This window comes from Actinoplanes cyaneus (assembly GCF_016862095.1).
GTDB lineage: Bacteria > Actinomycetota > Actinomycetes > Mycobacteriales > Micromonosporaceae > Actinoplanes > Actinoplanes cyaneus.
Genome location: NZ_BOMH01000026.1, coordinates 1 through 50630 on the forward strand (window position 1 = coordinate 1; position 50630 = coordinate 50630).

Here is a 50630-nt window from a genome sequence, read left to right on the forward strand (position 1 = left end):
CGACGGTCTGGACCACAGCGGACGTGGGACATGAAGATCTTGACGTTGATCTTCATGTCCCACGTCCGCGGGACGCAGAGGCGGCGGCGAGTGGCGTCGGCGTCGGTATCGGTCCGGGCGTCGGCGACGCCTCTGCGTCCCGACGTGGCCGGCGTCGGCGAGTGCCTGGACCGTCGGTGAGGGTCGAGGCGTCGGCGGGGGCGGGGGCGGCTTACTTGTCGGCGTGGTGGAGGTGCGGGGTGGGGAGTTCGTCGGGCTCGGGGGGCAGGTCGGCGACGCCGGAGGCGACCGCCTGCTCGTGGCGGCGGCGGGCGGAGGGGACAGCGAGTGCCGCCGCGACCGCGAGGACCGCTACGCCGGCGCAGGTCCAGAAGCCCATCGTGAACGCGTCGTCGGTGGGCAGGCCCTGGGCGGTCGTGTTCGAGGTGATCACGGCGGCGACGACGGCCGTGCCGATGCTGCTGCCGATCGTGCGGGCGATGGTGTTGACGCTGGTGGCCTCGCCGGTCTGGGACGTGGGGACGGCTTCGATGATCGCGTTGGACATGGCCGCGAAGGCCAGGCCGATGCCCGTGCCGGTGAGGACGCCGGAGGCCAGGACCTGCCAGATCTCGCCGTGCGCGACGGCGGGGAGGGCGAACGCGGCGACGACCGAGAGCGTGCCCAGGAACATCGGCAGTTTCGGGCCGAAGCGGCGGGACAGCAGGCCGGCGAGCGGGCCGAAGAAGACCATCATGACGACGGTCGGCAGCAGGAACAGGCCGGACTGGGAGACGGACTTGCCGAAGCCGTAACCGGTGACCGCGGGCAGCTGCAGCAGCGTCGGGACCAGCAGGAACGTGCCGAACATGGCGAAGCCGAGGATCATCGCGACCAGGTCGGTGGACCAGACGGCGCGCAGTTTCATCAGGCGCATGTCGACGAGCGGCTCGGCAACCCGCAGCTCGGCGAGGACGAACGCGACGAGCAGCACCGCGCCGGCGATGAGCAGGCTGATCGTGCTCGCGGCGTCCCAGCCCCAGCTCTGGCCCTTGCTGATCGCGAGCAGCAGCGAGACGAGCGACACCGACAGCAGCACGGTGCCGATCACGTCGAGGCGGCCGGGTGTGCGGACCGGCGACTCGGGCATGCCGAAGATCGTGCCGAGCAGCGCGATCACGACCAGGACCAGCGGCAGCCAGAACAGCCAGTGCCAGGAGAGGTGCTCGACGATCGGGCCGGCGCCCACGATGCCGACACCCGCGCCGATGCCGAAGATCGCGGAGAGCAGGCCGACGACCACGCCGACCTTCTCCCGGGGCAGCTCGTCGCGGACGATGCCGATGGACAGCGGGAGGATCGCGCCGGCCGCGCCCTGCAGCACGCGGGCCACGATCAGGACGGACAGGTTCGGCGCGAGCGCGGCGAGCAGCGTGCCGGCGGCGAGGGTGGCGAGCACGCCGATGAGCACGCGGCGCTTGCCGGCCATGTCGCCGAGGCGGCCGAGGATCGGCGTGAGCACGGAGGCGGCCAGCAGGTACGCCGTGATCACCCAGCTGCCGTCGGCGGCGGAGACGTGCAGGTCCCGGGCGATGGTCGACAGCGCGGGCGCGACCAGCGACTGCAGGACGGCGAAGGCGAGGCCGCCGAGGGACAGGTAGAGCACGAGGAGCGTGGTGTGCACGCGGGGGCGCTGTTCGGTTGCTGTGGTCACGGAGTTCCCTTGTAAATCCTGGATTACTTCGACGGCCCCAGTATGGGACCGAACGGTTAAGTCATCCAGGGATTACATCAGTTACGGTGATCACATGAGACGTCGGGACTCGGCCGCCACCAAGCAGCTCCTGCTGGACGCCGCGCGCCGGCGGTTCGCGACCGACGGGTACGCCGCGACGTTCATCCGGGACATCGCGACCGACGCCGGGGTGAACGTGGCGCTCATCGCGCGCTACTTCGGTAACAAGGAGGGGCTGTTCCGGGCGTGCCTGGCCGGCTCGGCGGACGAGCTGGAGCGCTCGGTGGCCGAGGACGTCACGCTGGAGCAGCTCGCCGCGGTGATGGCCCGGCACCTCACCGACGCGCGCAACGGTCAGTACCAGACCCGGATCATGATGCTGCTGCGGTCGTCCGGGGATCCGCGCGCCGAGGAGATCCGGATCGGGACGCTGCACTCGTTCGCGGAGCGGCTGGCGGCGCTCAGCGGAGCCCCGGTGCTGGACGCGCAGTTCGTGCTGGCCGCGACGCTGGGGCTGACGATCCTGCGGTCGGCGGGGGTGACTCCGCTGGCGGACGCGGATCAGGACGAGCTGACGCCGCGCCTGCAGCGGCTGATCACCGCGATGCTCTGACCCGAGCGCCCGCGGGGCGGCTCACCAGGGCTTCCGGCTGCGGAACACCAGGACGATCATCACGGCCACCGCCATCACGTTGATCGCCACGAGCACGGCGCGCGGCCCCAGGAACAGCCCGAGGAACGGCAGCGCCAGGAACGCTCCCGCAGCCAGCACCGGCACGGCCGGGAACGGGCAGTCCGGCGCACGCATCCGCCGGGCGAAGGCCGGATCCGCGGCGCTGAGTCGCTGTTCGATGTCCGCGAGCACGCGACGGTCCCGCTCGTCCAGCATGCCGCCCCCCATTCGGACATAAGCGGAATAGCCGATCTGCCACGATTCAAAGCGTCAGAAGCCTATAACAGAGGGTGAGTAGTAGATCTCCGTTTGCCCAGCCGAGGAGTCTGGATGACCACCGTCGCCCCGAGGCCTACCCCCACCCGGCCTCATCCGGTCCGCCGGCAGGTGAGAGGGTCGGCACTGGCCCGGACCTTACGCACCACCGATGCGAAGCAGATCGGGATCATGTACATGGTCACCTCGATCATCTTCTACATCATCGGTGGCATCATGGCGCTGCTGATGCGCGCCGAACTCGCCCGGCCGGGCATGCAGATCCTGTCGCCGGAACAGTTCAACCAGCTCTTCACCATGCACGGCACGGCGATGCTGCTGTTCTTCGCGACGCCGATCGTGTTCGCGTTCGGCAACTTCGTGGTGCCGATCCAGATCGGCGCGCCCGACGTCGCATTCCCGCGGCTGAACGCGTTCGCCTACTGGCTGTACCTGTTCGGCACGCTGACCGCGATGACCGGATTCGTGATGCCCGGCGGTGCGGCCGACTTCGGCTGGTTCGCCTACACCCCGCTCAGCGACTCGCTGCACTCGCCGGGCATCGGTGGAAACGCCTGGGTGGTCGGCCTGGCCATCTCCGGGCTCGGCACGATCCTCGGCTCGGTCAACCTGATCACCACGATCCTGACCCTGCGCGCGCCCGGGATGACCATGTTCCGGATGCCGATCATGGTGTGGAACATGCTGGTCACAGCACTGCTCGCGATCATGGTGTTCCCGTTCCTGGCGGCCGCGCTCTTCGCGCTCGCCGCCGACCGGGTGCTCGACGCGCACGTCTTCGACGTCCAGACCGGCGGCCCGATGCTGTGGCAGCATCTGTTCTGGTTCTTCGGGCACCCCGAGGTCTACATCATCGCCCTGCCGTTCTTCGGCATCATCACCGAGGTCATCCCGGTCTTCAGCCGCAAACCGCTCTTCGGCTACAAGGGTCTGGTCGCCGCCACCATCGCGATCGCCGCGCTGTCGATGAGCGTCTGGGCCCATCACATGTACGCGACCGGTCAGGTGCTGCTGCCGTTCTTCAGCTTCATGACGTTCATGATCGGCGTGCCGACCGGTATGAAGTTCTTCACCTGGATCGGGACCATGTGGCGGGGCCAGATCAGTTTCGAGACACCGATGCTGTTCGCCATCGGATTCCTGGTGACCTTCCTGTTCGGTGGCCTGTCCGGCATCATCCTGGCCTCGCCGCCGATGGACTTCCACGTCTCCGACTCGTACTTCGTGGTCGCCCACTTCCATTACGTGCTGTTCGGCACGATCGTGTTCGCGGTGTTCTCCGGCATCTACTTCTGGTTCCCCAAGATGTTCGGCCGGATGCTCGACGAACGCCTCGGCAAGATTCATTTCTGGCTGACGTTCATCGGGTTCCACACCACGTTCCTGGTGCAGCACTGGGTCGGCACCGAGGGCATGCCCCGCCGTTACGCCGACTACCTGCCTACCGACGGTTTCACCACGCTGAACACCATCTCGTCGATCGGCTCGTTCATCCTCGGCGCGGCGACGCTGCCGTTCCTCTACAACGTCTGGAAGTCGTACAAGATCGGCACGCTCTGCACGGCGGACGACCCGTGGGGGCACGGCAACTCGCTGGAATGGGCCACGAGCAGCCCGCCGCCGCTGCGCAACTTCGACAAGATGCCGCGGATCCGCTCCGAACGGCCCGCGTTCGACCTCAAGTTCCCGCATCTCGCGGCCGGCGAACAATCGCTTGCCGGTCCGCCCGAGGGCGGCGCACGGCCGCTCACCCGGGAATCGGACGGCGGGGCCACCTATGCCGAGGACATCGCGTCCGACCGCGATCGCAAGAAGAAGAAACGCTGACCATTCCGGCTCATTGCCGCCCACCCGCTTCCGGCGGGTGGGCGGCACTCTTTTCTCACCGATTTGCGCGTACGCCATGAGCCGCCCGTTGGCGACGGCTCCGGGCTCAGGCGAAGGCGGCGACCTTCTCCGGGGTGACGATCCAGAGGATGCGCTCGATGCCGGTCTCGCCGGCGACCACCGTCATCACGCCCTGCAGGACGCCGTCGCGGCGCAGCACCGCCGAGGTCTCGCCGTTCGTCGTGACCCAGGAGACCTCGATGCCCTCCCAGTAATGGGTGGCCAGCGCGGCGAAGAACTTCGCGACCCGCTCGACGCCGACGACCGGGATCCGGGCGACCCGGAGAGCGCCGTTGCCGTCCGAGTAACTGGCGACATCCGCGGCGAAAAGGCGTTCCAGCGAGCCCAGGTCACCGGTGCGCGCGGCCGCCACGAACTTGGTGAGCAGGTCCTTCTGCGCCTCCGGGGCGACCCTGGCCTTCCGCTCGCCGGCGACGTGTTTGCGGGCGCGACTGACCAATTGCCGGACGGCCGGTTCCGTCGACTGGAGAATCTCGGCGATCTGCCCGTACGGATAGTCGAAAGCCTCTCGCAACACGTAGGCCGCGCGTTCGGCGGGCGTCAGTTTCTCCATCAGCAGCAGCGCCGCGAAAGCCAGCGCCTCCCCGCGCTCGGCGCCCAGATAAGGATCGGCGCTGGTGTCGACCGGCTCGGGAAGCCAAGGGCCGACGTAGGTCTCGCGGCGCACCCGGGCGGACTGCAACGCATTGATCGCCATGCGCGTCGTCGTGGTGGCCAGGAACGCCGCCGGATTCTCCACGGTGCCGCGATCGTAGGCCTGCCAGCGCAGCCACACGTCCTGCACCAGATCCTCGGCCTCGCTCGCGCTGCTCAGCATGCGATAGGCAATGCCGAAAAGCCGTGGCCGCAGACTCATGAAGACGCGTGCCGCCTCGTCGAGATCCGCCGCGGCGCGCGTCGTGGAATCGGTCACCGCTGCCCCCGTTCACCAGTTCCGCCGAGCCCATCGTGGCCGCATTCCTCCGATCGCACAGCGAATCGAGGCGCCTGTCACAGCTCAGACGGACACTTCTCGCACCAGCTTCGCGATGCGGGACACGCCTTCGGCCAGATCGGAGTCGCTGAGCGCGTACGAGAATCGCAGGTAACCCGGCGTGCCGAACGCCTCCCCCGGCACCACGGCGACCTCCGCCTCGTCCAGGATGAACCCGGCCAGCTCCGCCGACGTCCGCGGGAGCCGGCCACGCCCGAGCAGGCCCCGCACCGGCGGGTAGACGTAGAACGCGCCCTGCGGCTCCGGGCAGACCACGCCGGGAATGTCGTTGAGCAGGCTGACAATCGTGCGGCGGCGCCGGTCGAACGCCGCGCGCATGCTCATTGCCGCGGACAAGTCACCGGTCACCGCGGCGAGCGCGGCAGCCTGTGCGACATTGCAGACATTCGACGTCAGGTGGGACTGCAGATTGAGCGCCGCGCCGATCACGTCCTTCGGGCCGGTCATCCAGCCGACCCGCCAGCCGGTCATCGCGAACGTCTTCGAGACGCCGCTGAGCACGATGGTCCGGTCGGCGAGCGCGGGCACCACGGCCGGCAGGGAATGGAACTGCGCGTCGCCGTACACCAAATGCTGATAGATCTCGTCGGTGACGACGAAAAGGTCGTGCTCGACGGCCCAATTGCCGATTTCTTCCAGCTGTTCGCGTGAATGGACGGCACCCGTCGGATTCGAGGGAGAACACATCACCAGAATCTTGGTACGCGAGGTTCGCGCGGCCTCGAGCTGCCCGGCGCTCACCAGATAGCCGGTCGACTCGTCGGTGTTCACCGCGACCGGGACACCACCGGCCAGTCGCACCGCCTCCGGATACGTCGTCCAGTAGGGAGCCGGGACAAGCACCTCGTCGCCCGGGTCGAGAAGCGCGGCAAAAGCCTGGTAGACACCCTGCTTCCCGCCATTCGTGACAATGACCTGGGACGGCTCGATCGGATGCCCGGAAACGCTCGCGACGGCCTCGCGCAGCACGGGCTGCCCGCCGGCCGGCGTGTACTTGTGCGAACGCGGGTCACGACACGCCGCGACGGCGGCCTCCACGATGTGCTCCGGCGTGGGGAAATCGGGCTCACCGGCCCCGAACCCGATGACCGGGCGGCCGGCGGCGCGCAAGGCCTTCGCCTTCGCGTCAACGGCCAGGGTTGCGGATTCCGCGATGCTGCTGATTCGGTCAGAAATACGGCGCATGAATGTGATCCTGCCAGCTCCCACGACGTACAGGAAAGTCAATAAAATCTTTTGAAAGGCCTTTCCGGTACGACAATATCCGCGGCCGCAGGGATAATGGGCCGGTGGAGATGCGCTTCGCCCGTGCCGAGGACGGCGTCACGATCGGCTACCAGGTGTTCGGCCGGGGGCCGGTGCTGGTGTGGATGCCGTCGCTGAGCAACATCGCGGCGCAGTGGCGGATCCCGGCGTTGCGGGCGGCGTACGAGGCGCTCGCCCGGAACCTGACGATCGTGCTCTACGACGGCCGCGGGATGGGTGCGTCGGATCGGCGGATCGACCTCGGTGACCTCGGGGTGGACGCGCACCTGCGGGATCTGCGTGCCGTTCTGGATGACGCCGGCATCGGCAGCGCGTCCCTGCTGGGGTATTACCACGCGACGGCCACGGCGATCGCTTTCGCGGCGCGGGAACCGTCCCGGGCCGAGCGGCTGGTGCTGTTCGGGGGCGCCGCCCGGATGCGGGAGGCGATGCGGCCCGCACAGACCCAGGCGTTGTTGTCGCTGGTCCAGCAGGACTGGGGGCTGTTCGCGGACGCGGCGGCGACGGCCTGGCTCGGATGGGATGCCGCGACCTCGGGGCGGTGGACGGCCGAGGCATTCCGGACGGCGACCTCCGCGGCGGTCGCCACGGCGTGGTTCTCGGCGGCCGAGGAGATCGACGTGACCGGCGAGATGTCGCGGGTCCGGGCGCCGTCCCTGGTGCTGCACCGGCAAGGGGAACAGCAGATTCCGGTGGAGGTGTTCCGGCGGCTCGCCGACGGGCTGCCGGGTGGGCGGCTGGTGGAGTTGCCCGGTTCGACGCCGACGCTGTTCATGGAGGACGCGGACCGGGACATCCGGCTGGTGACCGATTTCGTCACCTCCGGGCGCTTGCCGGACGCCGGGTCGGCATCCTGGTCCGGCGAGCTGGGGCCGGACGCCGGTCCGGCATCACGCACCGGCGAGCGCTTGCCCGACGCCGATCAGGCATTCCACTCCGGTGAGCGCCTCGCCGATGCCGGTTCGGCATCACGCACCGGCGGGCGCTCGCCGGGCGCCGGGATGGGAGCCCGCACCGGCGTGCCGCGGGACGGGCTCACCGCTCGTGAGTCCGACGTGCTCGCGCTGGTCTCTGCCGGGGACTCGAACACCGAGATCGCGCGGCAGCTCGGGATTGCGGTGCACACCGTCGAGCGGCACCTCAGCAACCTGTACCGCAAGATCGGGGCGCGTGGCCGGGCCGACGCGGTCGCCTACGCGATGCGGCGCATGACGGAGAACCGCCAGTCCGGATGACGGATCTCCTGGATGTGCCGGGGCCCGCGGCGGCGCACGATTCCGGGTATGAGCGTTGTGACACCTGACAACACGTCCTGGCGATTCGCCCGCGCCACCGCGCCGGCCGTGCGGGTGCTGGCCGGGCGCCGGTTCTCGCCGTGGGCGGTGGTGCACCATCGCGGCCGGGTCAGCGGACGCGACCTGACCGTGCCGGTCGCGGTCGTGGCCACACCGGACGGGTTCGTGATCAACCTGCCGTGGGGTGCCGGGACGAACTGGGTACGCAATGTGCTCGCCGCGGGCGGATGCACGGTCCGGTGGAAAGCCGCCGATCATCGGATGGGCGATCCCAGGATCGTCGACGAGGCGACGGCGCGGCCGTTCTACACGCGGGTGACGTGGACGATCGCGCGGCGACTGTTCCCCGCCGACGCCTGGCTCGTGCTACGCCGTCTCTGACCGCCGCACCCCACCCCCTGCCGCCCCACGGATCCGCGCCGCGCAAACCACCCGCCCCGGTCTCATCACCCGGAACGCCGAGACGGCCCGTCGGGATCTCCGGCACCGGATCGGCTGCCTGGCCGGCGCTCGCGGTCGCTCAGTTGCGGTCGTCCTGCCAGGCCACCGCTGCCGGCCACCGGCAGTGGTCGCTCAGTTGCGGTCGTCCTGCCAGGCCACCTCTGCGGGCCACCGGCCGTGGTCGATCAGTTCCCGGACCACGTCCAGGGCTGTGCCGAGCGGGATCGTGTCACGATTGTCGTACCTGTCCACCTGCCCGTTGCTGAGCCGGTAGCCGCTCTCCTCCCCGTTGGCGTCCGGATCGACGGCATGCCGGCTGGGGTCGCCGAACTCGTCCATGGCCATCACCATCGCGCGGTTGCCGTTCGTGACAACGCCCAGCATCCGTCCGTCGTCGTGCCGCAGCCATGTCTCCAGCTCACCGGCGGCCACCCGCTCGCGCAGGTGGGTGACGGCGCCCTCGCCGGTGACCGGGCCGGACTCGTGTGCAAAGTGCCATGACGACATGGGTCCCGAGGTTATCAATCCATGCCTGACTCCCGCCCATCCCGGATCTGCACCTCGACACTGCCCCGGACGCCTGTTCTCGCCCGGGAATCCGGCTGATCCCTCACTGGCCGTGCCGCGCTCCCGCCCACGGTGTCCGATCACGAATTCACGCTGACCAACCCCGTCTCGTAGGCGACGATCACCAACTGTGCGCGATCGCGGGCGGGGAGCTTCGCCAGGATCCGGCCGATGTGGGTCTTCACCGTGGCCAGGCTCAGCGCCAGATGGTCGGCGATCTCGATATTCGACATGCCGAGGCCGACAAGTCTGAGCACCTCCCGCTCGCGCTCGGTGACGCTGTCCAGCGAACCGGGGATCGGGTTCTGCGGTTTCGGCTGCCGGGTGAACTCCGACACGAGCTTGCGGGTCACCTTCGGGGACAGCAGAGAATCCCCGGCCGCCACGACTCGGATGGCGTTGAGCAACTCCGCGGCAGGGCTGTCCTTGAGAAGGAAGCCGCTCGCGCCGGCCCGCAACGCCCCATACACATACTCGTCGTGGTCGAACGTCGTCAGGATCAACACCCGCACGTCGGCAAGTTCCGGGTTCCGGCAGATCAGACGCGTGGCCTCGATCCCGTCCAGCTCGGGCATCCGCACATCCATGAGGACCACGTCCGGGCGCAGCTCACCGGCCAGACGCACCGCCTCGATGCCGGTCCCCGCCTCCCCCACCGCGGTGCACTCCGCACTGGAGTCGACCAGCAGCTTGAAGCTGTCCCGCACCAGCGCCACATCTTCGACGATCAGGACCCGGATCATCTGTCCCCTCCAGCAGTCGCGCCGCCGACCGGCAGCGACGCCATCACGGCGAACCCGCCCTCGTCGCGTGGCCCGGCGCTGAACGTCCCGCCGTGCAGTGCCACGCGCTCCCGCATCCCGATCAACCCGTGCCCGCTCCTGCCGGTGATCACCGGCCGCTTCCCGTCGTCGGTGACCTCGACACGCACGTCCTCGGAGCCGACCAGCACGGTGACCTGGCACTTGGCCGGGGCCGCGTGTTTGACCACGTTGGTCACCGCCTCCTGCACGATCCGATAGACCGCCAGCTGCACCGACTCCGGAATGTCGGCCGGCGCAGTGTCGTCCGGGCTCTCCAGTGTGAGGGTCACGGCCGCGTCGCCCCCGGAAGCCGTCTCCACCAGTTTCGGCAGGTCGCTCAGGCCCGGCGTGGGCGCCATCGGCGTCTCCTCCCGCAGCATGTCCAGCACCTTACGGACCTCGTACATCGCGGCTCGGCCCGTCGTCTCGATGACCTGCAACGCGTCCCGCGCCTCGGCCGGATTCGTCTCCGCGACATGGTTGCCGATCGACGCCTTCACCACGATGAGCGTCATCGTGTGCGCGATGATGTCGTGCAGCTCCCGCGCGAGCCGCAGTCGTTCCTCGATCGCCACCTCGCGCCGCAGCTGCTCGTCGCGCAGCGCCCGCTGCGCCCGTCGCTCGCCGACCGCGAACCCCAGCACGGCGGACGGAGCGATCACCAGAACACCGAAGAACAGCGTCAGGACCGCGGAGGGCGCATCTGCCGGCGGGCCGCTCTGCTGCGCGAACAGCATGGGACCGCCCAGACCGGCGCTGATCAGGAAGCTGCAGATCGCGACGATCACGAACGCCCGCGCGCTCCGGACCGCGCTGCCGAAGGTATAGAAGGTCAGGACGAGCGCGCAGACCGGCCCGGGCGCCGCGAAGGACGGGATGAACTCCAGGCTGAACGCGAGCGAGCTGGCGACCGTGACGATGATCGCGACGGCGGCGGGCCAGCGGCGGCGGACCGCGATCGGAAGGCTGATCACCAGGACGGTCAGCGCCGACACCCAGCCCGGCTCCGGCGGCTTGCCGACCGGCGTGTCGGCCGCGCCGGCCAGGCAGACCAGCATGACGAGGCCCGCCGCCAGCACGTCGAGCCCATAAAGCACGACGGGCCGGAGGCGTCTGATCGGCCGGATGGCGTTCATGGGCAAGACGGTATCTGCTGCTTCCCCGCCGCGCGTCGGCCCACGGGCCGTCATCCCCAGGGATGACGCGAGGGCCTTCGGAGGTACGGCATACCTCTGCGGGCTGACCGGAAAAGTGTCCATCGTGGTCCGATGTGCCAGCGTGCCCCGGCACGGGATCGTTGCCGGCATGACGACGCAAACCGTTGTTCTCGAAGACGTCCGGGCCACCTACGGCACCGGCGACAGGCAGCTGGCCGCGCTCGACGGCGTGTCGGTCGCCTTCGAGCGTGGCACCTTCACCGCGGTGATGGGCCCCTCGGGCTCCGGCAAGTCGACACTGCTTCATTGCGCGGCCGGGCTCGACCGTCCGGCCGGTGGTTCGATCGTCATCGACGGGGTCGTGCTCGACGACCTGACCGAGGACGAGCTCACGCGGCTGCGTCGTGACCGGATCGGTTTCGTGTTCCAGGCCTTTAACCTGGTCTCCTCGCTGACCGCGGAGCAGAATGTGGCGCTGCCGTCCCGGCTGGCCGGTCGGCGCATTCCGCAGGCGGACATCGCCGGCGCGCTCACCGCGGTCGGGCTGGCCGGCCGTCTCCGGCACCGCCCGAGTGAGCTTTCCGGTGGTGAGCAGCAGCGGGTGGCGGTGGCTCGTGCGCTGATCAGCCGTCCCGCGGTGGTGTTCGCCGACGAGCCGACCGGCGCGCTGGACAGCGTGACCTCGCGGAACATCCTCGACCTGCTGCGGGAGCTGGTCGACGAGCATCAGCAGACAGTGGTGATGGTGACCCACGACCCGGTCGCTGCCGCCCGTGCCGATCGGGTGGTCTTCCTAGCCGACGGCCGGATCGCCGGCGATGTCCGGGGCCCGCTGGAGCCGGAGCAGATCGCGGCACGCACCGCTCAGCTGGTGGAGGGGTCGTGCTGAGGCTGCGCCGGATGGCCGGCGCCCTGGTGGCCGTCGTGATCGGGATAGCGCTGGTCACCCTCGCCCTGCTGTTGCTGGTCGCCGGCCGGCCGAAGATTCCGGACCGGCTGGCGCACGCTGCGGTGATCGTCCAGGCTCCGACGAGTGTGACGCCCGCCGATCCGTTCCCGCCGGTCGTTCCGTGGCCGAGCGAGAGAGCCGTCGGGATGAGCGAGCGACTCGCCGGCCTGTCCGGGGTCGCCGCTGCGGTCGCCGATCGCTCCTTCTATACCCAGGTGATCGTCGACGGCACGCCGTCCGAGGCCACCCTGGAAGATCATGGCTGGTCGTCGGCGCGCCTCGGTGACGTTCGCCTGGTGACCGGCGAGCCGCCGAGCCGGCCGGGCGAGGTGGTGCTGGACCGGGCTCTGGGCTTCTCACCCGGAGGCAGGGTCACGTTGCTGACGGCGGGCGGCCCCATGCCGTACACGGTGGTGGGTCTGATCGACGCGCCGCAGGTGCTGCTGTCGGACGAGGAGGCCGCTCGGTTGTCACCCGGGGTGGCCGCGATCGGTCTCGTCCTCGCGCCGGGTGCGGACACCGAGACGGTGGCGGGGGCCGCACGCGAGATCGCTGGCGGTGCCGGAAGCGTGCTCACCGGCGATGAGCGCGGCGTGCTGGAGCCGCGTGAGGACGCACGAACCCGCTGGATCGGCATGCAGGTTCTCACCGGGGTGGCAGCGCTCGCCGGGTTCGTCACGGTGTTCGTGGTCGCGTCGACGTTCGCCTTCACCGTGACGCAACGGCGGCGCGAACTCGGCTTGCTGAGGGCTGTCGGAGCCACGCCACGACAGGTGCGGCGCATGGTGTACGGCGAAGCGCTGCTGGTCGGCGGCGCCGGGGCGGTCCTAGGCGCGATCCTCGGCGCCGCGCTGGCCTCGGTGATGGGCGGGGTGCTGATGGACGCGGGGTTCGAGCCGGCGACCTATGAGGTGCGGATCAGTGCCTTGCCGATCCTGGGCGCGCTTCTGCTCGGGCCGCTCGTCGCCCTGGCCGGCGCGTGGGCGGCGGCTCGCCGGGCTGCTCGCGTGCGGCCGTTGGAGGCGCTGCGGGAGGCCGCCGTGGAGCAACGGTCGATGGGTCGGCTGCGCTGGATCACCGGCGGGTCGCTGGTCGCCGCCGGCGTCGCGCTGGCGGTCGGCACGGCGACTTCGGACGATGCGCAGGACGGCGCCACCTATGCGCTGCTCGCCGCGATGGCGCTGGTCACCGGCATGGTGGCGCTCGCTCCAGCGGCGATCCCGCTGCTCGTCCGGCTGTGGCGGCTGCCGCTGCGACGCGGCGGTGGAGCCATCGGTCTCCTGGTCCGCGAGGGCGCGTTGAGCGCCGCCCGGAGAACCGCCTCCACGGCCGCTCCGGTGCTGCTCACCGTCGCGTTCGCGGTGCTCGTCGCAGGCATGGTGCGCACGTCGACGGCGGCGTATGCGGCGGGCCGGGCGGCGGACGTCGCGGCCGGCCGGGTGATGGTTCCCGACCGTGCGCCGGGGTTGTCGGACGCCGCGGTCGCCGCCGCGACGGGGGCGGCGGTCCTGCCCGCCACGGTGTTCGGCGCGGACTCCCGGGCGCTGATCGGCCTCGCCATCGACCCGGTCGCGTTCGCCCGGGCCGATCGGGGCACGCGGGTGGTCACGGGTGCACTCGACGGGCTTCGTGACGCGGACACCGTGGTGGTCACGGAGTCGGCGCACCTGGCTCCCGGCGCGCTGACCCCGGTGGTCTTCGCCGACGGGCAGCGAGTCGCGCTGCGGGTCGTCGCGGTGGTCGCGGACCGGTCGATCCGCGGTGACCTCCTGCTGTCCCGCGAGACCTTGCGCCGGCACGATGCCTCCGCGTTGACCTCGGCGGTGTACCTGGATCGCGATGTTCCCGCCGGTGTCGGCGCCCGGGTGATCGACACGGCTACCTGGGCAGCCGAGGCCGACAGCGCCGAGGACCGGCTGGTCTGGCTGTTCACTCTGATGCTGATCGCGGTGTCGGCGGGCTACGGCGCGATCGCGGTGGCCAACACGCTGCTCATGGCAGCCGGCGGGCGGGCACGCGATCTGCGTGTGGTGCGGCTGGCCGGAGCCACCCGGCGGCAGGTCGCCGGCTATGTGGCGGCCGAGTCGACGCTGATCGTGCTGATCGGGGCGGTGCTCGGCGGGGTGGTTGCCTTCGGAGCGTTGCTGGGCGTCCGGGCCGGCCTGAGTCAGCAGATGGACACGGCGGTTCCGCTGGTCGTGCCGTGGCCGGTCGTCACCGGGGTGGTCGGGCTCTGCCTGTTGCTCGCCCTCGCCGCTGGGGTGCTGCCTACGCGGCGGATGCTGGGCGCGCCCGCGCTCCGAGTCCGCGAAGGCGACCTGTGACCGCCGACGGCCGCCGCGAGAACCGGGACGACCGAGTTGCGTGCCCGGTCGGATGGCGGGCGCGGGCAACTGGCCCGGCACCCGGCGACGAGGCTGGCGCGGACGGCCGGCGCGGCGGTGCGGCCGGCGCGGCGGTGCGACCGGCTCGGCGGTGCGACCGGCTGGCGGCTGGCGGCTGGCGGCTGGCGGCTGGCGGCTGGCGGCAAGAAGGTGACAAACCGGGGCCAAGTGAGAACGGTAGCCTCTGCCCATGAGTGAAGCGGTGCAAGATGCGGCGATGCTGGTCGAGATCCGGGCAGGGATCCATGCCTGGGTTCAGCCGGACGGCTCGTGGTGGCTGAACAATGCAGGGGCGATCACCACCGAGGCGGGGCAGCTCGTGGTGGACACGTGCGCTACTGCTACCCGGGCTCGGCGGTTCCTGGACGCGCTGGAGGCAGCGACGGGGCGGGCGCCGAAGCTGGCGGTGAACACGCATCAGCACGGCGACCACACGTACGGGAACAGTCTTCTTCCCGCCGAGACCGTGATCATCGGGCAGGAGAAGATGCGGGAGGGGCTGCGCGTCGATCCGATCATCGATGGGTGTCCGCCGTTCTGGAGCCCGGTGCCGGACTGGGGTGACGTCGAGCGCCGGCTGCCGGATGTCACCGTCGCGGAGGCGCTCACCGTGCACCTCGGCGAGCGACGGGTCGAGCTGCGGCACCCCGGCGGGCCGGCGCACACCACCGGTGATCTGGTCGCCTGGATTCCGGACGAGCGGGTGCTGTTCACCGGTGACCTGGTCTTCGCCGGGCTGACGCCGCTGGTCTTCATGGGTTCGGTCACCGGGGCGCTGGCCGCGGTGGACTGGCTGGCCGCATTCCAGCCGGAGGTGGTGGTTCCGGGGCACGGGCCGATCCTGAGCGGTGACGACATCGCGCGGGTGCTGGACGAGCATCGGCGGTACTACCGGCTGGTGCTGCAGGCGGGCGCCGACGGGATCGAACGCGGGCTGTCGCCGTTGGACGCGGCACGCGGGGTGGACCTGGACGAGTTCGCCGGGTGGGCGGATGCCGAGCGGCTCGTGCTGAACCTGCACCGGTTCTACGCCGACCATGACGGAAAGGAGTTGGAGCTGATCGCGGCCTTCACCGATGCGGTCACCTACAACGGTGGTCCGCTCCCGACCCGGGTCTGAACGGGGCTCAGCCGCGGCGGGCCAGGTGGACGATGATGTCGGCGGTCACTTCGAGGTGGTCCGGGAGGACTCGCAGGATCCGCCGGTAGACCTCCTCGCGGTCGGCCGGCGGCAGGGTCACGTAGGCGGAGATGGTGGAGAGGTGACCTATGTAGTCGCGGGAGCTGACCGTGAGACGGCGTTCGATCGTCGACTGGCGGACGTCGTGGAAGAGCGGGGACTGCGGGAGTTCCGTGCCGGGCCACTGCATCACCCGGTCCGGCGGGGTGCCGTCGGGCGATGGCACGTCGTCGCGCTCCACGAACGGCGCTCGCGCCTCGCGGATCGCCTCCTCCAGCGCGGGGTCGGCGGGCTGCGCCGGGCCGCCGAACGACGCCACGGTTCCGCCGACCGGCTGGTCGCGCGGCGGGCACGATGACGGCAGGTGCGGCGGCGAGCGGCACGGTGACGACTTAGGCGGCGGCGGCCGGGGCGCTGGCGGGCGGGCGGCGGCGGGCAGTGCGACGGTCGGGCAGTGCGACGGTCGGGCAGTGCGACGGTCGGGCAGTGCGACGGTCGGGCAGTGCGACGGCGGCCGGCACGGTGACGACTGGGGCGGCGGCGGGCGGCCTGCCGTAGCGGGCGGGGCAGGCGGGTTGACGAGGTGGAGCGGGCCGGCGGAGACGCTGGGGCGGGGCTGGCAGGGGGCTTGCCGCTGCGGGGTGGGGTCAGCTGGTGAAGTGGACCGGGTTGACCAGGTCGGCGTAGGCGAGCAGGGCGGCCATGGCCACCAGGACCAGAGCGGCGGCGGAAGTCAGCGGGATCGTCTTGGCCACGTCCACCGGGCGGGTCCAGCGGCGGCCCAGGAGGCGGCCGAGGCCGCGCTTCAGGCCTTCCAGCAGGGCGGCTCCGATGTGGCCGCCGTCCAGCGGAAGCAACGGGATGAGGTTGAAGACTCCGACAGCGATGTTGAACGAGCCGAGCAACTCCAGCAGGAACAGCAGGCGGTCGGTGACCGGCAGGTCGGACGCGGCCACGTCACCGCCGAGGCGGGTGGCGCCGACGACGCCGATCGGGCCGTCGGCCTGGCGTGGGGCGTCGCTGAACGCGGCCTGCCAGATGCCGGCCATCCGGTCCGGCAGGCGCACGACGCTGAACGCGACCTCTTTGCCGGTGTGGGCGACGACGCCGGCGACCTCGGCCGGGTTCATGCGTTCGCGGGCGTAGGCCGGCTCGACGCCGAGGAATCCGGTCTGACCGTTCCGGCCCAGGGTCAGCGGCACAGTCGTGGTCACGCCGTCACGGACGACGGTGAGCGTGACGGGGCGGCCCGCGTCGGCGCGGATCATGGCGGTGAGGCCGGTCCACGAGCGGACGGGCTCATTGCCGTACGCGATGATCCGGTCTCCTGGCCGCAGACCGGCCGTGACCGCCGGGCTGAGCTCGACCACCCGCTGGATGACCGGCTGGGCGGTGCTGACGCCGATGCCGGTGAGCGCGATCGACAGAAAAACGAAGCCGAGCAGGAGGTTCATGGCCGGGCCGCCACTCATGATGATCACGCGCTGCCACCAGGGGCGCTGGTAGAACAGGCGGCCGTGGTCGCGCGGGCCGACCTCTTCCCAGGCGGCCTCGCGGGCGCCGGCGATCATCGAGCGTGCGCCGTCGATCAGGGAGCGGATCGGGCCGGTCGACCAGCGGCGGACCCTGCCGGGCGGGGTGCCGGGCGCCGGCGGCAGCATGCCGACCATCCGGATGTAGCCGCCGAACGGCAGCCATTTGATGCCGAACTCGGTCTCGCCGCGCCGGGTGGACCAGGCGGTCGGTCCGATGCCGACCATCCACTGGGTCACCTTGACGTTGAACCGGCGCGCCGGCAGGTAGTGCCCGACCTCGTGCAGCGCGATCGAGAGCAGCAGGCCGAGGAGGAAGACCACGGCGCCCAGGAGCCACGTCATGCGGGCAGTTTAGGCGCATGGGGTGGCGGTTCCGGGGTAGTCGGCGCGCATGAGCACCGAAAAGTTCGTCGATGCCACGACGGCGGGGCGGGGAATCGCGCTGCCGGGGATCATCCTCGGGGTGGGGCTCGGCGGGTTCGTCGACGGCATCCTGCTGCACCAGCTCCTCCAGTGGCACCACATGCTGACCAGCACCGACACCGACCGGGCGGGGATCCGTTACTACTCGCCGGACACCGTCGACGGCTTGCGGATGAACACTCTCTGGGACGGGGTGTTCCACACGGTCACCTGGCTGGCCGTGCTGATCGGGCTGGGGCTGCTGTATTCCAGGGTGACCGCGGACCGCCAGCGGATGTGGGGCTCGCGTGTCCTGTGGGGGTGGATGCTGGTCGGCTGGGGTCTGTTCAACCTGGTCGAGGGACTTGTCGATCATCAGATCCTCGGGATCCATCACGTGCACGGCGGTCCGCAGCAGCTGTGGTGGGATCTGGGGTTCCTGGCGCTCGGCGCCGTTCTCGTGGGCTGCGGGTTGCTGCTCCAGCGGGACCCGCTGGGACAAGGAGAGCCGGCGCGCGACCCGGCCAGGCCGCGGTGATCCACGAGCACGCGGGCCTTCCGGACGGCGGGCTGATCCTGCTCGGGATCGTCGTGCTGGCGATCGGTTACGACGTCCTGGCGGCCCGGGTCGGCGGCTGGCCGTGGTGGCGCACCATGCTCTTCCTCACCGGGTGCACGCTCCTGATGGCCGCGTTCCTGCCCGCCGGTGGCGGTTTCCGGGAGCACATGGCCCGGCATCTGGTCATCGGTATGCTGGCGCCGCTCGGTCTGGTGCTCGGCGCGCCGGTCACGCTGCTGTTGCGGGGCCTGCCGCGGGCCGCGGGCCGGAGGCTGGGCCAGCTGGTGAACGGATTGGGGCCGATCGCTCATCCGGTGGTCGCGCTGGTCCTGAACCTGGGCGGGCTGGCGCTGCTCTACTTCACCCCGTTCTACGGCTGGACGGCCGCGCATCCGGTGGCTCATCTCGCCGTGCAGGTGCACTTCCTGCTGGCCGGTTACCTGTTCACCTGGGTGGTCGCCGGCCCGGATCCAGCGCCGCGGCGGATCTCCGTCCCGGCGCGGCTGGTGGTGCTCGGCGTCGCCGTGGCGTTCCACGCGATCGTTTCCCAGCTGATGTACGCGGGGGCCGGCGTGGACCTGCCTGTGCCGGTGGCGGAGCGGCAGGCCGGGGCGACGCTGATGTACTACGGCGGTGACCTCGGCGAGTTGCTCGTGGCGGCTGCCCTGGTCAGTGGCTGGCGCCCGCGGCGAGCCGGCCGGACGCGTCGACCGCACCCTGCGGCTCACGGCGGCCAGGTCAGGACGAGTCCTACCTGACCTGCGGCGAGGGCGGCCAGCGTCAGCCATTCGCGGCGTACCAGCGGGGTGCGGATCGCGGTGAGCGCCACCGCCGTGAAGAACAGGTTGATCACCAGGGTGGAGCGGCTCGCCCCGACGGCGACGAGCAGGGCGACCACGGCGATCGGCAGCAGGTACGCGGGCAGCGCGCCGCGGCGGTGCCGGGCCACGGCAGCGGCGCTCGCGACGTACAGCAGGCAGTGGCTGAGCCCGGAGATCGCCGCGACCGCCCCGCCGACCAGATCAAAATCGGACGCCGGCGGTTCGTGGGCAAGAGGCCCGGCGCCGAATCGCCACCGCACGTAGAGCCAGCCGAGGCAGACCGCGACGCTGGGGAACGCGAGCACGGCCAGGATCGCGGTGGTGGCGCGGGCCTGTCGCGCCCACGTTCCGGCGAGGAACGGCACGGCCGCGGCGAGCGCCGCCATGTAGACGAGCGTCGCCAGATCGCAGGCCGCCGCGCCGGCCAGGGTGATGCCGGCGACGAATCCGCCCAGCGTCTGGCCTTCGACGACGAACCGGAGGTAGCCGTCGAGCGCGACGACGACGAGCGCCATCCCGATCATCGACGGCAGATCGGTGGTGCCGACGGCGCAGATCGCGAGCCCGGGGCCGGCGACGATGAACGCCGCGACGACCCGGGGCACACCGTTGCGGTGCAGGCGCGCGGCGAGCACGTGACACCAGAGGCCGCTGGCGAGCACCACCAGCATCGAGACGACGAGCGGGTCGGCCCTGTCCAGAAGCGGACTGACCACGCCGGTGCGGCGAGCCTGGAAGGTCAGCAGCAACGGCAGCGGGAGGATCAGGAGCGCCCGCGGCCAGCGCCACCTATCCCGGCTGACCCGCGGTGACGGGGTCGGGGAGGGCAGCGCGACCGGGGGCGACGCTGAGGCCATGGGTGGTCTTCTCCCAGTAGTGCGGCTTGGTGATCAGCTGCCAGAGCGCCTTGTAGGCGGCGATCGCGTGCAACAGCCAGTAGACCGGATTCAGCAGGGACCAGAGCATCAGTCCGTATCGTCGCCGGCGGAACGCGCCCATCATCGCCAGGTACACCATCGCGGTGTTGCCGACCAGCAGGTTGAAGACGCCGAACGCCATCACCCAGGTCGGGAAGAACTGCCCGATGGGCAATTCCGGGGCGATCAGCGAGATGGCGAAGATGACATAGAGGGGCGGGGTCAGAAGAAAAGAGGCAGGCGTTCCGCCGATCAGCAGGACGAACGAGAGACTCTGTCTGATCCCGGCGCCGCGCACGATCGTCCCGGGCCGGCGCAGGTGCACGAGCAGCGTCTGCATGTACCCCTTGATCCACCGTGACCGCTGCCGGATCCAGTTGCCGACCGCCCGGTTCGCCTCCTCGTAGGTGGTGCTGTTGATCACGCCGACCCGATAGCCCAGAACCGACGCGCGAATGCCCAGGTCAGCGTCTTCGGTGACGTTGAACGGGTCCCACCCGCCGAGCGTCCGCAGCGCCTGCACGCGGAAGTGGTTGGACGTGCCGCCGAGCGGGATCGGCAGGTTCAGATCGTCGAGCCCGGGCAGCATGTAGTCGAACCAGAACGAGTATTCGAGCGTGAACATCCGGGTCAGCGCATTGTCGTCGACATTCCAGTAGTTGAGGGCCGCCTGGATGCACACCGTTTCCGGCCCGGCGCGACGGAACGCGACGACCGCTTTCTTCAACTGGTCCGGCTCGGGGCGGTCCTCGGCGTCGTAGATCACCACGTATTCGCCGCGGGCGAAGAACAGCCCGACGTTGCACGCTTTCGGCTTCGTCTTCGGCAATCGATCGGGGACGATCACGAATCGTACTGTCGGAGGGGGTTTCGCGGCGCGCGCCGCGGCGATCGTCTCGGCGTCGTCCTCCTCCATCAGCAGCAGGATCTCCAGGCGATCGCGCGGATAGTCGAGGTCACCGAGGTTGTGCAGCAGGTCGCCGATCACGTTCGCCTCGCGGTAGACCGGCACGAGCACGGTGTAGACGGGCAGGTCGTGATCGCCGAGCGCGGCCACCTCCTCCGCGGTGATCGCCTCCTCCTTGTCGTACTTCGCGCCACGCAGGCAGACCACGAACTTGAACATCACGCTGACCAGGAAGAACACACCGATGACCATGGAGACGCCGGTCAGTGTGGCCCGCGGGAAGAGAATCAGGGAACCGGCAAGGGCACTGAGCAGTACGCCCAGCGACCAGGCCTGGCGCGGGTAGAGCACCTGGCGGGCGGACTGCGCGGCCGACCGGCGCCACAATCCCATCGTCGCATCGTCGACGAGTCTTTCCCGGTACGACCGGTGCACCGCCTGATCGATGTCCCAGTCGGTCGTGACCACCTGCGTGATCGTCCCGCCCACCGCGGCCCGGATCAGCTGGGCCCGTTCGTCCGAGGGCCGTTCCGCGGTCGCGACCAGCACCGCCCCGTCGGCCTCGCGCCGCACCGGAACCCAGCCGGCCCGCACCAGATCGGTCGGGTCGTGCGCGTCGAGCAGCTCCGGGTCGAGGTCCACGTGGGTGAGGTCGAGGAACGGCAGGCCCCACTGCTCGGCGAGCAGCTCGTAGAGGTCGAGCCGGCGGACCGCGCCGCTGGTGATCAGGATCGCGCCGAGCCGGGAGCCGGTCGCCTCCTGCTCGCGCAGTGCGTCGTCCATCTGCCGTGCGGTGACCAGGCCACGGGCGAGGAGCATGTCGCCGAGCGTCGCCGGACCCTTCACGAAGACCCGATCGGCCGCCGGGAGCTGCGGCTTAGCGGAAACGCGCGCCAGGTCGGCGGCCACGGTCACGAGCACCCGCCGCTGTGATGTTTCGCGTCTTGACGATGGGCGGTTCTTGGCTAATGCTCATTAAGTCCGATTCCCCCGGTATGCCTGGTGCGCGCAGCTCATCCCCTCGCTGGCACCGCTAAGGAGTCCCCCAGATGTCCTACGCCCTCGACGACGCCACCCTCAGCGAGCTCTGCGCCACGGCTCTGGCCGGCCACGCGTCGGAGAACCGTTTCGTCGCCCTCGCCCTCGCCCCGCACGACCCGCTGGCCGACGTGGCACGCACCGTGGAGCGCATGGTGTTCGAGGAGTCGTTCGGGCTGGACGAGGCCGCGATGCTCGCGGAGTACACGCCGTACGAGGAACAGAGTTACTTCTTCCTGATCCTGGACCGGGAGACGGGTCTGCCGGCCGGCGCCGCACGCGCGATCGAGGGTGGCGGCAAGACCCTCGACGACGCGCCCGACCTGATCGGCGTCTCGCTCTCGGAGATCGTCGACATCCACGGCATGCACGACGGCGGCAAGATCTGGGACTATGCCACGCTCGCGGTGCTCCCCCGCTACCGCGCCGACCGCAACGGGCTGACCGTCAGCGGCATGCTCTACCGCTCGTTCATCAACGCCGGCCACCGCTGGGGCGTGCGGCACGTCGTCTGCATGCTCGACGCGGCCGCCTACCGGAACCTCGACATGCTCGGCGTCCGATTCGTGGCGATGGCCGGGTCCGAGCCCTTCGAATACCTCGGGTCGGCGGCGAACCGGGCGCTCTACATCCCGTTCGACGAGATCGCCCGCTCGATGGGCGACATGGCCGAGCAGCTCCTGCAGCCCGAGGTCCCGGACGCGAACGGCCGCCGCCGGCCCGGCGCGCGCCGCGTCACCCAGCGGCTGGCGTCGCAGATCTCCTCCGGTGACGACATGGACCCGCACATCGACATGCCCGGCTTCGAGCGGCGGCGGCAACCGCGCGCCTGACCCGTCACCCCGCGAACGGCGTCCCCGGCCGGGGCGCCGTTCTCCTGGCTTCGTGCCACGCCGCCCGCGCAGTGCGACAGCGCGAGCCGCGGCGCTCGTAGAGTGCGCCGACAGTCGGCTCTACCGGGGAGGACACGTGCGGGGACGCCGTGGGTTCGTCATCACTCTGCTCGCCTTGGTGATCCTGGCCGTGGGCGCCGGGCTGGCGCTGGCACGTCTGCGAGTCGCCGCGACCTGACCCGGCCGCCGTACAGGTGGGTCCGGTCGTCGAGGTCGTGGGCCGGGTCCGGCCGCGTGAGCGCTTCCGCCCCGAGACCGATACGGATCAGCCATTCCTCGTAGTACCAGCTCGGGTCGCACAGGCATCCGACGAAGCGGAAGTTGGCGCGGTACCGGCCGGCCTCGCCCGGCTGGAGGGTGAACAGGCGGGCGCGCCCGGCCGGGCGGGGGAACGCGGCCCTGCCCGGCAGCCGGTCGACGATCAGCGCCGGCCCGGCCGGGGTCAGCCACAGATTGAGGTCGCGGGCCCGCTTGAGGTCGCCGTGCAGAACGGTCTCCTCGCGCCGGTAGCCGGTCGCCTCGTCGGCCAGGACGTCGTGGATCACCACCTCGCCGGGCGGCAGCGACGGAGGCAGAGCCACCGGGGTGTTCAGGCCGCGGCGGGCGTTCGCGTGCGGCGCGCCCCGGGCCGCCGCGGGCCACCGGACGCGTACCCGCTGAATCGTGATCACGCCCCACCATGCCCGGCCCGGGCCGGACATGTCATCCAGTTAACCGGCCGGGCACACGCCGATGGGCGCCGCGTCATGCGGCGCCCATCGGGAGGGTGTTGTCAGGCGATGGTGGTCCAGCCGCTGCCGATCAGGCTGCCGCTGCTGTACGGGTGAGCGTTGTCGCCGCCGTGGGCGTAGAGCCAGAGGCTCCCGTCGGGGCGGGTGGCGAGCAGGTCGGCGTGGTCATCACCGTTGACGTCGGCGGCGTGGACCCGGTCGAACTGCTGCCAGCCGGAGCCGACGAGGGCGCCGGTGCTGTAGGGAGCGTTGTTGTCGCCGCCGTGGGTGTAGAGCACCAGGGTCCCGTCCGAGCCCACGGCCAGGATGTCGGCCTTGCCGTCGCCGGTGACGTCGTCGGCGGTGACCTGGGTGAAGCCGGCCCAGCTGCTGCCGACCGTCCGGCCGCTGCTGAAGGGGGCGCTGTTGTCGCCGCCGTGGGCGTAGAGCACCAGTGATCCGTCGGAGCCCACGGCGAGGATGTCGGCTTTGCCGTCACCGGTCACGTCGGCGACCGACACGCTGCGGAAGCCGGCCCAGCCACTGCCGACGAGCTGCCCGCTGCTGTACGGGGCGTTGTTGTCCCCACCGTGAGCGTAGAGCCAGAGCCTCCCGTCGCTGCCGACGGCGACGATGTCCCCCTTGTGATCACCGGTGACGTCCGCGACGCGGATCGTCGTGAACGACTGCCAGCCGGAGCCGACCACCTGATTCGGGCCGTAGGGGGTGGCTGCTCCGGCGCCGTTGTTCGGGTACAGGGCGAGGGTGCCGTCCGCTCGGCGGCCGATCACGTCGGCGTACCCGTCGCCGGTCACGTCCCCGGCCGCCATGCCGCCGCCGGTCGCGGAGGACAGGGCACCGGCGATGACGGCGCCGTCGGCGGCCTGCGGTTCGTACCGGCTGGGATAGGCCGACACCTGGACGGCCTGCGCCACCTCGCCGACCGGACGGGTCCGCCAGGAGCCGTCCGAGAACAGGCTGAGCATCTTGTTGAGGAACGCGTTCGTCGCCCAGGCCGGGTCGAGCCGCTGTTGCCGGCTGCCCCAGGAGGCGCGCTGCTGGAACAGGCCGAGGCTGTCGTGGTCGACCTCCTCGGAGATGTTCTCGATGGACGTCTCGACGATGACCGTGGCCATCGCGATCGTGGCGGCGCGGGCCTCGAGCCCCCGGGCCCGGACGGCGGCGGCGACAGCCCGGGCGCAGGACACCCGGTAACCGGACATCTGGTTGCGCATCTTGCCCTGCAGGCGCGGGTTGAGGGACACGGCGAGAGCGTTGTCGGCGGCGGTCACCCCGGCCGGGCTGCAGGCGACGGTGGCGTACGCGTGAGCCGGTGCGGTCGTGGCGAGCAGGAAGCTGGTGCTGAGGAGGGCGGTGGCGAGTCCCGTGATCGCGGCGCGCCGGCCGAAGGTCCTGGTCATCTCAGTTCTCCGTTCGTGCGAAGCAGAAAGGCGAAGCAGGTCAGGCGAAGCGGGTCAGGTGGAGCAGGTCAGGCGAAGCTGTTCCACCCGGTGCCGATCTGGGTGCCGCTGTCGTACGGGTGGCTGTTGTCACCGGTGTTGAGGTAGCGCCAGAGCGTCCCGTCGGGGCGGGTGGCGAGCAGGTCGGCGTGCTGGTCACCGTTGATGTCGGCGGCGTGGACCCGGTCGAACTGCTGCCAGCCGGATCCGACGAGGGCACCGGTGCTGTAGGGCGCGTTGTTGTCCCCGGTGTGGGCGTAGAGGCGCAGTGATCCGTCAGCTCCGGCCGCGACGAGGTCGGCCTTGCCGTCGCCGGTGACGTCGTCGGCGGTGACCTGGGTGAAGCCGGCCCAGCCACTGCCGACCGTCCGGCCGCTGCTGTAAGGGGCGCTGTTGTCGCCGCCGTGGGCGTAGAGCACCAGCGACCCGTCCGAGGCCACGCCCAGGATGTCGGCCTTGCCGTCCCCGTTCGCGTCGGCGACCGAGACGCTGCGGAAATCGGCCCAGCCACTACCGACCAACTGCCCGCTGCTGTACGGGGCGTTGTTGTCCCCACCGTGCGGGTAGAGCCACAGGGTCCCGTCGTTGCGGACGGCGACGATGTCACCCTTGTTGTCGCCGGTCACGTCCGCGACGCGAATGGTCGTGAACGACTGCCACCCGGCGCCGACCACCCGATTCGGCCCGTAAGGTGTCGCCGCTCCGGCGCCGGCGTTGGGGTAGAGCAGGAGGCCACCGTCGGGGTGCCGGCCGATCACGTCGGCGTACCCGTCGCCGGTCACGTCCCCGGCCGCCAGCCCGCCGGCCGCGCCGCCCTGGACGTTGACGTAGCGCATCGGCTTGTAGTTGCTGAGCACCCGTCCGCTGGTCTCCGACCACTTGCGGTGCTTCGTGTACGGCTTCACCTGCTCGTAGATCCAGAAGTCGCCCCCGACCGCGCCGACCCACTTGTCGAAGAGCACCACGTGCGAGCCGTCGTTCGGGTCCGCCGGGTTGTGGTAGTTCATGTAGTCGCCGGGCTGCAGGGCGGTGAAGGCGATCGGGGTGCCGATCTGGTGCAGGTCCCCGGTCCAGTAGCTGCCGTTGGTCTTCAGCGCCATCGACACGAAACCGGAGCAGTCGGTGCGGTAACCGCCGTAGTACGCGGTCTGGCTGTACGGCACCTGGGCGCTCACCCAGGTCTGCGCCCGGGCCAGGATCTCGGCGCGGGTGATCGCCGCCCCCGGGCTCACCGCGGCCCTCGCGGTCGTCGCCTGCGGAGTGGCGGTGTCGTCCTTGCCGGCGGCCGCCTGCGCCGGGACGCTCAGGGTGAACGTGGCGGTCAGGCCGGCAAGAGCGATCGTCGCGCTGCGGAAAAGAGTGTTCGTCATCGGTCTCCCCTTAGGTCGGGCCGCCCTGATCGGCGGGCACCGATGACGTTCCGGGAGAGCGCCAGAGAACCCCTGCAAAAGCTCTACAACCGCGGCACAGGGCCGTACCGGGCGTGCGCCGCACCGGTGGTGTCGGCCCACGGCGAGTCGCCGTAGGACCAGTGCCACCACCGTCGCGGGTCGTTGACCAGGCCGGCAGCGCCCAGCGCACCGATCAGCGACTGCAGGCGCCGGGGCGCGGCCGGGGCCACCGGATCGCCGTGGCAGCAGGGCAGCTGAGCAGGCAGGCCGCCGTCCACGGAGAACAGGGTGAGATCGACGGCGCCGCCGGTGAGATGCGTGGCGTCCCGGAGGTCATGACCGGCGACGACGACGAACCGCACGGAGCGCGGCAGCAGGCTCTGTGCCACCACGAGCCGTTGCACCACCCCGAAACGCAGCAGCGCGTGCCGGCCGGGCGCAACCGTCAACGGTGCCGACGCCGCCACGTCGACCAGGGCGTCAGTTGATTCATCGAGAGACATGGGGACTCCTGCCAGGGGGTGTGCGGGCAACACACCACAGTCGTGGAGTCCTCTTCAGATTCTCTGTAACTCAGTTGCAGAGCTCGTGGTACTCGCGGGCGCCGAACGTGCGGAACGTCCGCAGCGCCTCGGCACGGGCGGTCTCGGCGGCGGCCCGGTCACCGCGGGCGAGCTCCAGGGCGGCGATGTCGCGCAGCGTCCGGGCACAGAACAGCGCGGCCTCCTGCGACCGGAAGATCTCCAGCGCCGCGCTCAGCCACTTGCCCGCCTCGTCGAGCCGGCCGGCGGCCAGGTCCAGCTCGCCCATCGTGCGCAGCACCATGGCCTCGCCCCACCGGTCGCCGATCGCCTGGTGCACGGCCAGGGCATCCCGCAGCGGCTCCCGGGCCTGATCCAGACGACCCATCCGCACGTACGTCTTCGCCAGCGCCCGCCGCGAGAACGCGATCAGTTGCCTGTCGCCGAGCTCCTCGAAGATCGCCAGCGCCCGGTTCAGTGCCTGCTCCGCCTCGGCGAGCCGGCCCTGAGCCCGATGGGCGAGCCCGATGGTGCGCAGGGACAGTGCCTCACCGCGACGGCTCCCCGCCCGCCGGTAAGCGGCCATCGCGGCGTTCAGCGCCTCCTCGGTGGCCCCGAACTCGCCGCGTTCCAGATGCACCGAGCCGAGCACGCGGGCGCAGTGCCCGGCCGCCCGGTCGTCACCGAGCGCGTTCGACAGCTCCGACGCCTGCTTGAGGAAGTGCACCGCCTCCGGCAGATAGCCCTGCTCCCGGCAGGCCAGGCCGAGGGCGCTGAGCGCGCTGGCCCGGCCCCGGTCGTCGCCGAGGTCGCGGAACCGTTCGGCCGCCTCGGCGAGATGCTGCCGGGCCTCGGTGAACTCGTCCTCCTCGTAGCGGAGCTGGCCCAGCTCGGCGAGCAGCACCGCCTCGGCGTGCGCGTCCCCGGCCGCGCGGGCGGCGCCGAGCGCGGCGCGATGGGCCCGGTTCCACAGGTCCGGGACGTTGCCGAGGGCGTACCGCGAGGCGCAGAGCACCGCGGCGACCGCCACGGCCTGCTCCGCGAGGCCCAGCTCGGCGGCGCGTTCGACGGCCAGCACGAGGGACGTCTGCTCGGCGTCGAGCCACCCGCGCGGATCGCTGACCGCGCTGCCCAGCACCTCCGGGTCAGCGTCCGCACCGGGGCGTGGCTCGATCGGCAGGACCGCACCCGAGGCCACGTGGTCGGCGATGTGCTGGGACAGGCCGCTCAGCGCCGCCGACCAGGCCTCGACGAGCCGGCGCGTGGCGGCGACCAGGCTGTCCCGGGCCTGGTGCCGTTCGGCCTGCTCACGCGCGTAGATGCGGATGAGGTCGTGCAGCCGGTAGCGGAGCTGGCCGTTGTCGTCCACATAGGTGTAGTCGACCAGGTGGGCGTCGACGAGCTGCTCGAGGATCTGTTCGGCGGTCCGGATGTCCACGTCCAGGGCGTAGGCGAGAACCCAGGACCGGAAGTCGGACAGCCCGAGATGGCCCAGCCAGCAGATCGCGGTGTGCGCGACCGGGTCCAGGCTGTCGAAGCTGAGCCCGATGCTGATCCGGATCTGCAGGTCACCGGCGGAGAGCTCGTCGAGTCTGCGGCTCTCGTCGCGCAGTCTCGTGGCCATCAGGGCCGCGGTCCACTGGCGGCGGCTGGCCAGCCGGGCGCCCGCCACCCGTACGGCGAGTGGCAGGTTGCCGCAGGCGGCGACGATCTCGGCGGCGGCCTGCGGCGCGGGCGCGATCCGGTCGGCCCCGGCGACCCGGGTCAGCAGGGCGGTGGCCTCCGCCGTGGAGAGCAGCTCCAGCCCGACGAGGCGGGCGCCGGCCAGGCCGCCGAGCCGGTTGCGGGAGGTGACCAGCACCGACGAGCCACCGCTGCCCGGCAGCAGGGGCCGGACCTGCTGCTCGGCGGCGGCGTCGTCGAGCACGATCAGGACCCGGCGTGCGGCGAGCAGAGTGCGGTAGGCGTCCATGCGTTCGTCGGCGCCGTCCGGCACGGCCTGCTGCGGCTCCAGGGCACGCAGGAACCGCCCGAGGATCTCGGCCGGCGAGGCCGGGGTGTCGGTGTTGCCCCGCAGGTCGACGTGCAGTTGCCCGTCGGGGTAGGCGGCCATGACCCGGTGGGCGACGTGGGCGGCGAGCGCCGACTTGCCGACCCCGCCGGGCCCCAGCAGCGCCACCACGGCCGGTCCGCCGGTGAGCGCCGTCCCCAGGTCCTCGATCAGCGCCTCGCGTCCCACGAAGTCGGCGGGATCCGGTGGCAGCTGGGCCGGTCCCCTGCCCCGGTACGGCTGCGACGGCGCCGGCTCCGGGCCGAGCAGAGCCGGGTCGGCGCGCAGGATCCTCTCGTGCAGGACGGTCAGCTCGGGGCCGGGCTCGATGCCGAGCTCCTCGACCAGCGCCTCGCGGCCCTGCCGGAAGACGGTGAGGGCCTCGCCGGTGCGGTCCGCCCGGTGGAGCGCGAGCATCAGCTGCGCGCGCATCGTGCTGCGGGCCGGGTGCTGCCCGACCAGGACGGTCAGCTCCCCGATCAGCTCGTCGTCGCGACCGAGCTCCAGTTCCGCGGCGATCCGCGCTTCGACGGCCGTGACCCGTTGCTCGTCGAGGCGTGCGGCCTCGGCGGCGAGGACCCGGCTGCGGACCCCGCCGAGCGCGGGCCCGCGCCACAGCAGCTCCGCGGCGCGCAGGGCATTGGCCGCGTCCCGGTGCCGCCCGTCCGCCGCCGCTTCGCGCCCCTGGCCGACCAGGGTCTCGAACCGGTGCCGGTCGAGGGTCTCGTCGGCGATCCACGCCTGGTAGCCGGGCGCCCGGGTCACGATGACCTCCTCACCGACCGCCCGGCGCAGCGTGGACACGTACGTCTGCACCAGCGCGCGGGCGGTGCCGGGCGGGTCGTCGTCCCAGAGGATGTCGATGAGGCGATCGGTCGGGACGGTGCGGCGGGGTTCGAGGAGCAGCGCGGCCAGCAAGGTGCGGATCTTGGTGCCACCGAGGTTGACCGGCTCTTCACCGCGTACGGCCTCGACCGGCCCCAGGAGACGAAACTTCATCTACGCTTCCCCATATCAAACCTCGTAGATGTCCTGGGGCGCACTCTACGCCGGACCGGTCGTCCGCCTGGTCCCGTGCGGGCCGACAAACGACGACGCCGCCCCGGCGCGGGCCGGGGCGGCGTGGATCGGGGCCGGTTACTTGTAGGTCACGTCGCTCTGGGTGACCTTGCAGTTGGCGTTGTTCCAGCCCGCGCCGAGATAGGTCGGCTCGCTGCCCTTGGGCACGCCCTTGTACTGGCCGCAGACCACCGCGCTGGAGCTGTTGGTGATCGTCACACGGGTGATGGTGGCGGTGTCGCCCCAGTTGGTGTTGATCCCGGCGACCATGTCGATGTCGTTGAGCAGCACATTGTCGATCTTCACGTTGCGCTGGTACGAGTTGGTGCAGTTGCCGCAGCCGCGGTACAGCTTGCCGGAGCCGCTCAGGTAGAAGCCGGAGATGCTGACCGTGCCGTTCCCGTTGTGCTGGAACGTCTTGTCGCTGCCGGAGCGGGCGCCGCCGCCGATGACGTAACTGGTGCCGCCGCCGGTGCCCTTGAACGTGGCGGCGTCCTCGCCGATGTCGTTCCACCACACGTTCTTGATGGTGCAGGTGCCCTCGCAGTGCACGCCGTCGCCGGCCGGGGAGCCGATGATGACGTTCTGCAGGGTGCCGCCGTTCGCGATGCTGAACATCGGGTCCTGGGACTCGTTCTGCGAGCCGTCACCGATGCAGCAGAACGTCTTCATCCCGCCGTCGTACGTCCCCGAGACGTTGATCGTTCCGGAGATCGACACCGAGCCGGCCGAACTCGGCCACGCGCCGGTCGGGGTGCCGGTGCCCCCGCCCGGGCTGGTGGTCGGGCTGGCCGTCGGGCTGGTGGTCGGGGTCGAGCCGCCACCGTTGTACGTCTCCAGCTCGGCGATCCGCGGGGCGGCGGACGCGCTGACGATCTCGAAGGTCAGCTTCTTCAGCGAGGCGGACCCGAACGAGATGGTGCTCGGGCTGCCGCTGCCGCTGGCCAGGACCGCGCCGCTGTCGGCGTTGAGCACCCGCCAGGAGTTGATCGAACCGCCGCCGGAGGCCTGCTTGACGACGGCCGAGGACACCGTCGTGGCGCTGCTCCACTTGACCGAGACGTACCCGGTCGAGCCAGCCGGTGACCAGTAGGTGCCGGTGTTGCCGTCCCGGACATTGCCGTAACTGGTGCCGCTGGCCTTGCTGGATCCGTCGGCGCCGGCGCCGAGGCTCAGGTTGTCGGCGGCCATGGCCTGTGGGGCCGGCAGCGCCACCACGATCGCGGCACTCGCGATCATGGTGGCGGCGCCGGCCGTCCAGCGCAGGGCGACTGAGCGTTTCATCGATCTCTCGCCTTCATCGTGGGGATGTGACAGCGCCTCCAAAGGGGGGAAAGCGCTTTCCTGCGGAGGATAGACGCGGATCGATGATCAGATCAAGGTCGGTTCTGTCGTACGGATGGTCTACCGTTCCCGGCGCCGTGGATCGATCGATGGGAGGGGTTCGACGCGTACGTTCGCGCACGGGCCGGTCGCTCGCGGCTCGCGCTTCGGCGACGGTCACGACGCGCCGCTGCGGGACTGGCCGGGGGACGTCACCGTCGAGCTCCGGTTCGGGCCGGGCTACCACTGGCAGGACCGGTGCCGTCGTCGGAGCCAGTCGGCGCACCGGCGGATGATCTACTCGGTGAGTTCGTCGGCATCGGGGTCGCCGCCGCTCTCGTGCGGAGCCGTGGAACCTGGCGATGCCGGTCCGGTCTTCCCGTGGACAGCGCAGCGGCGCCGGGCCGCTCGATCACGTCTCAGCCGCGCCGCATTCCTGCCGATCTGACGGATGAGATACGGACAGAATCGACGAAGGGCACCAATGGCGGAGCGGAACGTCAGATCGGAGGTCTCTTCGGCGGACAACGGATATGAGCTGCAGATGCCGACGCTGGCGACAGCACGGGCAGCCTTGACCGGCTTCTACGGCCCGCACGCCGAGGACATCTGGCGCACTCTGCTTTTCAGCGCCGGGCTCACCGGGGAGGAAACCGATCGCACGGCTTTCGGCCGGCTGATCTCGGCCATGCAGGTCGCCGAGCCGATGACCCGGCTGTGTGCTCGTGGTCTCGCGGTACGCGCCGCGGCGTACGAACGCCTCGTCGCGCCCATGAAGGGAACGGGATGACCCCCATGAACAGTCACGATCAGGCTCCCGCGATCCCGGACCGCTTCGAGGTCATGGCCAACATCAACCTGGACGACCCGGAACTGCGCCGTCGCCTGGACGACATCGCCCACCGTACGGCCGACCGGCTCGGCCAGCCGATCGGTCTGGTCAGCATGGTGCTGGACACGGCACAGTTCTTCCCCGGTTCGTACGGGTTGCAGGGGTGGCTCGACGAGCTCGCCGGCACCCCCATCGAGTGGTCGTTCTGCGTCAATGCGGTCAACACCGGAACCGCGTACGTCGTGTCGGATGCCAGCACCGATGTGAAGCAGTCGACCAACCCGCTGGTGACCATCGATGGTGTGCGCAGCTATGCCGGGGTCCCGATCGTGGTGGACGGGGCAATTCTGGGGGCCCATTGCGTCCTCGGTTCGGATCCGCACAACTTCACCGACGCGGACCTCGCCGAGTTACGCCGCGGTGCCGAGGAGATCAGCGAAGTGCTGCGGTCGTTCCTCCGGCAGGGCTGAACGGCAGGGCTGAACGGCCGCACTGAACGGCCGCACTGCGCGGAGGGGTCACCAGGGGACGGGGCCGTCGTCCTCGAAGAAGGCGCCCGTCGGGCCGCCGTCCGGGAGCGTCGCCAGGCGGATCGCCGTGGCCGCACCCTGCTCGGCGGTGCGGTGACCGCGGAACCCGTTCAGGTCGGTCGCGCAGTAGCCCGGGCACGCCAGGTTGATCAGGATGTTCGTGTCCGCGAGCTCCTTCGCGTACTGCACCGTCACCGCGTTCAGAAACGTCTTCGACGGTGCGTAGCCCGCCGCGATCGGCCCGGTCTCCGCGCCGGGCGCCGACTGCCGGGTCAGCGAGCCGACGCTGCTGGACATGTTGACGATGCGCGGGGACGGCGCGCGGCGCAGCAGCGGGAGCAGCGCGTTCGTCACGCGGATGACGCCGATGACGTTCGTCTCGACGACTGTGCGGATGACCGCCGGGTCCACCACCGTCGGCTCCTGCGGGCCCCCACCGGTGATGCCGGCGTTGTTGACCAGCACGTCCAGCCGGCCGTACCGGGTGGAGATCAGCTCCGCGGCCGCTCTGACGCCGGCGTCGTCGGTCACGTCCAGGGGCACGCCGAACGCGTCCACCCCGGCTGCCCGCAGTTTCTCGACGGCCTCTTCGCGGCGGGCGTCGTCCCGGGCGCCGACACCGACGGTCAGTCCCTTCGCGCCGAGGCCGGCCGCGATCTCGTACCCGATGCCCTTGTTCGCGCCGGTGACCAGCGCAATCGTTCGTTCGCTCATGAATCGATCCTGTCCGGGAACGGCGCGGAGGGCCAAGACCGATCAGGTGGGCGGCCATACCCCACGGGTATAGCGTGGCCGGCATGGAGACGCGGGAGCTGCGCTACTTCGTGGCGGTCGCCGAGGAGCTGAGCTTCGTGCGGGCCGCCGCCCGGCTGGGCATCGCGCAACCACCGCTGTCCCGGGCCATCAGCCAGTTGGAGCGGCGGCTCGGCGTGACACTGCTGGAGCGTTCCAGCCGCGGCGCGGCGCTGACCGGGGCCGGTTCGGTGCTGCTGCGGGAGGCGCGGGCGGCGCTGGACGCGGTGGAGGCCGCCGAGCGGCGCACGAAGCGAGCGGCGATCGACCAGGCCGGGCTGGTGCTGGTCACGAAGGCGGGCGCGTCGACGGAGCTGCTGGCGAAGCTGCTCGACGCCTACGACGCGGAGCCGGATGCCGTACCGCTGGAGGTGCTTCTCTGTGGCATCGGGGAGCAGGAGCCGATGCTGCGTGACGGGCGGGCCGACGTGGCCCTGCTGCATCTGCCGTTCGACTCGACGGCCGGATTCGACATCGAGGAGTTGGGGACGGAACGCCAGGTGGTGCTTCTGCCGGCCGGTCATCCGCTGACCACGCGGACGCACTTGCGGGTGGACGAGGTGCACGATCTGACCGGTCTGCCGCTGCCGCGCTGGCCCCGGCGCGACGGCAGCTATCCGGACGGGCCCGGCCCGCAGGTGCGCGACAACATGCAGCTCCTTCAGCTGGTCTCGCTCGGCCGGGCGTGCATGATCGTGCCGGAGTCGGTCCGCGGCCACCTGCCGGAGGGCGTCGCCGCGGTGCCGGTGCTCGACGCGGCGCCGGTCACCACGGTGATCGCCTGGCCGCCGCACAGCCGCTCACGCGCCCTAGCCGCCCTGGTGCGCACCGCCACGCGCCTCTGATGCGGTGCGACAGTCCTCACCGGATCGTCCATCGGAAATGTCGCCCCCCGTTTCCACGGAGAGTTGGTCAGCTGATTCCCGCACCATTCGACCAAGGGCTCCCGGAGCAATTCGCAGCGGACGAACGATCCCCGGCCGATTCGACCGGGGACCTCGGGCGCTAGGGAACCCAGATGCTGTTGGCCTGGAAGGAGCCGAGATTCGAGACCCCTCCGTTCGCGGGAACCTGGAACGGCCCACCGATGCAGTCATCGTTGGCGAACAGCGCCGCCGAGCTGCCGGCGGTGTTCAGTGCGGATCGTGCCCGGCCGCCCCATCCGGCGTCGACCAGGCTGACACAGGTACCTTCCGGCGCCAGCGAGGTGAGTGTCAGCCGGCTGGCGGTGTAACCGGTCGCGCTGAACAGGCACACCGTATCGGTGAACTGGCACTGAGCCGGTGCTGCGGCGTGCGCCGGCGCAGGGGCCATCACCGCCGCGACACCGGCGATCGCCGCGGCGAACATGGTGGCGCCACTCCGTCTGCGAACAGACATTCCGAGCCTCCCGTGCTTCCATAATGGACTTTGCTCACCGACCATATCCAGAATGAAGTGCCGCATCTTCTCCCTGAATGCGATATGCGCTGTGCCGAAGGCGACGGGACAGGGACGACCACATATCAGCGGTTCCGGCGCGGGCCCGCCGAGGACGCTGACTCCCGGCGGAGAGCGCGCCGCCAACCGGGCGGGCCGGCGGCATCACGCCGTACGCGCGAATCGTCTCAGACCGCCACCGTGAGCGGAGGCCGGTACGCGGGGATCCGCTCGGCCGGCAGCGGCCTCGCGTAGTGGTAACCCTGCGCGTACCGATAGCCGAGCCGATGCAACTCCGCGGCCTGCTCAGCCGTTTCCACGCCCTCGGCGACCGCCCGCAGGCGCAGGCCGTCGCAGATCTGGATCAGCGCGGCGGTCACCACCGCGTGCTGGCCGCCCTCGGTGATGTCGTCGACGAACGACTTGTCGACCTTGAGGATGTCGGCCGGGCAGGTGCGCAGCAGGCTGAGCGACGAGTGCCCGGTCCCGAAGTCGTCGAGCGCGATGTTCACGCCGAGCGCCGCGATCGCCTTGAGCTCGGCCAGCGCGGCTCCGCCGTCGAAGACCGCGGTCTCGGTGATCTCGACGGTGAGCACGTGCGCGGGCAGGCCGGTGCGCCGCAGCACCGCGTCGACCTCGTGCGCGAATCCGGCCTCGCGCAACTGCCGGGCGGAGACGTTCACAGTGACCGTTCGCGGACTCGCGTCGCCGAGTTCGTAGAGCCACGCGGCGCCCTGCCGGCACGCCTCCTCGAGGATCCACGCGCCCAGTGGCACGATCAGCCCGGTGCGCTCGGCGGCCGGGATGAACACGCCCGGGCTGACCGGGCCGCGGTCCGGGTGGTTCCAGCGGGCCAGCGCCTCGACGCCGTAGAGCTCGCCGCCGGGCATCGACACGATCGGCTGGTAGAGCAGGTGCAGCTGATCGGTGCCGAGCGACGTCCGCAGGTCCGCGGCCAGGCGCGACTGCTCGGCGGTGCGCTGGTCCAGCTCCGCGGTGTAGCCGACCTGGCGCCCCTTGCCCTGGCCTTTGGCCTCGTACATCGCGACGTCGGCCCGCCGCAGCAGCTCGTCGGCGGTGTCTCCGGGGCGGGCCGGCGCGAGCCCGAAACTGGCCTCGACGACCAGTTCGTGCCCGGCCGCGTGCACCGGCAGGCGCAGCTGCGCGGCGATCGCGGCGAGGATCGCGGCGTGATCGCCGGAGCGCAGCAGCAGCGCGTACTCGTCACCGCCGAGCCGCGCGACGACGGCGTCGGCCGGGACGTGCCCGGCGATCCGGCCGGCGACCGCGATCAGCAGCGCGTCCCCGACGGCGTGCCCGAGGTCGTCGTTGATCTCCTTGAAGTCGTCGAGGTCGATCAGCGCGGCGCTGACCCCGGACGGGCCGGCCGCGAGCGCGGCGTCGATCTCGGCGGCCAGGACGGTCCGGTTCGGCAGCCCGGTCAGCACGTCGTGCGTCGCCCGATGGTCGAGGTCTTCGACGAGCAGCAGGTTGTCCCGCAGCGCCACGAGTTGACGCGCCGCGACCAGGACGGTCACGGTGACCGAGCCGATCGCGACCGCGGCCAGGTCGGCGGCGTGCGTGAACGCGCTGAACAGCAGCAGTCCGCCGGTGGCGAGCACCGCCGCGTACGGCATCAGGCTCAGCCGCCGCCCGCCCGCCCGCGGCTGCGGCAGGCCGGCGCGACTCGCCCGGGACTGCCGGTCGGCGGCGACGCAGAGGCAGAAGCAGGTGCTGGGCAGCAGCACGTGCGCGGTGTTCAGATACGGACGTGTCGCCAGCAGCGGCGCCAGCGCTCCCCCGCCCGCGCCGACCGCGCCGGCCAGCGCCAGCAGGTGCAGCGCGCGCCGGTCGATCGGGCCGGTGCCGGTGAAGGCGACCTTGATGAACGCGAAGACGCAGATGAAGCCGGACCCGACGACGATCATCACGGTGACCGCGCCGGCGACGCTGTCACCGAGCCAGCCGTGCCAGCGCGGATAGGCCAGATGCCAGGCGAACGTCAGCACCGTGACGATCATGGTGGCGTTGTCCAGGCCGAACCGGAACCACTCGATCCGGGACCGGTAGACGCCCGGGATGCGCAGCAGGCCCCACATGAACACGGCCAGCCCGCAGATGTAGATCGCCGAGGTCCAGGCGCTGATGTGCTGGCCCTGCTGGTTGCCGCTGAAGTAGTCGTACGCGTTGCTGGCCGAGCCCAGCCCGATCAGCACGATCCCGGCCGACGCGTAACGCCACATCGTGCGCCCGTGCGCGGCGGCCCGCCACGAGGCGGCCGCCGCGACCGGCACGGCCACCGGCAGCGCCAGCCAGCCGACCGTCGGCGGGGTACGCACGACCATCCCGATCGAGAACCAGACCGCGGAGGCCACGAGAAGGCCGCCGGAGACCGCGAGCGTCCGGGTCAGCCGCCAGGAGGGCACGACCGGCTGAATCGTCACGAACCTCTCATCGGCTAGGAGGACGGCTCCTTGAGAAGCTTGCGCACCTCGCGTTCGTCACCCCGCTTCGGGGCCTCGCCGTCCTCGTACTTCTCGATCAGGCGGGGATCGACATACGAGGCGCGCGCCACCGCCGGAGTGTTGCCGAGCTGCTCGGCCACCTCGCGCATGGCATGCGCGACGACCTTACGCCTCTTGGCCTCGGTGGGCTGCGGCCCGGCCTCGGCGAGTTCGGCGGCGGCCGTCACGGTGCCGTGCCACGTGCGGAAATCCTTCGCGGTCATCGGGGCACCGCTGATCTCGCGCAGGTAGTCGTTGACCGCGTCGGCGCGGATCTCCTGCCAGCACTTCACGGACGGGTTCCAGTAGGCGAAGAGCCGATCCTGCCCCGATCGGCGACGCTTGAGCGCTCGCAGCACCTCGGCCACTTCGCCGTCCTCGACGGCACGCTCGTGCAGCACGCCCGATTTACCGGGGAACTTCAGCATCAGGGTGCCGCGCCGGGAGAGGACGTGCTCGGGCCGTAACGTCGACAGGCCGTAGGACGGATCCTCGTCCCGGCTCGCGTAGGCGTCCCCGCCGACCCGGAACATCCCCAGATCCAGCAGCCGGACGATCGCCGCCAGCACCCGCTCCCGGGTCAGCCCCCGCCCGCTCGTCAGATCCGCACACAACCGGTCACGCATCTTCGGCAGGCGGCCGGCGACCTCCCGTACCCGGTCGAACTTCTCCTCGTCCCGGGCGGTGCGCCACTCCTCGTGGTAGCGGTACTGTTTGCGCCCCGCGGCATCGACACCGGTCACCTGGATGTGCCCGCGCGGATCCGGGCAGATCCACACATCCTTCCACGCCGGCGGAATGACCAGCCCCTTGATCCGCTCGACGACCTCCGGGTCCGTGACCGCCGCGCCGTCCGGCCCTAAGTACCGGAATCCGCTGCCCGAGCGCCGCCGCGTGAACCCGGGCCTGGTCAGCACACTGCGCCGCAACCGCTTGCCCATCGGCCCTCCCCAGAGTTCCAGACCAACTTCTTCATTGCCTATCTCCGCCGGGGTACAGACCGTCGCTCCCGCGGGGACCCTTGCGGGCTTCGCAGGGCCGTGGCCGGCCCAGAACGCGAAACCCTCCAGGGCGGCCTCCGTGGCGGGGCACGGTCACCCCACGAAACCCTGGCCGGAGTGAGCTGCTGACGGGGACCTCGGCGTGCGGCGGGGACGCGGCGCCCAGCCCACTCCAGCCAGCAGCGCGACCCACCCTCCCAGCTGGTTCTCATGGGCGTTATCCGGGACGGATAACGCCCATGAGAACCAGCCGAGACCGCGAGCCCCGGACCTGCTCGACCCGCGCCCTGCTCGCGACCGGCCGACCGCGAGCCGGCCCGGAGTGCAAGCCCGCGACGCGACTCGCCGTGGCCGGCTGGTGCTCACGGTCGTATTCGGGGGTCCGAAACGACCGTGAGCACCAGCCGGGCCGCGCCGGGCGTCAGCTGACCGTGGCGGGGAAACGCTCCCAGACCCGGTGGGCGGCCATCAGCTGCTGGACCGTCGCCAGCACGCCCGCGGCCGTGTCGCCGGTGACCACGCCGGGCGTGTCCGCGAGACCGATCCGCTGCAGCAGCTCGGCGCCGGGGCCCCAGCCGCCGATCGCCTTGGCGTGCCGCCAGCACTCGTCGATCAGCAGGTTCACGCGGGGGTCGGCAGCCGCCGTACGCGGAGCACCTGCCTTTTCGTCGCGAGCCGGAACCGCGTCGGGAGCCGGCACCGGCGCGGCGGCCAGGAGCAGCGCGTCGAACTCGATCGAGCGCGCGGTCGCGAACGTCCGCTGCACGGTGAGCGCGCCCACCTTGCCGCCGTGCGGCGCGATGATCAGCGGGACCATGCCGGCCGCGGTGATCGCCTCACGCACCTCGGCGACGCCGTCCAGGTCGGTGTCGTCGACGACGATCCCGATGAGCCGCCCGTCGCCCGGCCACTCCTGGCCGATCTGGGACAGCGCCGGGCTTGGCGTGACCTCGGGCAGCTCGATGCTGGGGGCCGGAGCGGGCAGGCCCAGACCGGTCGCGACCTCGGAGCAGAGCACCGGGTCGATGTTGGCCAGGCACTGCAGCTGCCGTTCCTTGATCGCCTGCTCGTAGCACTTGCCCAGCTCGAACGTGTAGGCGCGGATGATGTGCTCGCGCTCGATCGGCGTCATGCTCTGCCAGAACAGCCGCACCTGCGTCCAGTGGTCCTTGAACGACACCGGCAGGTCACGCACCTTCGGCGCCTCGGTCACCACGACCGGCACGTCGACGAACGCGTTCTCCTCGGTCGGGAACGGGTTGCCGGCGTCGAGCGAGTTCGGCTTGTACGGCGCGACGCCCGCGTGCACCGCCTGCTGGTGGAACCCGTCGCGCAGCATGTCGTTGACCGGCGCGTGCGGGCGGTTGATCGGGATCTGGTGGAAGTTCGGCCCGGCGAGCCGGGTGAGCTGCGTGTCCAGGTACGAGAAGAGCCGTCCCTGCAGCAGCGGGTCGTTCGTCACGTCGATGCCGGGCACGAGGTTGCCCAGGTGGAAGGCCACCTGCTCGACCTCGGCGTGGAAGTTCGTGGGCGTCCGGTTGAGCACCAGCTTGCCGACCGGCTGCACCGGCGCGAGCTCCTCCGGCACGATCTTCGTCGGGTCGAGCAGGTCGATCCCGGCGAACGTCTCCTCCGGGTTGTCCGGGAAGACCTGAAGACCGAGCTCCCATTCCGGGTACGCCCCGGCCTCGATGGAGTCGTACAGGTCGCGCCGGTGGAAGTCCGGGTCGACGCCGCTCGCGATCTGCGCCTCCTCCCACACCAGGGAGTGCACGCCCAGCTTCGGCTTCCAGTGGAACTTCACCAGCACGGTCTCACCGGCGTCGTTGACCAGGCGGAACGTGTGGACGCCGAAGCCTTCCATCATCCGGTACGAGCGGGCGATGCCGCGGTCCGACATGTTCCACATGGTGTGATGCTGCGCCTCGGTGTGCAGCGAGACGAAGTCCCAGAACGTGTCGTGCGCGCTCTGCGCCTGCGGGATCTCCCGGTCCGGGTGCCACTTGGCGGCGTGGATGATGTCCGGGAACTTGATCGCGTCCTGGATGAAGAAGACCGGCATGTTGTTGCCGACCAGGTCGAACGTGCCCTCGTCGGTGTAGAACTTGGTCGCGAACCCGCGGGTGTCGCGCACCGTGTCGGCGGAGCCGCGCGAGCCGAGCACCGTCGAGAAGCGCACGAAGACGTCGGTCTCCTTGCCCTTGTCCTTGAGGAACCCGGCCCGGGTCAGGTTCGACGCCGTACCGTAACTGGTGAAGACGCCGTGCGCGCCGGCGCCGCGGGCGTGCACGACACGCTCCGGGATGCGCTCGTGGTCGAAGTGCGTGATCTTCTCGCGGAAGTGGTGGTCCTGCATGAGCAGCGGCCCGCGCGGGCCGGCCTTCAGCGAGTGGTCGGTGTCGCGCAGACGAGCGCCCTGCGCCGTGGTCAGGTAGGCACCCTGCTGCCCGAACGCCGTCGGCGGCGCACCGGTCTCCGCGCCGGTGGGGGTGCGGGTGTCCGGCTGGCCCTGCTCCTGGCTCGGCGGCAGCGGCCCGACCGGCTCGGTCGGCTCCTCCACGGTGGGCGTGCCGCTGCCCGGCTTACCCGGGACGTCCGGCTTGGTCTCACTGGTCACTGCGGAAACGGCGTCTTTGATCAATTCAGCGGGCGTTCGTGATTCCATCGGGACAAACTCCCTCGATTCGGGTATGCAGCGTGGTTCGCATACCCGAGCAGACCCTCCGCAAACTGGATTGATCCCAGACTTGCATCCGGCGGACACCGGGCCGCTCACGATTCGATCTCCCCGCCACGCGCGCCACCGTGCGCGCCGCTCGGATCGACCCGCACGCTACCGTCTGGGAGTGTGACGGCCGCGTTGGCAGATCCGCCGCGACCGGTCCTGTTCTTGACAGCGCGAGGAGACACCGATGACCGACAGCAGCGGCGACGCCGTACCGGACGCCGACGTGGAAGCGGAAGCCGAGGAGCAGCCCTTCGAGAACCGGGCGGCGCGCCGGGCCAAGGGCAAGGCGGCCGCCCAGCACACCGGCGGTTCCACCAGCCACATCCAGGGCCGTTCCGGCGCCGTGCAGAGCCCTCGCCAGTACGGCAACCGCCGTAGCGGCTGATCCCGGGCAGTCCGGGAGCACGGCAAGGTAGGGCTAGCACTACCGTCGATGCGGCGGGTCGCACCATCGTCCGCGGCGGCGCCGGTGCATAGCGTCAAGGCATGACGACGACGCAGATGGATACCGTGCTTGTCCCGGCACCGGCCATGCGGTTCGTGCCGCGCACCGGGGTGAACACCCGATACGTCCTGACCGGCTTTCCGCTCGCTCTCGCCTCGGTCGTCGTCTGCGTGACGGCCTTCGCGGCCGGTCTGGGGCTGGCGGTGGTGTGGCTCGGCGTACCGCTGCTGATCTTCGCCCTGGGAATGTCGCGGGGTTTCGCGGAGTCCGAGCGGGGGCGGATCGCGACGGTGTTCGGGGAACCGATCGCGCGGCCGGAGTACCGCACGACCGACTCCACGAACATCCTGATGCGGCTGGTCACCGTGCTCGGCGACCCGCAGACGTGGCGCGACCTCGGCCACGCCGCGCTGCGCTGGTTGCCGAACAGCATCGCGTTCTCGCTGACCACGACGTGGTGGGCCGGGATGCTCGGCGGCCTCACCTGGGGGTTGTGGGGCTGGGCGCTGCCGGACGGCGACCGCGAGCTGCCGGAGTTGCTCGGGTTCGGCGACTCGTACCTCACGATCGTGCTCTTCTATCTCGTCGTCGCCGTGCTCTTCGCGGTGACGCTGCCCGCGGTGGTGCACGCCTCGGCACGGCTCGAGGCCCGGTTCGCCGCGGCCCTGCTCAGCCGAAGGGCTTGAGGACGACCTTGATGCAACCGTCCTCCTTCTTCTTGAACATGTCGTAGGCACCGGGCGCCTCCTCCAGGGGCACCCGGTGCGTGACCAGGTCGTCCACCCCCAGCGGGTCGTCGTCCCCGGTGAGAAGCGGCAGGATGTCGTCGACCCAGCGCTTCACGTGCGCCTGGCCCATCCGCAGCGTCACCCCCTTGTCGAAGAGGTCCATCATCGGCATCGGGTCGGCGTTGCCGCCGTACACGCCGATGATCGACACCGTCCCGGCCCGGCGCACCGCCTCGAACGCGGTCCGCAGCGCGGCCATCCGGTCGACGCCGGCCGTCTCGGTGACCTTGCGGCCGATCGCGTCGGGCAGCAGCCCGGCCGTCTTGATCGCCGCGGACTGGAACGGCGAGCCGTGCGCCTCCATGCCGACCGCCTCGATCACCCGGTCGGCGCCGCGCCCGTGGGTCTTGTCCAGGACCTCCTCGGCACTCGCGACCACTTCGATGCCGTGCCGCTGGGCCATCGCGATCCGCTCCGGGACGTCGTCGATGGCGAACACCCGGGTGGCGCCGAGGTGCCGGGCGATGCGCGCGCACATCTGCCCGATCGGCCCGAGCCCGGTGACCAGCACGGTGTCGCCCGGCTCGACGTCGGCCCACTTCACGGCCTGCCACGAGGTGGTGAGCACGTCGGAGAGGAACAGGTAACGCTCGTCGGGCCGGCCGTCGTCGGGCACCTTGATCGGCCCGAAGTGCGCCTGCGGGACCCGCAGGTACTCGGCCTGCCCGCCCGGCACCTGGCCGTAGAGTTTGGTGTAGCCGAACAGCGACGCGCCCTTGCCCTGCTCCTTGACCTGCGTGGTCTCGCATTGGGCGAAGTACCCGTGGGCGCACATCCAGCAGTGCCCGCAGGAGATGTTGAACGGGATCACCACGCGGTCGCCGGGCTTGATGTGGGTGACCTCGGGGCCGACCTCCTCGACGATGCCCATCGGCTCGTGGCCCAGCACGTCACCCTTGTCGAGGTACATGCCGAGCACGTCGTAGAGGTGCAGGTCCGAGCCGCAGATGGCGGTGGACGTCATCCGTACGATGGCGTCGGTTGGGTCTTGGATCTTCGGGTCCGGAACGGTTTCGACTGACACCTTGCCGGTGCCCTGCCAGGTCAATGCTCGCATGGGTGATCCGTGCCCGGCATATTCGTGATTAACCATCCTTTTCGTGGGCACCCGGGTCCGTATGACGAATCCGAGTGAGAATCCGTTCGCCGTCGTCACCGGCGCTTCCAGTGGGATCGGCTACGAGCTGGCGCGGCAGCTGGCCGAGCACGGCTTCGACCTGCTGATCGTCGCCGAGGACGAGGGCATCGAGGAGGCCGCGCGGGGGCTGCGCCGCGACGGTCAGAACCAGATCTCCGCGGTACAGGCGGACCTCGCCCGCCGCGACGAGGTCGAGCGGGTGTGGGCGGAGATCGCCGCGACCGGCCGGGACGTCGACGCCCTGGCGCTCAACGCGGGCCGCGGCACCGGCGGCGAGTTCGTCGGCGGCACCGATCTGGCCGACGAGCTGAACATCATCGACGTCAACATCACGTCCACCGTCGTGCTGGCCAAGCGGGTCCTGCCCGCGATGGTCGCCGCCGGGCGCGGCCGGGTGCTGATCACGTCGTCGATCGCGTCGATGATGCCCGGCACCTACCAGGCCGTCTACAACGCGTCGAAGTCGTTCACCCAGTCGTTCGCGGAGGCCCTGCGCGCCGAGCTGAAGGACACCGGGGTGACGGTGACGGCGCTGATGCCCGGCCCGACCGACACGAACTTCTTCCACCGGGCCGAGATGGACGACACCCCGGTCGGCGCCGGCAAGAAGGACGACCCGGCGCTCGTCGCCGAGCAGGGCATCAAGGCGCTGCTCGACGGCAAGGAGAAGGTCAACGCCGGCTCCGCGAAGACGAAGGTCCAGGCCGTGGCCAGCAAGGTGATGCCGGACAAGGTCAAGGCCGAGATGCACCGCAAGATGGCCGAGCCCGGCGCGGCTGACTGAGCCTTAAGCGACGAGCTCCATGTGCAGGCGGATGCTCGTGCCGCCGGGGCGGGTGTGGATGCGGACGAGGTCGCACAACTGGTTCGCCAGCAGCAGGCCTCGCCCGCCCTCGGTCGTCGCCGACGGCGGGATCCGCCCGGCGAGCGGGTCGGCGACGAACCCCCGGTCGTCGACCTGGCAGACCAGCACCGGCGGCTCGGCCCAGATCGCGACGACGCCACCGGCCGGGCTGTGCAGGATCGTGTTCTCGGCGAGCTCGTTGATCGCGACGACCAGGTCCTCGACGCCGAACTCGGGCAGACCGGCCCGGCCGGCGACCCGCCCGGTGAAGCCGCGGACCGCCGCCAGGTCGTCGACGGTGGCGAAGGCGAGCGTCGCCGCGGTCTCCGGCACCGGTGGCAGCGGCACGTCGAACCGGACCGAGGCGCTGTAGAGCTCGTTCGCCCGCGCCTCCCCGTCCGTGATCAGCACGGGATGCGTCCGGTACGCGTCGCGCACCCACGTGGCCGGCAGGGCGCCGGTGTCGAACGGGCACAGCACCGCCCCGGTCAGCACCGAGCTGACCAGCGCGTCGTGCTGCATGCAGGCGGTCTGCTCGAGCGGGCCGCGCCCGGGCCACAGGGCCTCCTGGATCACCGCGACCCGCCGGCCGGGGTGCGCCGCGGCGAACGGCAGCAGGACGCCGGGCAGGATCCGCCCGGGGTTGCGCCCGGCGACCGTCAGGTCGACGTAACGGACCGCGTCGCCGAGATCGGCCAGGGCGTCCCGCAGGGCGGCCAGGTTCTTGTCCGGCACGGCTGCCAGCACCGGCTCGCCGGCCGCGACGGCAGCCCGGACGAAGGCGGTGGTGCCCGACAGGTACTCGTCGAGGTCCCGGTAGAGCAGCGCTGGGTGATCCGTCACCAGCGGGGCTCCACCGTGAGACCGGGAACATCGTCCGCGCCGTGGAACGCCAGCAGCCGGCGCAGCCCCGGCGAGCAGCCGACCAGGCGGGTGCGGCGGCCCGCGACCGTGACGGGGTGCAGCAGGGTCCGGGCGGCGGACGCGTCCGCGAAGCGCAACCGGGACACGTCGATCACCAGGGTCTCGCCGTTCGGAAGATCATCCGCCAGATTCTCCACCACCGCGCGCAGCGCCGCGCGACTGGCCAGATCGGTCTCGCCGTCCATCCGCAATCCGGCCGGATCGTCCGTCCGGATCATCCGCAGCTGCGGGGCGGGGTGGGCGCAGGAGAACTGGCTCAGCTCGGCGGGCGTGAACAGCCGGCGGTCGTAGAAGCAGACGGCCATCGCGTAACCGCCGGCGAAGACCCGGTTGACCTGCGCCTCATACCACGGCAGGCGCTCGGCGCCGGGGACCGGCCGCGCCGCCCAGGACATGTCACCGGCGACGCGCAGCCCGTCGTGACCGGCGGCACGCGCGTCGGCGCACGCCACCTCCCAGCCCGCGATGGTCGCCTCCGGGTCGAACCGGCCGGAGGCCAGGTAGGACGACTCGGGCGGGACGACCTGCACCTGCCCGGAGGCGAGCGGCGCGGCCCACGCCGGATCACACAGCTCGGCCGGGTCGCCGTAATAGAGGATGCGATGGTTGTCACGCAGCCCGCCGCGCAGGTAGTCGGCGAGGGCCGCGGCCTTGCCGGCGTCACTGTCGACGATCACGCAGAGGTGATCACCGAGGCGTAGCTCAGGGAGCGTGCCGGTCATGACGTCCCCCTCTTCGTGCCGCGGATGGGGAGAAGACTAACCCCGACCGGCGAGCACAGCGACAGGCGCCAGGCAGCGCAGCAGCGACCGGGCCGCGGCCACGACCAGTCGCCGGTCGTGGGTCAGCGCGACGTCGAAACGGTGGCCGCGGTCCGGCCCGTCGTCACCCAGGTCGCGGGCGACGAGGGCGGCCGCCCGGTGCGGGCCCACCACGATCACGTTCCACTCGCCGCGCATGCTGCTCGCGGCGTCGAGGTGGGCGCCGCGCACGCCCGGGGCCGGCTCGTCGCCGATCCCGGCGCCGACCGCGGCGACGAACGGGCTGTGCGCCGCGATCCGGCTGAGCCGGGCCGCGGTCGCCGGGGTGAAGTAGCACGCGTCCGGGAACGACGCGAGCAGCACCGGTGGCTCCGGCCCGTCGCCGGCGAGCGCTTCGAGGTGCCGGCTCATGGACATCAACTGCGATTTCGACGTACGGGTCACCGGCCGTTCCGCCGCGATGACCTCGAACGGCGTCCGCGCGTCCCCGGACGTCCTCGGCACGTGCGGCAGCGGGACGGCGAACGGCAACTCCGCCGGCAGCGGGCCGGGCGGGCCGAACCAGAAGCCCTGACCGACCGTCGCCCCCATGCTGCGCGCCACCTCGGCCTGCTCGGTGGTCTCGATGCCCTCGGCGAGCACGATCGCGCCGCTGGACTCGGCGTACGCGGCGACCGCGGCCACCACCCGGGCGGTGTTCGGGTCGTCCGGCGCCCGCAGCAGCTGCATGTCGAGCTTCACCACGTCCGGGTGCACGAACGGCATCAGCGCCAGCGACATCGGGTCGGCCCCGACGTCGTCGAGCGCGACGCCCCAGCCGCTCTCCCGGCAGGCGGCGGTCGCCGCGAGCAGCGCTGCCGGGTCGTCGGCGATCACCCGCTCGGTCATCTCGGTGACCACCCGCAGCCGGTGCCGGGCCTGCCGCACGATCGGCACCAGGTCGGGCGGGCACGCGGCCCGCCACGCGGTCGGCTCCATGTTGACGAACAGGTTCAGCTCCGGCCCGAACCCGGCGTGCAGTGCCGCCCGGTAAGCCGCCGCCCGGCAGATCCAGTCGAGTTCCGCCTCCCGCCCGGCCGCGCGCGCCGCCGCGAACAACGCCGTCGGCATCTCCAGCGGCGTGCCGGCCGGGCCCCGGCTCAGCGCCTCGAACCCGAGCACGCGACCGAAGGTCAGATCGACCAGGGGCTGGAACAGGGGCGTGACCAGGCGCCGGTCGAGCACTTCGTGGATGTCGGGCACGTCGCCGAACATCGTCCGATCCCGGGCGAACCTTAGGGTCCGGCCGGGCCGGGCGTGGTTACTTACGGGGGACTCAGTGGGCGTCGGGCCCCATCTGTGCCCGCAGCTTGATCAGCGCCTGGGCGAGCAGCCGCGACACGTGCATCTGCGACACGCCGACCTGCTCCCCGATCTGGCTCTGTGTCAGGTTGCCGTAGAAGCGCAGCGTGACGATCTTGCGCTCGCGCTCGGTGAGGGTCGCCAGCGCCGGGCCGAGCGACAGGGTCACCTCGGCCTGCTCGAAACCGGGGTCGCGGGTGCCGAGCGTGTCGCCGAGTTCGGCGTCACCGTCAGCGGCGATCGGGGTGGACAGCGAGGTCGGCCGGTACGCGTACGCACCCTCCAGGCCCTCGATGACCTCCTCCTCGCTGATGCCGAGGTGGCCGGCGATGTCCGCGACGGTCGGGTTCCGGTTCAGCGTCTGGATCAGCTCGCCGCGCGCCCGGTTGATCGCCATGTTGAGTTCCTGCAGGCGGCGCGGCACCCGGATGTTCCACATCCGGTCCCGGAAGTGCCGGCGCAGCTCGCCGAGGATGGTCGGGATCGCGTAGCCGGTGAACTCGGCGCCGCGGTCCGGCTCGAACCCGTCGATCGCCTTGATCAGGCCGATCGTGGCGACCTGGTGCAGGTCCTCCAGCTCGACGCCACGGCTGGCGTAACGCTTGGCCAGGCGCTTCGCCATCGGCAGCCACGCGGTGATCGCCTCCTGGCGCTTCCACGACCAGGCGGCGTCGTCACGCGGGGTCTCCACCAGCGCGGTGGCAAGTTCGGTCTCGTTCTCGGTCGTGGTGTTGACCATGACTCCCCTTCGGACGGGCGGGGGGGGAGGTCATCGGGGGTACGCGAGAGGCCTCCTCCGCTGCCCTTCCAAGCGCATGCGGACGGATTCTCGGCACACTGTTTGACCGATGCAGAGACCCTAGCCGTACGTATCGGGTATTGCCAACCGAAAGTACTAATCGCTGCTGGTGGCGTGCTGTTACCACCTTCAAGTGTGATCTGGGACAAGTTTGGCGCGGAACGCCACGGGGAAAGGCCGCGGCACACCGCGACGCCGCGACAGGGAGAGAACATGGATTTCGGCTGCACGATCGAACGGCACGACGATCGGGTCGTCATCGTGCCCGAGGGCGACATCGACGCGGACAGCGCCGGCGCGTTGCGCCAGGTGCTGCGCCAGGCCGTCGAGACACCCGGCTTCACCGTCCTCGAGGTCGACCTGGGCCGCGTCTCGTTCCTGGACTCCACCGGCCTGGGCGTCTTCGTCGCCGCCCGCAAGGCCGCCCAGTCCCGGAACCACACGTTCCGCCTCACCAACCCCGGCCCCATGGTCCGCATGCTCCTGCAGGTGACCAACCTCGAGGAGACGCTCACCGGCGAGCCGGCCACCAAACCCTGACCCCCTTCGCGCGTACGTCGTGAGTGGCGTCCCGTGGCACCCCACGTGACCCGGCCGCCGTTCCCGGCAGGCACGCGACTCCCGCCTCCGGGCTGGCGCTCACGACGTACGCGGACCTGGGGTTGATCTTGATCTAGGCGCGGGACCGGAACGGGAGGATCGTGGCCGGCGGCTCGGGGACGGCCGCCGCTGCCTGGAAGAAGTCGCTGATCGTGCGGACCGCCGTGGCGAACGAGATCCAGTCCATGGGCTTGGTCACGAAGGCGCTGGCGTGCTGGCGGTAACTGGCGGTGACGTCGTCCTGCGCTGAGGACCCCGACAGCATGACGACCGGGATCGCGCGCAGGTCGTCGTCGTTCTTGATCGCTGCGAGCACCTGGTGACCGTCCATCAGCGGCATGCTCAGGTCCAGCAGCACCAGGTCGGGCCGGCGGGCCAGCGCGAAGAAGCCGCGCCGCCGCAGGAAGTCGAGCGCCTGCCGCCCGTCGGTGACTCGCGTCACGGTCGGCGGGACGGCCGCGGCCTCCAGTGCCTCCTCGACCAGCAGGGCGTCCGCCTCGTCGTCGTCGACGAGCAGCACGTGAAGAGCCCGCACGGTACTCACGCTGCGGATGTACCCACCCGATCAGGTTTGTCACGTCCCGCCGGGGATAGCGTGGCAATCATGACGATCTCTCGTGTTCGCCGCGTCGCGGCCGGTGCCGGGCAGGTGGCGCTCGGCGCGTTCCTGGCCTTCGCCGGCACATCCCACCTGACCGTCGCCCGCCGGGAGTTCCAGGCGCAGGTGCCGTCGTGGTTGCCGCTCGACCCGGACTTCGTGGTCCTCGCGTCCGGCGTGGCCGAGATCAGCCTCGGCGCGGCCCTGCTCGGCGTCTGGAAGCAACCGGCCCGCGGTGTCGTCGGCGCGACCGCGGCGGCGTTCTTCGTGGCGGTGTTCCCCGGCAACATCGCGCAGTTCGCCGAGCACAAGGACGGTTTCGGCCTGGACACCGACACCAAGCGGGCGGTGCGACTGGCGTTCCAGCCGCTGCTGGTGGCGTGGGCGCTGGGGGCGACCGGCGCGGTGGGCACGCTGCGCGCTCTGCGCCGCCGGGAGTCCACCCGCTGAACTGCGGGCGAACGGTTGCGAGCACCGGGATTCCGGAACCCTGCGCTATTGACCGGGGTCGATCGCGACCGTGAAGATCACTTCGAGCCGCCAGCCCCATGGCGTGACGACACGAAGGATCGACGACCATGAGTCGCTACCGTCCTCTGGCCCGGGCCGGGGTCACCTCCGGCCTCACCGCTCTCCTGCTCGTGGCGACGGCCGCCCCGGCCCTCGCCGACCCACCGCACAACCTGCCGCAGAACGCCGGCGGGTACGAACAGTCCTTCTCCCCCGCCTACGACTACGACACCGACGGCTGTTATGCGACCCCGGCGATCAGCCCCGACGGCACGATCGCCGCCGGCCTCAAGACCACCGGCGCGGTCAACGGCAACTGCAGGGACCGGCCGGATCTCGACAACTCCCAGACGTACGCCCGGTCGAAGTGCAACAACGGCTGGTGCGCGATCGTCTACGCCAGCTACTTCGAGAAGGACCAGGCGGTCGCCGGCAGCGGGCTCGGCGGCCACCGGCACGACTGGGAACACGTCGTCTCGTGGGTGAACCAGGCGTCCGACCAGGTCGAGTACGTGACCACCACGCAGCACAGCTCGCAGGTCACCTACAGCCGGTCGCAGGTGCGGTTCGACGGCAGCCACCCGAAGGTCGTCTACCACAAGGACGGCCTGTCGACGCACTTCTTCCGGCTCGCCAACAGCAACGACGAGCCGCCGGAGAACCACTACCACGACTGGCGCTACCCACCACTGGTCGGCTGGGACGGCTACCCGAGCGTCGCCCTGCGCGACAAGCTGATGGCGGCCGACTTCGGGTCGGCCACCATCAAGATCAAGGACGGCCGTTTCGAGTCCCTGCTGAACGCCGCGAAGCCGTCCGGCATCCCGTTCGACCCGTACGCGTGATCAGGCGGCGGCCCTCCGTGAGGCGGGCCGCCCCCCCC

The 50630-nt window shown here is 70.9% G+C and carries 47 protein-coding genes; 19 read left to right on the top strand and 28 right to left on the bottom strand.

Annotated elements, in window-relative coordinates:
- Positions 1-211: 211 nt before the first annotated feature.
- Positions 212-1693 carry an MFS transporter gene (locus Acy02nite_RS16820; protein ID WP_239174934.1) on the bottom strand — a complete coding sequence of 494 codons (1482 nt, stop codon included), beginning with the start codon at positions 1691-1693 and terminating at the stop codon, positions 212-214.
- A 94-nt stretch (positions 1694-1787) separates the two neighbouring features.
- Between Acy02nite_RS16820 and Acy02nite_RS16825 the strand changes: the two genes are divergently transcribed.
- On the top strand, positions 1788-2327 hold the full coding sequence (locus tag Acy02nite_RS16825; RefSeq protein ID WP_239174936.1) for a TetR/AcrR family transcriptional regulator: 540 nt from the start codon (positions 1788-1790) through the stop codon (positions 2325-2327).
- Between the two features lie 21 nt (positions 2328-2348).
- On the opposite strand, the gene Acy02nite_RS16830 is transcribed toward Acy02nite_RS16825, so the two are convergent.
- Positions 2349-2603 carry a DUF3040 domain-containing protein gene (locus Acy02nite_RS16830; protein ID WP_203741633.1) on the bottom strand — a complete coding sequence of 85 codons (255 nt, stop codon included), beginning with the start codon at positions 2601-2603 and terminating at the stop codon, positions 2349-2351.
- A gap of 114 nt (positions 2604-2717) precedes the next feature.
- Between Acy02nite_RS16830 and ctaD the strand changes: the two genes are divergently transcribed.
- Positions 2718-4490, top strand: a complete 1773-nt coding sequence (ctaD, locus tag Acy02nite_RS16835; protein WP_203741635.1) for an aa3-type cytochrome oxidase subunit I — start codon at positions 2718-2720, stop codon at positions 4488-4490.
- 106 nt (positions 4491-4596) lie between these two features.
- On the opposite strand, the gene Acy02nite_RS16840 is transcribed toward ctaD, so the two are convergent.
- Both Acy02nite_RS16840 and Acy02nite_RS16845 read right to left on the bottom strand, forming a co-directional pair.
- The gene (locus Acy02nite_RS16840) at positions 4597-5484 is read right to left on the bottom strand and encodes an RNA polymerase sigma-70 factor (protein WP_239174938.1); all 888 of its coding nucleotides are present in this window, start codon (positions 5482-5484) and stop codon (positions 4597-4599) included.
- Between the two features lie 84 nt (positions 5485-5568).
- Positions 5569-6750 carry a pyridoxal phosphate-dependent aminotransferase gene (locus tag Acy02nite_RS16845; protein WP_203741637.1) on the bottom strand — a complete coding sequence of 394 codons (1182 nt, stop codon included), beginning with the start codon at positions 6748-6750 and terminating at the stop codon, positions 5569-5571.
- Positions 6751-6860: 110 nt separating this feature from the next.
- On the opposite strand from Acy02nite_RS16845, the gene Acy02nite_RS16850 reads away from it, so the two are divergent.
- Both Acy02nite_RS16850 and Acy02nite_RS16855 read left to right on the top strand, forming a co-directional pair.
- A complete protein-coding gene (locus tag Acy02nite_RS16850; RefSeq protein WP_239174943.1) occupies positions 6861-8066 on the top strand; it encodes an alpha/beta fold hydrolase in 1206 nt (401 codons plus the stop codon).
- A 48-nt stretch (positions 8067-8114) separates the two neighbouring features.
- On the top strand, positions 8115-8507 hold the full coding sequence (locus Acy02nite_RS16855; RefSeq protein WP_203741639.1) for a PNPOx family protein: 393 nt from the start codon (positions 8115-8117) through the stop codon (positions 8505-8507).
- A 192-nt stretch (positions 8508-8699) separates the two neighbouring features.
- Here Acy02nite_RS16855 and Acy02nite_RS16860 read toward each other — a convergent pair whose 3' ends face one another.
- The 3 genes from Acy02nite_RS16860 to Acy02nite_RS16870 form a co-directional block, all read right to left on the bottom strand.
- On the bottom strand, positions 8700-9074 hold the full coding sequence (locus Acy02nite_RS16860; protein ID WP_203741641.1) for an Imm1 family immunity protein: 375 nt from the start codon (positions 9072-9074) through the stop codon (positions 8700-8702).
- A 140-nt stretch (positions 9075-9214) separates the two neighbouring features.
- On the bottom strand, positions 9215-9877 hold the full coding sequence (locus Acy02nite_RS16865; RefSeq protein WP_203741643.1) for a response regulator: 663 nt from the start codon (positions 9875-9877) through the stop codon (positions 9215-9217).
- Positions 9874-11073: a sensor histidine kinase gene (locus Acy02nite_RS16870; RefSeq protein ID WP_239174940.1), complete on the bottom strand. Its 1200-nt coding sequence runs from the start codon at positions 11071-11073 to the stop codon at positions 9874-9876. Before Acy02nite_RS16870 ends, Acy02nite_RS16865 begins: the two co-directional genes overlap by 4 nt.
- Before the next feature lie 169 nt (positions 11074-11242).
- Here Acy02nite_RS16870 and Acy02nite_RS16875 point away from each other — a divergent pair, with 169 nt between their 5' ends.
- The 3 genes from Acy02nite_RS16875 (at position 11243) to Acy02nite_RS16885 (ending at position 15547) form a co-directional block, all read left to right on the top strand.
- Entirely contained in the window at positions 11243-11983 is a 741-nt protein-coding gene (locus tag Acy02nite_RS16875) for an ABC transporter ATP-binding protein (RefSeq protein WP_203741647.1), read from the top strand.
- A complete protein-coding gene (locus Acy02nite_RS16880; protein ID WP_239174941.1) occupies positions 11977-14367 on the top strand; it encodes an FtsX family ABC transporter permease in 2391 nt (796 codons plus the stop codon). The genes Acy02nite_RS16875 and Acy02nite_RS16880 overlap by 7 nt, the downstream gene beginning before the upstream one ends.
- Positions 14368-14617: 250 nt before the next feature.
- Positions 14618-15547, top strand: coding sequence for an MBL fold metallo-hydrolase (locus tag Acy02nite_RS16885; protein WP_203741649.1), 930 nt, complete (start codon positions 14618-14620; stop codon positions 15545-15547).
- Positions 15548-15554: 7 nt separating this feature from the next.
- On the opposite strand, the gene Acy02nite_RS16890 is transcribed toward Acy02nite_RS16885, so the two are convergent.
- Both Acy02nite_RS16890 and Acy02nite_RS16895 read right to left on the bottom strand, forming a co-directional pair.
- A complete protein-coding gene (locus Acy02nite_RS16890) occupies positions 15555-15926 on the bottom strand; it encodes a hypothetical protein (protein WP_203741650.1) in 372 nt (123 codons plus the stop codon).
- Between the two features lie 328 nt (positions 15927-16254).
- Positions 16255-17484, bottom strand: a complete 1230-nt coding sequence (locus Acy02nite_RS16895) for a M50 family metallopeptidase (RefSeq protein WP_203741651.1) — start codon at positions 17482-17484, stop codon at positions 16255-16257.
- Positions 17485-17533: 49 nt separating this feature from the next.
- Between Acy02nite_RS16895 and Acy02nite_RS16900 the strand changes: the two genes are divergently transcribed.
- Positions 17534-18082 (top strand): DUF2243 domain-containing protein, encoded by a 549-nt coding sequence (locus tag Acy02nite_RS16900; RefSeq protein ID WP_203741652.1) that lies wholly within the window; start codon positions 17534-17536, stop codon positions 18080-18082.
- The gene (locus Acy02nite_RS16905; protein WP_203741653.1) at positions 18079-18861 is read left to right on the top strand and encodes a cytochrome c oxidase assembly protein; all 783 of its coding nucleotides are present in this window, start codon (positions 18079-18081) and stop codon (positions 18859-18861) included. Before Acy02nite_RS16900 ends, Acy02nite_RS16905 begins: the two co-directional genes overlap by 4 nt.
- Here Acy02nite_RS16905 and Acy02nite_RS16910 read toward each other — a convergent pair.
- Positions 18828-19781 (bottom strand): hypothetical protein, encoded by a 954-nt coding sequence (locus Acy02nite_RS16910; RefSeq protein WP_203741654.1) that lies wholly within the window; start codon positions 19779-19781, stop codon positions 18828-18830. The genes Acy02nite_RS16905 and Acy02nite_RS16910 overlap by 34 nt on opposite strands.
- Positions 19714-21669 (bottom strand): glycosyltransferase, encoded by a 1956-nt coding sequence (locus tag Acy02nite_RS16915; RefSeq protein ID WP_203741655.1) that lies wholly within the window; start codon positions 21667-21669, stop codon positions 19714-19716. Before Acy02nite_RS16915 ends, Acy02nite_RS16910 begins: the two co-directional genes overlap by 68 nt.
- 128 nt (positions 21670-21797) lie before the next feature.
- Here Acy02nite_RS16915 and Acy02nite_RS16920 point away from each other — a divergent pair, with 128 nt between their 5' ends.
- Complete coding sequence (locus tag Acy02nite_RS16920) at positions 21798-22619, top strand: hypothetical protein (protein WP_203741657.1); 822 nt, start codon at positions 21798-21800, stop codon at positions 22617-22619.
- A gap of 161 nt (positions 22620-22780) precedes the next feature.
- Here the strand turns inward: Acy02nite_RS16920 and Acy02nite_RS16925 are convergent, their stop codons facing one another.
- The 6 genes from Acy02nite_RS16925 to Acy02nite_RS16950 form a co-directional block, all read right to left on the bottom strand.
- A complete protein-coding gene (locus Acy02nite_RS16925; RefSeq protein WP_203741659.1) occupies positions 22781-23350 on the bottom strand; it encodes a hypothetical protein in 570 nt (189 codons plus the stop codon).
- A gap of 101 nt (positions 23351-23451) precedes the next feature.
- A complete protein-coding gene (locus Acy02nite_RS16930; protein WP_203741661.1) occupies positions 23452-24810 on the bottom strand; it encodes an FG-GAP-like repeat-containing protein in 1359 nt (452 codons plus the stop codon).
- 68 nt (positions 24811-24878) lie between these two features.
- Positions 24879-26219 (bottom strand): FG-GAP-like repeat-containing protein, encoded by a 1341-nt coding sequence (locus Acy02nite_RS16935; RefSeq protein ID WP_203741663.1) that lies wholly within the window; start codon positions 26217-26219, stop codon positions 24879-24881.
- Between the two features lie 83 nt (positions 26220-26302).
- On the bottom strand, positions 26303-26743 hold the full coding sequence (locus Acy02nite_RS16940; protein WP_203741665.1) for a M15 family metallopeptidase domain-containing protein: 441 nt from the start codon (positions 26741-26743) through the stop codon (positions 26303-26305).
- 70 nt (positions 26744-26813) lie between these two features.
- The gene (locus tag Acy02nite_RS16945; protein ID WP_203741667.1) at positions 26814-29810 is read right to left on the bottom strand and encodes an AfsR/SARP family transcriptional regulator; all 2997 of its coding nucleotides are present in this window, start codon (positions 29808-29810) and stop codon (positions 26814-26816) included.
- Between the two features lie 138 nt (positions 29811-29948).
- Positions 29949-31154, bottom strand: coding sequence for a pectate lyase (locus tag Acy02nite_RS16950; protein WP_203741669.1), 1206 nt, complete (start codon positions 31152-31154; stop codon positions 29949-29951).
- Positions 31155-31737: 583 nt separating this feature from the next.
- Between Acy02nite_RS16950 and Acy02nite_RS16955 the strand changes: the two genes are divergently transcribed.
- Both Acy02nite_RS16955 and Acy02nite_RS16960 read left to right on the top strand, forming a co-directional pair.
- The gene (locus Acy02nite_RS16955; protein ID WP_203741671.1) at positions 31738-31983 is read left to right on the top strand and encodes a hypothetical protein; all 246 of its coding nucleotides are present in this window, start codon (positions 31738-31740) and stop codon (positions 31981-31983) included.
- A 5-nt stretch (positions 31984-31988) separates the two neighbouring features.
- Entirely contained in the window at positions 31989-32495 is a 507-nt protein-coding gene (locus Acy02nite_RS16960) for a GAF domain-containing protein (RefSeq protein ID WP_203741673.1), read from the top strand.
- 48 nt (positions 32496-32543) lie between these two features.
- On the opposite strand, the gene Acy02nite_RS16965 is transcribed toward Acy02nite_RS16960, so the two are convergent.
- The gene (locus Acy02nite_RS16965) at positions 32544-33269 is read right to left on the bottom strand and encodes an SDR family oxidoreductase (protein WP_203741675.1); all 726 of its coding nucleotides are present in this window, start codon (positions 33267-33269) and stop codon (positions 32544-32546) included.
- Positions 33270-33352: 83 nt separating this feature from the next.
- Here Acy02nite_RS16965 and Acy02nite_RS16970 point away from each other — a divergent pair, with 83 nt between their 5' ends.
- A complete protein-coding gene (locus Acy02nite_RS16970; protein ID WP_203741677.1) occupies positions 33353-34192 on the top strand; it encodes a LysR family transcriptional regulator in 840 nt (279 codons plus the stop codon).
- 160 nt (positions 34193-34352) lie between these two features.
- Here the strand turns inward: Acy02nite_RS16970 and Acy02nite_RS16975 are convergent, their stop codons facing one another.
- The 4 genes from Acy02nite_RS16975 to Acy02nite_RS16990 form a co-directional block, all read right to left on the bottom strand.
- Positions 34353-34697 (bottom strand): peptidase inhibitor family I36 protein, encoded by a 345-nt coding sequence (locus Acy02nite_RS16975; protein ID WP_203741679.1) that lies wholly within the window; start codon positions 34695-34697, stop codon positions 34353-34355.
- Positions 34698-34954: 257 nt separating this feature from the next.
- Positions 34955-37210: a putative bifunctional diguanylate cyclase/phosphodiesterase gene (locus Acy02nite_RS16980; RefSeq protein WP_203741681.1), complete on the bottom strand. Its 2256-nt coding sequence runs from the start codon at positions 37208-37210 to the stop codon at positions 34955-34957.
- 14 nt (positions 37211-37224) lie between these two features.
- Entirely contained in the window at positions 37225-38211 is a 987-nt protein-coding gene (locus Acy02nite_RS16985; RefSeq protein ID WP_203741682.1) for a DNA topoisomerase IB, read from the bottom strand.
- 481 nt (positions 38212-38692) lie between these two features.
- Positions 38693-40936: a catalase gene (locus tag Acy02nite_RS16990; protein WP_203741683.1), complete on the bottom strand. Its 2244-nt coding sequence runs from the start codon at positions 40934-40936 to the stop codon at positions 38693-38695.
- 247 nt (positions 40937-41183) lie between these two features.
- On the opposite strand from Acy02nite_RS16990, the gene Acy02nite_RS16995 reads away from it, so the two are divergent.
- Both Acy02nite_RS16995 and Acy02nite_RS17000 read left to right on the top strand, forming a co-directional pair.
- Positions 41184-41384: a hypothetical protein gene (locus Acy02nite_RS16995; RefSeq protein ID WP_203741684.1), complete on the top strand. Its 201-nt coding sequence runs from the start codon at positions 41184-41186 to the stop codon at positions 41382-41384.
- A 101-nt stretch (positions 41385-41485) separates the two neighbouring features.
- Positions 41486-42130, top strand: coding sequence for a sensor domain-containing protein (locus tag Acy02nite_RS17000; RefSeq protein ID WP_203741685.1), 645 nt, complete (start codon positions 41486-41488; stop codon positions 42128-42130).
- On the opposite strand, the gene Acy02nite_RS17005 is transcribed toward Acy02nite_RS17000, so the two are convergent.
- Positions 42114-43289, bottom strand: coding sequence for a zinc-dependent alcohol dehydrogenase (locus Acy02nite_RS17005; protein ID WP_203741687.1), 1176 nt, complete (start codon positions 43287-43289; stop codon positions 42114-42116). The genes Acy02nite_RS17000 and Acy02nite_RS17005 overlap by 17 nt on opposite strands.
- A 61-nt stretch (positions 43290-43350) precedes the next feature.
- Here Acy02nite_RS17005 and Acy02nite_RS17010 point away from each other — a divergent pair, with 61 nt between their 5' ends.
- A complete protein-coding gene (locus Acy02nite_RS17010; RefSeq protein ID WP_203741689.1) occupies positions 43351-44154 on the top strand; it encodes an SDR family NAD(P)-dependent oxidoreductase in 804 nt (267 codons plus the stop codon).
- A gap of 3 nt (positions 44155-44157) precedes the next feature.
- On the opposite strand, the gene Acy02nite_RS17015 is transcribed toward Acy02nite_RS17010, so the two are convergent.
- The 4 genes from Acy02nite_RS17015 to Acy02nite_RS17030 all read right to left on the bottom strand — a co-directional run bounded on the left by Acy02nite_RS17015 (position 44158) and on the right by Acy02nite_RS17030 (position 47979).
- Entirely contained in the window at positions 44158-45057 is a 900-nt protein-coding gene (locus tag Acy02nite_RS17015) for a sensor histidine kinase (protein ID WP_203741691.1), read from the bottom strand.
- Positions 45054-45860: an MEDS domain-containing protein gene (locus tag Acy02nite_RS17020; RefSeq protein ID WP_203741693.1), complete on the bottom strand. Its 807-nt coding sequence runs from the start codon at positions 45858-45860 to the stop codon at positions 45054-45056. Before Acy02nite_RS17020 ends, Acy02nite_RS17015 begins: the two co-directional genes overlap by 4 nt.
- Positions 45861-45896: 36 nt before the next feature.
- Entirely contained in the window at positions 45897-47153 is a 1257-nt protein-coding gene (locus Acy02nite_RS17025) for a sensor domain-containing phosphodiesterase (protein WP_239174942.1), read from the bottom strand.
- Positions 47154-47214: 61 nt separating this feature from the next.
- Positions 47215-47979: a SigB/SigF/SigG family RNA polymerase sigma factor gene (locus Acy02nite_RS17030; RefSeq protein ID WP_203741695.1), complete on the bottom strand. Its 765-nt coding sequence runs from the start codon at positions 47977-47979 to the stop codon at positions 47215-47217.
- A 273-nt stretch (positions 47980-48252) separates the two neighbouring features.
- On the opposite strand from Acy02nite_RS17030, the gene Acy02nite_RS17035 reads away from it, so the two are divergent.
- Positions 48253-48579 carry an STAS domain-containing protein gene (locus Acy02nite_RS17035; protein ID WP_203741697.1) on the top strand — a complete coding sequence of 109 codons (327 nt, stop codon included), beginning with the start codon at positions 48253-48255 and terminating at the stop codon, positions 48577-48579.
- 133 nt (positions 48580-48712) lie between these two features.
- On the opposite strand, the gene Acy02nite_RS17040 is transcribed toward Acy02nite_RS17035, so the two are convergent.
- Positions 48713-49174, bottom strand: coding sequence for a response regulator (locus tag Acy02nite_RS17040; protein ID WP_203741699.1), 462 nt, complete (start codon positions 49172-49174; stop codon positions 48713-48715).
- A 69-nt stretch (positions 49175-49243) separates the two neighbouring features.
- Here Acy02nite_RS17040 and Acy02nite_RS17045 point away from each other — a divergent pair, with 69 nt between their 5' ends.
- Together Acy02nite_RS17045 and Acy02nite_RS17050 are read left to right on the top strand one after the other, a co-directional pair.
- The gene (locus Acy02nite_RS17045; RefSeq protein WP_203741701.1) at positions 49244-49687 is read left to right on the top strand and encodes a DoxX family protein; all 444 of its coding nucleotides are present in this window, start codon (positions 49244-49246) and stop codon (positions 49685-49687) included.
- 128 nt (positions 49688-49815) lie between these two features.
- A complete protein-coding gene (locus Acy02nite_RS17050; RefSeq protein ID WP_203741704.1) occupies positions 49816-50592 on the top strand; it encodes an NPP1 family protein in 777 nt (258 codons plus the stop codon).
- Positions 50593-50630: the final 38 nt, after the last annotated feature.

Excerpts from the sequence above, each read along its gene's own strand:
- Acy02nite_RS16825 (WP_239174936.1), top strand. The coding sequence starts at position 1,788 with ATGAGACGTCGGGACTCGGCCGCCACCAAGCAGCTCCTGCTGGACGCC.
- Acy02nite_RS16830 (WP_203741633.1), bottom strand. The coding sequence starts at position 2,603 with ATGCTGGACGAGCGGGACCGTCGCGTGCTCGCGGACATCGAACAGCGA.
- ctaD (WP_203741635.1), top strand. The coding sequence starts at position 2,718 with ATGACCACCGTCGCCCCGAGGCCTACCCCCACCCGGCCTCATCCGGTC.
- Acy02nite_RS16845 (WP_203741637.1), bottom strand. The coding sequence starts at position 6,750 with ATGCGCCGTATTTCTGACCGAATCAGCAGCATCGCGGAATCCGCAACC.
- Acy02nite_RS16850 (WP_239174943.1), top strand. The coding sequence starts at position 6,861 with ATGCGCTTCGCCCGTGCCGAGGACGGCGTCACGATCGGCTACCAGGTG.
- Acy02nite_RS16855 (WP_203741639.1), top strand. The coding sequence starts at position 8,115 with ATGAGCGTTGTGACACCTGACAACACGTCCTGGCGATTCGCCCGCGCC.
- Acy02nite_RS16860 (WP_203741641.1), bottom strand. The coding sequence starts at position 9,074 with ATGTCGTCATGGCACTTTGCACACGAGTCCGGCCCGGTCACCGGCGAG.
- Acy02nite_RS16865 (WP_203741643.1), bottom strand. The coding sequence starts at position 9,877 with ATGATCCGGGTCCTGATCGTCGAAGATGTGGCGCTGGTGCGGGACAGC.
- Acy02nite_RS16870 (WP_239174940.1), bottom strand. The coding sequence starts at position 11,073 with ATGAACGCCATCCGGCCGATCAGACGCCTCCGGCCCGTCGTGCTTTAT.
- Acy02nite_RS16875 (WP_203741647.1), top strand. The coding sequence starts at position 11,243 with ATGACGACGCAAACCGTTGTTCTCGAAGACGTCCGGGCCACCTACGGC.
- Acy02nite_RS16885 (WP_203741649.1), top strand. The coding sequence starts at position 14,618 with ATGAGTGAAGCGGTGCAAGATGCGGCGATGCTGGTCGAGATCCGGGCA.
- Acy02nite_RS16895 (WP_203741651.1), bottom strand. The coding sequence starts at position 17,484 with ATGACGTGGCTCCTGGGCGCCGTGGTCTTCCTCCTCGGCCTGCTGCTC.
- Acy02nite_RS16900 (WP_203741652.1), top strand. The coding sequence starts at position 17,534 with ATGAGCACCGAAAAGTTCGTCGATGCCACGACGGCGGGGCGGGGAATC.
- Acy02nite_RS16910 (WP_203741654.1), bottom strand. The coding sequence starts at position 19,781 with ATGGCCTCAGCGTCGCCCCCGGTCGCGCTGCCCTCCCCGACCCCGTCA.
- Acy02nite_RS16920 (WP_203741657.1), top strand. The coding sequence starts at position 21,798 with ATGTCCTACGCCCTCGACGACGCCACCCTCAGCGAGCTCTGCGCCACG.
- Acy02nite_RS16930 (WP_203741661.1), bottom strand. The coding sequence starts at position 24,810 with ATGACCAGGACCTTCGGCCGGCGCGCCGCGATCACGGGACTCGCCACC.
- Acy02nite_RS16935 (WP_203741663.1), bottom strand. The coding sequence starts at position 26,219 with ATGACGAACACTCTTTTCCGCAGCGCGACGATCGCTCTTGCCGGCCTG.
- Acy02nite_RS16940 (WP_203741665.1), bottom strand. The coding sequence starts at position 26,743 with ATGTCTCTCGATGAATCAACTGACGCCCTGGTCGACGTGGCGGCGTCG.
- Acy02nite_RS16945 (WP_203741667.1), bottom strand. The coding sequence starts at position 29,810 with ATGAAGTTTCGTCTCCTGGGGCCGGTCGAGGCCGTACGCGGTGAAGAG.
- Acy02nite_RS16950 (WP_203741669.1), bottom strand. The coding sequence starts at position 31,154 with ATGAAACGCTCAGTCGCCCTGCGCTGGACGGCCGGCGCCGCCACCATG.
- Acy02nite_RS16955 (WP_203741671.1), top strand. The coding sequence starts at position 31,738 with ATGCCGACGCTGGCGACAGCACGGGCAGCCTTGACCGGCTTCTACGGC.
- Acy02nite_RS16960 (WP_203741673.1), top strand. The coding sequence starts at position 31,989 with ATGAACAGTCACGATCAGGCTCCCGCGATCCCGGACCGCTTCGAGGTC.
- Acy02nite_RS16965 (WP_203741675.1), bottom strand. The coding sequence starts at position 33,269 with ATGAGCGAACGAACGATTGCGCTGGTCACCGGCGCGAACAAGGGCATC.
- Acy02nite_RS16970 (WP_203741677.1), top strand. The coding sequence starts at position 33,353 with ATGGAGACGCGGGAGCTGCGCTACTTCGTGGCGGTCGCCGAGGAGCTG.
- Acy02nite_RS16975 (WP_203741679.1), bottom strand. The coding sequence starts at position 34,697 with ATGTTCGCCGCGGCGATCGCCGGTGTCGCGGCGGTGATGGCCCCTGCG.
- Acy02nite_RS16985 (WP_203741682.1), bottom strand. The coding sequence starts at position 38,211 with ATGGGCAAGCGGTTGCGGCGCAGTGTGCTGACCAGGCCCGGGTTCACG.
- Acy02nite_RS16990 (WP_203741683.1), bottom strand. The coding sequence starts at position 40,936 with ATGGAATCACGAACGCCCGCTGAATTGATCAAAGACGCCGTTTCCGCA.
- Acy02nite_RS16995 (WP_203741684.1), top strand. The coding sequence starts at position 41,184 with ATGACCGACAGCAGCGGCGACGCCGTACCGGACGCCGACGTGGAAGCG.
- Acy02nite_RS17000 (WP_203741685.1), top strand. The coding sequence starts at position 41,486 with ATGACGACGACGCAGATGGATACCGTGCTTGTCCCGGCACCGGCCATG.
- Acy02nite_RS17005 (WP_203741687.1), bottom strand. The coding sequence starts at position 43,289 with ATGCGAGCATTGACCTGGCAGGGCACCGGCAAGGTGTCAGTCGAAACC.
- Acy02nite_RS17010 (WP_203741689.1), top strand. The coding sequence starts at position 43,351 with ATGACGAATCCGAGTGAGAATCCGTTCGCCGTCGTCACCGGCGCTTCC.
- Acy02nite_RS17020 (WP_203741693.1), bottom strand. The coding sequence starts at position 45,860 with ATGACCGGCACGCTCCCTGAGCTACGCCTCGGTGATCACCTCTGCGTG.
- Acy02nite_RS17025 (WP_239174942.1), bottom strand. The coding sequence starts at position 47,153 with ATGTTCGGCGACGTGCCCGACATCCACGAAGTGCTCGACCGGCGCCTG.
- Acy02nite_RS17030 (WP_203741695.1), bottom strand. The coding sequence starts at position 47,979 with ATGGTCAACACCACGACCGAGAACGAGACCGAACTTGCCACCGCGCTG.
- Acy02nite_RS17035 (WP_203741697.1), top strand. The coding sequence starts at position 48,253 with ATGGATTTCGGCTGCACGATCGAACGGCACGACGATCGGGTCGTCATC.
- Acy02nite_RS17045 (WP_203741701.1), top strand. The coding sequence starts at position 49,244 with ATGACGATCTCTCGTGTTCGCCGCGTCGCGGCCGGTGCCGGGCAGGTG.
- Acy02nite_RS17050 (WP_203741704.1), top strand. The coding sequence starts at position 49,816 with ATGAGTCGCTACCGTCCTCTGGCCCGGGCCGGGGTCACCTCCGGCCTC.